This window comes from Pseudomonas sp. PL-6 (genome assembly GCF_054110165.1).
Map to the genome: position 1 here is coordinate 1378750 of NZ_CM134189.1, position 54419 is coordinate 1433168.

At 63.5% G+C, this 54419-nt stretch carries 58 protein-coding genes and 4 pseudogenes (1 of these 62 running past the window's edge); 20 read left to right on the plus strand and 42 right to left on the minus strand.

All coding sequences use genetic code 11. From position 1 onward, the window contains the following. A partial coding sequence (locus ACW9UL_RS06325) for a LysR substrate-binding domain-containing protein (RefSeq protein ID WP_457789546.1) occupies positions 1 to 726 on the plus strand: 726 nt, incomplete at its 5' end. A 12-nt stretch (positions 727 to 738) separates the two neighbouring features. Here the strand turns inward: ACW9UL_RS06325 and ACW9UL_RS06330 are convergent. The 6 genes from ACW9UL_RS06330 to ACW9UL_RS06355 all read right to left on the minus strand — a co-directional run bounded on the left by ACW9UL_RS06330 (position 739) and on the right by ACW9UL_RS06355 (position 6034). Next, a complete protein-coding gene (locus tag ACW9UL_RS06330) occupies positions 739 to 1392 on the minus strand; it encodes an HAD family hydrolase (protein WP_457789548.1) in 654 nt (217 codons plus the stop codon). Then, positions 1392 to 2378, minus strand: a complete 987-nt coding sequence (locus tag ACW9UL_RS06335; protein ID WP_457789549.1) for an ABC transporter ATP-binding protein — start codon at positions 2376 to 2378, stop codon at positions 1392 to 1394. The genes ACW9UL_RS06330 and ACW9UL_RS06335 overlap by 1 nt, the downstream gene beginning before the upstream one ends. Before the next feature lie 47 nt (positions 2379 to 2425). Beyond that, positions 2426 to 3220: an ABC transporter permease gene (locus ACW9UL_RS06340; protein WP_021445680.1), complete on the minus strand. Its 795-nt coding sequence runs from the start codon at positions 3218 to 3220 to the stop codon at positions 2426 to 2428. Beyond that, on the minus strand, positions 3207 to 4049 hold the full coding sequence (locus ACW9UL_RS06345; protein WP_021445681.1) for an ABC transporter permease: 843 nt from the start codon (positions 4047 to 4049) through the stop codon (positions 3207 to 3209). The genes ACW9UL_RS06340 and ACW9UL_RS06345 overlap by 14 nt, the downstream gene beginning before the upstream one ends. After that, positions 4046 to 4852 (minus strand): alkaline phosphatase family protein, encoded by an 807-nt coding sequence (locus ACW9UL_RS06350; protein WP_122107515.1) that lies wholly within the window; start codon positions 4850 to 4852, stop codon positions 4046 to 4048. The genes ACW9UL_RS06345 and ACW9UL_RS06350 overlap by 4 nt, the downstream gene beginning before the upstream one ends. 123 nt (positions 4853 to 4975) lie before the next feature. Further along, positions 4976 to 6034 (minus strand): ABC transporter substrate-binding protein, encoded by a 1059-nt coding sequence (locus ACW9UL_RS06355; protein ID WP_457789552.1) that lies wholly within the window; start codon positions 6032 to 6034, stop codon positions 4976 to 4978. Positions 6035 to 6349: 315 nt separating this feature from the next. Between ACW9UL_RS06355 and ACW9UL_RS06360 the strand changes: the two genes are divergently transcribed. The 4 genes from ACW9UL_RS06360 to ACW9UL_RS06375 all read left to right on the plus strand — a co-directional run bounded on the left by ACW9UL_RS06360 (position 6350) and on the right by ACW9UL_RS06375 (position 8840). Then, positions 6350 to 7066, plus strand: a complete 717-nt coding sequence (locus ACW9UL_RS06360) for a UTRA domain-containing protein (RefSeq protein WP_122107514.1) — start codon at positions 6350 to 6352, stop codon at positions 7064 to 7066. A gap of 148 nt (positions 7067 to 7214) precedes the next feature. Beyond that, positions 7215 to 7589: a YciI family protein gene (locus ACW9UL_RS06365; protein ID WP_457789554.1), complete on the plus strand. Its 375-nt coding sequence runs from the start codon at positions 7215 to 7217 to the stop codon at positions 7587 to 7589. A 24-nt stretch (positions 7590 to 7613) separates the two neighbouring features. Next, the gene (locus ACW9UL_RS06370; RefSeq protein WP_457789556.1) at positions 7614 to 8396 is read left to right on the plus strand and encodes a DUF899 domain-containing protein; all 783 of its coding nucleotides are present in this window, start codon (positions 7614 to 7616) and stop codon (positions 8394 to 8396) included. Between the two features lie 21 nt (positions 8397 to 8417). Continuing rightward, positions 8418 to 8840, plus strand: a complete 423-nt coding sequence (locus ACW9UL_RS06375; protein WP_397496338.1) for a YybH family protein — start codon at positions 8418 to 8420, stop codon at positions 8838 to 8840. Positions 8841 to 8846: 6 nt separating this feature from the next. Here the strand turns inward: ACW9UL_RS06375 and ACW9UL_RS06380 are convergent, their stop codons facing one another. Together ACW9UL_RS06380 and ACW9UL_RS06385 are read right to left on the minus strand one after the other, a co-directional pair. Continuing rightward, entirely contained in the window at positions 8847 to 9350 is a 504-nt protein-coding gene (locus ACW9UL_RS06380) for a hypothetical protein (RefSeq protein ID WP_457789558.1), read from the minus strand. 96 nt (positions 9351 to 9446) lie between these two features. Further along, a complete protein-coding gene (locus tag ACW9UL_RS06385; RefSeq protein WP_457789560.1) occupies positions 9447 to 10397 on the minus strand; it encodes a helix-turn-helix transcriptional regulator in 951 nt (316 codons plus the stop codon). Positions 10398 to 10546: 149 nt separating this feature from the next. Here ACW9UL_RS06385 and ACW9UL_RS06390 point away from each other — a divergent pair, with 149 nt between their 5' ends. After that, positions 10547 to 11254, plus strand: coding sequence for a glutathione S-transferase family protein (locus tag ACW9UL_RS06390; RefSeq protein ID WP_457789562.1), 708 nt, complete (start codon positions 10547 to 10549; stop codon positions 11252 to 11254). Between the two features lie 3 nt (positions 11255 to 11257). Further along, positions 11258 to 11656, plus strand: coding sequence for a VOC family protein (locus ACW9UL_RS06395; protein WP_457789564.1), 399 nt, complete (start codon positions 11258 to 11260; stop codon positions 11654 to 11656). Positions 11657 to 11664: 8 nt separating this feature from the next. Here ACW9UL_RS06395 and ACW9UL_RS06400 read toward each other — a convergent pair whose 3' ends face one another. Beyond that, on the minus strand, positions 11665 to 12201 hold the full coding sequence (locus ACW9UL_RS06400; protein ID WP_457789566.1) for a tetratricopeptide repeat protein: 537 nt from the start codon (positions 12199 to 12201) through the stop codon (positions 11665 to 11667). Positions 12202 to 12340: 139 nt separating this feature from the next. On the opposite strand from ACW9UL_RS06400, the gene ACW9UL_RS06405 reads away from it, so the two are divergent. Next, on the plus strand, positions 12341 to 13471 hold the full coding sequence (locus tag ACW9UL_RS06405; RefSeq protein ID WP_457789568.1) for a M14 family metallopeptidase: 1131 nt from the start codon (positions 12341 to 12343) through the stop codon (positions 13469 to 13471). A gap of 119 nt (positions 13472 to 13590) precedes the next feature. Here the strand turns inward: ACW9UL_RS06405 and ACW9UL_RS06410 are convergent. Both ACW9UL_RS06410 and soxR read right to left on the minus strand, forming a co-directional pair. Beyond that, a pseudogene (locus ACW9UL_RS06410) lies at positions 13591 to 13929 on the minus strand (OprD family outer membrane porin); the annotation flags it as partial. A gap of 58 nt (positions 13930 to 13987) precedes the next feature. Further along, positions 13988 to 14446, minus strand: a complete 459-nt coding sequence (gene soxR, locus ACW9UL_RS06415) for a redox-sensitive transcriptional activator SoxR (RefSeq protein WP_457789569.1) — start codon at positions 14444 to 14446, stop codon at positions 13988 to 13990. 78 nt (positions 14447 to 14524) lie between these two features. Here soxR and ACW9UL_RS06420 point away from each other — a divergent pair, with 78 nt between their 5' ends. Then, a complete protein-coding gene (locus ACW9UL_RS06420; protein WP_457789571.1) occupies positions 14525 to 15103 on the plus strand; it encodes an NADPH-dependent FMN reductase in 579 nt (192 codons plus the stop codon). Positions 15104 to 15183: 80 nt separating this feature from the next. Then, positions 15184 to 15543, plus strand: a complete 360-nt coding sequence (locus ACW9UL_RS06425; RefSeq protein ID WP_457789573.1) for a glyoxalase superfamily protein — start codon at positions 15184 to 15186, stop codon at positions 15541 to 15543. Between the two features lie 154 nt (positions 15544 to 15697). Here the strand turns inward: ACW9UL_RS06425 and gcvT are convergent, their stop codons facing one another. The 5 genes from gcvT to gcvH form a co-directional block, all read right to left on the minus strand. Continuing rightward, entirely contained in the window at positions 15698 to 16822 is a 1125-nt protein-coding gene (gene gcvT, locus ACW9UL_RS06430; RefSeq protein ID WP_457789574.1) for a glycine cleavage system aminomethyltransferase GcvT, read from the minus strand. Positions 16823 to 16928: 106 nt separating this feature from the next. Next, positions 16929 to 18305, minus strand: a complete 1377-nt coding sequence (locus ACW9UL_RS06435; RefSeq protein ID WP_457789575.1) for an L-serine ammonia-lyase — start codon at positions 18303 to 18305, stop codon at positions 16929 to 16931. Positions 18306 to 18370: 65 nt separating this feature from the next. Next, positions 18371 to 19624, minus strand: coding sequence for a serine hydroxymethyltransferase (glyA, locus tag ACW9UL_RS06440; RefSeq protein ID WP_457789577.1), 1254 nt, complete (start codon positions 19622 to 19624; stop codon positions 18371 to 18373). 129 nt (positions 19625 to 19753) lie between these two features. Continuing rightward, entirely contained in the window at positions 19754 to 22606 is a 2853-nt protein-coding gene (gene gcvP / locus ACW9UL_RS06445; protein ID WP_457789579.1) for an aminomethyl-transferring glycine dehydrogenase, read from the minus strand. 9 nt (positions 22607 to 22615) lie between these two features. Then, on the minus strand, positions 22616 to 22999 hold the full coding sequence (gene gcvH / locus ACW9UL_RS06450; protein ID WP_457789581.1) for a glycine cleavage system protein GcvH: 384 nt from the start codon (positions 22997 to 22999) through the stop codon (positions 22616 to 22618). A 361-nt stretch (positions 23000 to 23360) separates the two neighbouring features. Here gcvH and sodC point away from each other — a divergent pair, with 361 nt between their 5' ends. After that, positions 23361 to 23912, plus strand: coding sequence for a superoxide dismutase [Cu-Zn] SodC (gene sodC / locus ACW9UL_RS06455; protein WP_457789582.1), 552 nt, complete (start codon positions 23361 to 23363; stop codon positions 23910 to 23912). 246 nt (positions 23913 to 24158) lie between these two features. On the opposite strand, the gene gcsR is transcribed toward sodC, so the two are convergent. Next, entirely contained in the window at positions 24159 to 25679 is a 1521-nt protein-coding gene (gene gcsR, locus ACW9UL_RS06460; protein WP_457789584.1) for a transcriptional regulator GcsR, read from the minus strand. A 73-nt stretch (positions 25680 to 25752) separates the two neighbouring features. Between gcsR and ACW9UL_RS06465 the strand changes: the two genes are divergently transcribed. Further along, positions 25753 to 25950, plus strand: a complete 198-nt coding sequence (locus ACW9UL_RS06465; RefSeq protein ID WP_122109852.1) for a hypothetical protein — start codon at positions 25753 to 25755, stop codon at positions 25948 to 25950. Between the two features lie 77 nt (positions 25951 to 26027). Here the strand turns inward: ACW9UL_RS06465 and ACW9UL_RS06470 are convergent, their stop codons facing one another. After that, the gene (locus tag ACW9UL_RS06470) at positions 26028 to 26723 is read right to left on the minus strand and encodes an endonuclease (RefSeq protein WP_457789586.1); all 696 of its coding nucleotides are present in this window, start codon (positions 26721 to 26723) and stop codon (positions 26028 to 26030) included. Positions 26724 to 26858: 135 nt separating this feature from the next. On the opposite strand from ACW9UL_RS06470, the pseudogene ACW9UL_RS06475 reads away from it, so the two are divergent. Both ACW9UL_RS06475 and ACW9UL_RS06480 read left to right on the plus strand, forming a co-directional pair. Beyond that, positions 26859 to 27144: pseudogene (locus ACW9UL_RS06475) on the plus strand (helix-turn-helix domain-containing protein). A 299-nt stretch (positions 27145 to 27443) separates the two neighbouring features. Next, a complete protein-coding gene (locus tag ACW9UL_RS06480; RefSeq protein WP_457789588.1) occupies positions 27444 to 28646 on the plus strand; it encodes a tyrosine-type recombinase/integrase in 1203 nt (400 codons plus the stop codon). Positions 28647 to 28653: 7 nt separating this feature from the next. Here the strand turns inward: ACW9UL_RS06480 and ACW9UL_RS06485 are convergent, their stop codons facing one another. The 3 genes from ACW9UL_RS06485 to ACW9UL_RS06495 all read right to left on the minus strand — a co-directional run bounded on the left by ACW9UL_RS06485 (position 28654) and on the right by ACW9UL_RS06495 (position 30302). Beyond that, a complete protein-coding gene (locus ACW9UL_RS06485; RefSeq protein WP_082457817.1) occupies positions 28654 to 28860 on the minus strand; it encodes a helix-turn-helix transcriptional regulator in 207 nt (68 codons plus the stop codon). A gap of 402 nt (positions 28861 to 29262) precedes the next feature. After that, on the minus strand, positions 29263 to 29838 hold the full coding sequence (locus ACW9UL_RS06490; RefSeq protein ID WP_457789590.1) for a VapC50 family PIN domain-containing toxin: 576 nt from the start codon (positions 29836 to 29838) through the stop codon (positions 29263 to 29265). Beyond that, a complete protein-coding gene (locus tag ACW9UL_RS06495; protein ID WP_457789592.1) occupies positions 29835 to 30302 on the minus strand; it encodes a helix-turn-helix domain-containing protein in 468 nt (155 codons plus the stop codon). The genes ACW9UL_RS06490 and ACW9UL_RS06495 overlap by 4 nt, the downstream gene beginning before the upstream one ends. Before the next feature lie 413 nt (positions 30303 to 30715). On the opposite strand from ACW9UL_RS06495, the gene ACW9UL_RS06500 reads away from it, so the two are divergent. Next, the gene (locus ACW9UL_RS06500; protein ID WP_457789594.1) at positions 30716 to 31240 is read left to right on the plus strand and encodes a helix-turn-helix transcriptional regulator; all 525 of its coding nucleotides are present in this window, start codon (positions 30716 to 30718) and stop codon (positions 31238 to 31240) included. Between the two features lie 14 nt (positions 31241 to 31254). Here the strand turns inward: ACW9UL_RS06500 and ACW9UL_RS06505 are convergent, their stop codons facing one another. From ACW9UL_RS06505 to qhpR, 21 genes and pseudogenes are all read right to left on the minus strand, one after another. Continuing rightward, positions 31255 to 31512 (minus strand): helix-turn-helix transcriptional regulator, encoded by a 258-nt coding sequence (locus tag ACW9UL_RS06505; RefSeq protein ID WP_457790919.1) that lies wholly within the window; start codon positions 31510 to 31512, stop codon positions 31255 to 31257. A 53-nt stretch (positions 31513 to 31565) separates the two neighbouring features. Continuing rightward, positions 31566 to 31694, minus strand: a pseudogene (locus tag ACW9UL_RS06510) (nuclease); the annotation flags it as partial. A gap of 154 nt (positions 31695 to 31848) precedes the next feature. Further along, positions 31849 to 33183: a type II toxin-antitoxin system HipA family toxin gene (locus ACW9UL_RS06515; RefSeq protein ID WP_457789596.1), complete on the minus strand. Its 1335-nt coding sequence runs from the start codon at positions 33181 to 33183 to the stop codon at positions 31849 to 31851. A 2-nt stretch (positions 33184 to 33185) separates the two neighbouring features. Next, positions 33186 to 33446, minus strand: coding sequence for a type II toxin-antitoxin system RelB family anti-toxin (gene relB, locus ACW9UL_RS06520; protein ID WP_021443029.1), 261 nt, complete (start codon positions 33444 to 33446; stop codon positions 33186 to 33188). Between the two features lie 565 nt (positions 33447 to 34011). Further along, positions 34012 to 34212, minus strand: coding sequence for a S26 family signal peptidase (locus ACW9UL_RS23180; protein ID WP_522731732.1), 201 nt, complete (start codon positions 34210 to 34212; stop codon positions 34012 to 34014). 299 nt (positions 34213 to 34511) lie between these two features. After that, on the minus strand, positions 34512 to 34745 hold the full coding sequence (locus ACW9UL_RS06525; RefSeq protein WP_457789598.1) for a hypothetical protein: 234 nt from the start codon (positions 34743 to 34745) through the stop codon (positions 34512 to 34514). Further along, positions 34742 to 35305 (minus strand): annotated as a pseudogene (gene parA / locus ACW9UL_RS06530) (ParA family partition ATPase); the annotation flags it as partial. The pseudogene parA and the gene ACW9UL_RS06525, both read right to left, overlap by 4 nt. Positions 35306 to 36293: 988 nt before the next feature. After that, positions 36294 to 36806, minus strand: a complete 513-nt coding sequence (locus ACW9UL_RS06535; protein ID WP_457789600.1) for an antirestriction protein ArdA — start codon at positions 36804 to 36806, stop codon at positions 36294 to 36296. A gap of 359 nt (positions 36807 to 37165) precedes the next feature. Continuing rightward, positions 37166 to 38293 carry a UvrD-helicase domain-containing protein gene (locus ACW9UL_RS06540; protein ID WP_457789602.1) on the minus strand — a complete coding sequence of 376 codons (1128 nt, stop codon included), beginning with the start codon at positions 38291 to 38293 and terminating at the stop codon, positions 37166 to 37168. After that, positions 38286 to 39884, minus strand: a complete 1599-nt coding sequence (locus ACW9UL_RS06545) for an ATP-dependent nuclease (RefSeq protein ID WP_457789604.1) — start codon at positions 39882 to 39884, stop codon at positions 38286 to 38288. Before ACW9UL_RS06545 ends, ACW9UL_RS06540 begins: the two co-directional genes overlap by 8 nt. 44 nt (positions 39885 to 39928) lie before the next feature. Continuing rightward, a complete protein-coding gene (locus ACW9UL_RS06550) occupies positions 39929 to 40588 on the minus strand; it encodes a hypothetical protein (protein WP_457789606.1) in 660 nt (219 codons plus the stop codon). Next, positions 40576 to 41535 (minus strand): MvdC/MvdD family ATP grasp protein, encoded by a 960-nt coding sequence (locus ACW9UL_RS06555; RefSeq protein WP_457789608.1) that lies wholly within the window; start codon positions 41533 to 41535, stop codon positions 40576 to 40578. The genes ACW9UL_RS06550 and ACW9UL_RS06555 overlap by 13 nt, the downstream gene beginning before the upstream one ends. 94 nt (positions 41536 to 41629) lie before the next feature. Beyond that, positions 41630 to 42097 carry a hypothetical protein gene (locus ACW9UL_RS06560; protein ID WP_457789610.1) on the minus strand — a complete coding sequence of 156 codons (468 nt, stop codon included), beginning with the start codon at positions 42095 to 42097 and terminating at the stop codon, positions 41630 to 41632. Between the two features lie 491 nt (positions 42098 to 42588). Further along, positions 42589 to 43131: a DMT family transporter gene (locus tag ACW9UL_RS06565; protein WP_457789612.1), complete on the minus strand. Its 543-nt coding sequence runs from the start codon at positions 43129 to 43131 to the stop codon at positions 42589 to 42591. A 237-nt stretch (positions 43132 to 43368) separates the two neighbouring features. Then, a complete protein-coding gene (locus tag ACW9UL_RS06570) occupies positions 43369 to 43974 on the minus strand; it encodes a hypothetical protein (RefSeq protein WP_457789614.1) in 606 nt (201 codons plus the stop codon). Beyond that, a protein-coding gene (locus tag ACW9UL_RS06575; RefSeq protein WP_191833612.1) for an IS3 family transposase occupies positions 43967 to 45117 on the minus strand; the annotation gives its coding sequence in 2 pieces (ribosomal slippage) (positions 43967 to 44880 and positions 44880 to 45117; 1152 coding nt in all). Before ACW9UL_RS06575 ends, ACW9UL_RS06570 begins: the two co-directional genes overlap by 8 nt. 40 nt (positions 45118 to 45157) lie before the next feature. Next, positions 45158 to 46030, minus strand: coding sequence for a hypothetical protein (locus tag ACW9UL_RS06580; protein WP_457789616.1), 873 nt, complete (start codon positions 46028 to 46030; stop codon positions 45158 to 45160). Positions 46031 to 46239: 209 nt separating this feature from the next. Further along, positions 46240 to 46536, minus strand: coding sequence for a LasR-specific antiactivator QslA (locus ACW9UL_RS06585; RefSeq protein ID WP_457789618.1), 297 nt, complete (start codon positions 46534 to 46536; stop codon positions 46240 to 46242). After that, on the minus strand, positions 46533 to 46802 hold the full coding sequence (locus ACW9UL_RS06590; protein ID WP_457789620.1) for a hypothetical protein: 270 nt from the start codon (positions 46800 to 46802) through the stop codon (positions 46533 to 46535). Before ACW9UL_RS06590 ends, ACW9UL_RS06585 begins: the two co-directional genes overlap by 4 nt. 635 nt (positions 46803 to 47437) lie before the next feature. Beyond that, positions 47438 to 48517 (minus strand): AraC family transcriptional regulator, encoded by a 1080-nt coding sequence (locus ACW9UL_RS06595; protein WP_457789621.1) that lies wholly within the window; start codon positions 48515 to 48517, stop codon positions 47438 to 47440. A 33-nt stretch (positions 48518 to 48550) separates the two neighbouring features. Beyond that, positions 48551 to 49594 (minus strand): AraC-like transcriptional regulator QhpR, encoded by a 1044-nt coding sequence (qhpR, locus tag ACW9UL_RS06600; protein ID WP_457789623.1) that lies wholly within the window; start codon positions 49592 to 49594, stop codon positions 48551 to 48553. 220 nt (positions 49595 to 49814) lie between these two features. Between qhpR and ACW9UL_RS06605 the strand changes: the two genes are divergently transcribed. The 5 genes from ACW9UL_RS06605 to ACW9UL_RS06625 form a co-directional block, all read left to right on the plus strand. Further along, entirely contained in the window at positions 49815 to 49961 is a 147-nt protein-coding gene (locus tag ACW9UL_RS06605) for a hypothetical protein (RefSeq protein WP_161594798.1), read from the plus strand. 124 nt (positions 49962 to 50085) lie between these two features. Continuing rightward, on the plus strand, positions 50086 to 52245 hold the full coding sequence (locus ACW9UL_RS06610; protein WP_457789626.1) for a 3-hydroxyacyl-CoA dehydrogenase NAD-binding domain-containing protein: 2160 nt from the start codon (positions 50086 to 50088) through the stop codon (positions 52243 to 52245). Positions 52246 to 52390: 145 nt separating this feature from the next. Next, positions 52391 to 53173, plus strand: coding sequence for an SDR family NAD(P)-dependent oxidoreductase (locus tag ACW9UL_RS06615; RefSeq protein WP_457789628.1), 783 nt, complete (start codon positions 52391 to 52393; stop codon positions 53171 to 53173). Between the two features lie 131 nt (positions 53174 to 53304). Next, positions 53305 to 54282: an efflux RND transporter periplasmic adaptor subunit gene (locus tag ACW9UL_RS06620; protein ID WP_457789629.1), complete on the plus strand. Its 978-nt coding sequence runs from the start codon at positions 53305 to 53307 to the stop codon at positions 54280 to 54282. Positions 54283 to 54286: 4 nt separating this feature from the next. Further along, positions 54287 to 54419: the 5' portion of an efflux RND transporter permease subunit gene (locus tag ACW9UL_RS06625; protein ID WP_457789631.1), read on the plus strand. It continues 2897 nt past the right edge of the window; the window shows 133 of its 3030 coding nt (coding positions 1–133); it begins with the start codon at positions 54287 to 54289; its stop codon lies off the right edge, out of view.

Below are 54419 nucleotides of genomic sequence, written 5' to 3' on the forward strand. Positions count from 1 at the left end.
CTCCCCCCCCCCCTGCTTGACCGCAGCGGCCGCTACGTGGTGACCACCACCGAGGGCGAGCGCCTGCTCGGTTACGCCAACCGCATCGTCGCGCTGATGGATGAAGCCATGCTGGCGCTGGGGCAGAGCGCGGTGGAGGGCGAGGTGCGCCTCGGCGTGCCGGACGATTTCGCCGCCAACAGCCTGACGCCCTATCTGGCGGATTTCGCCGATGCCCATCCGGGTATCCGCCTGGAGATCACCAGCGGCCTCAGCCACGACGTGTGGCGCGCGTTCAATGCCGGCGAACTGGATCTGGCGCTGATCAAGCAGCGCGCCGGCAGCGCCAAGGGCCTGGCCAGTTGGGCCGAGCCGCTGGCCTGGCTCGACAGCCGCGCGCGGCCGGTGCTGGCGCGCAATCCGGTGCCGCTGGCGGTGTTCCCGCCCAACGGCCTGTATCGCCTGGAAATGACCCACGCGCTGGACGCCATGGGCAAACCCTGGCGCATCGCCTATGTCAGCAGCAGCCTGCCCGGGGTCAGCGCCGCGGCCGAGGGCGGCCTCGGCCTGACCCTGCTGCCACGCCGCCTGATCAGCGCCGCGCACCGCGAACTGGGCGAGGCCGAAGGTTTCGCCCCGGTGGCGCCTGTAGAGGTGGCCCTGCACGCGCGCAACCAGCTGCCCGGCTATGCGCGGGAGCTGGCGGCGGCGTTGATCGAGGCCTGCGAAGGCATCATGAGCCGCTAGGGGCGCGACACCCTAGCGCCAGCTGAGAATCGGCCAGCCGGCCTGCTCGGCATGGGCGCGCAGGGTCGGATCGGGGTTGACCGCGAAAGGCCTGTCCACCAGTTGCAGCAGCGGCAGGTCGTTGCGTGAGTCGGAGTAGAAGCTGGCGCCGGCCAGGTTCTCGTTCTGCTCGGCGAGCCAGGCGTGTAGCCGTGTCACCTTGCCTTCGCGGTAGGTCAGCACGCCCTGGGTGCGGCCGCTGTAGAAGCCGTGCTGCTGTTCCAGGTCGATGGCCAGCACCTCGTCGATGCCGAAGCGCTCGGCAATGGCGCTGACCAGAAAGTGCGCGGAAGCGGAGATCACCAGCAGGCGGTCGCCGGCCTCGCGGTGGGCGGCCAGGGTGCGGCTGGCGTCGCTGTAGAAGATCGGCTCGATCACGTCCTCGACGAAGGGCTCGACCACGTGGGCGACCTCCTCGGCCGTGCGCCCCACCAGCGGCGCCAGGGTGAAGGCCATGTAGTCCTCCATAGCCAGCTTGCCCGCCGCGTACAGGTGCATCAGCTCCTGTTCGCGGGCGATGAAGGCTTCGCCATCGGCCCAGCCCAGCTTGTTCATTTCCACTGCCCACAGGCTGGCGCAATCGCCGTGGATCAGGGTTTCGTCGAGATCGAAGATTGCCAGGGCCATCACGCCACCTCCCGGATCGCACCGGCGCCAATGGCCAGGCTGACGCTCTGGCCGTCGTGGTGCAGGTCGGCGGCGGAGCGGTTGAGCACGTCCACCAGCAGCTCCACGCCACGGGCCTCGACCCGGTAGCGGATGACGTTGCCGAGCAGGCTGTGGCTGCGAATCCGCGCCTCGATGCCGCCGTCGGCGAAGTGGATGGCTTCCGGACGGATCGCCACGCGGCTGCCGATCGGCTGGCCGAGCAGGCGGCTGGCGGCGTCGGCGTCGAGCAGGTTGTAGTTGCCGATAAAACCGGCGGCGAAGGCATCGGCCGGTGCGGTGTAGAGGGTTTCGGCGTCGCCGCTCTGGACGATCTGGCCGCCGTTCATCAGCACGATGCGATCCGACAAGACCAGCGCCTCTTCCTGATCGTGGGTGACGAAGATGGTGGTCAGGCCCAGCTCGCGCTGGATGGCGCGGATCTGCTCGCGCAGGTGCTTGCGGATACGCGCGTCCAGCGCCGACAGCGGCTCGTCGAGCAGCAGCAGGCGCGGGCGGGTGACCAGCGAGCGGGCCAGGGCCACGCGCTGGCACTGGCCGCCGGAGAGCTGTTGCGGGTAACGATTGGCGTAGTCGCTGAGCTCCACCAGCTCCAGCACCTCGGCGACGCGCTTGCTGGCCTCGGCGGCAGGAACCTTCTGCATGCGCAGGCCGAAGGCGACGTTCTGCGCGGCGGTCATGTTGGGGAACAAGGCGTAGCTCTGGAACACCATGCCGATGCCGCGCTTTTGCGGCGGCATGGGCACTAGGTCCTGGCCGTCCAGCAGGATCTGCCCGCCATCGACATCGGTCAGGCCGGCGATGCAGCGCAGCAGGGTGGACTTGCCGCAGCCGGAGGGGCCTAGCAGGGTGATGAACTGGCCCTGGCCGATCTCGATGTTGATGTCGGTGAAGATGGGCGTGGCGCCGTAGCTTTTATGCAGGCCGCGGATATTCAGAAAACTCATTGGTCGTTCCTTATCAAGCAATCTGGGTTTCGCAAGCTCAACCCAGCCTACGATTTGTCCTTGTTCAGACGGTTGGCCGCCCAGGTCATCAGCAGCACGAACAGGAAGTAGGAAATCACCAGGGCGCTGGTGAAATGGCCGCTGTCGTTGCGCATGTTGTACAGGTACACCTGCAGCGTCTCGTAGCGGCTGCCCACCAGCAGGTTGGCGAAGACGAATTCGCCGAACAGGAAGCTGAAGGACAAAAACACCGAGACCATCAGGCCCTTGCGCAGATTGGGCAGCACCACCATGAAGGCCGCGCGCCAGGTACTGGCGCCGAGCAGGTGGGCGGCGTCCATCAGGTCGCGCAGGTTGATCGCCTGCAGGTTGTTGGTGATGGCCCGGTACATGAAGGGCAGGGCGATGGTGAAGAAGCAGCCGATCAGGATCCACGGCGTGCCAAGAATCGGCAGCGGGCCGGCGGCGAACAGCTGCATCAGGCCCACCGAGGACACCACCGGGGGGATAGCGAAGGGCAGCAGGATCAGCACGTTCATCACGGCGTCCAGCTTGGGGAAGTGGTAGTTGACCACGAACAGCAGCGGCAGGATCAGCAGCAGCGCCAGTGCCAGGGCAGCGATGCACACCAGCAGCGAGCGGCCGAAGGCGGCGAGAAAGCGTGCATCGCTCCACAGCGTCAGGTACCACTTGAAGGTGAAACCGCTGGGCAGGATGGTCGCCGACCAGCTGGTGGACAGCGAATAGACCAGGGTGCCGAGCAGCGGCAGCAGCAGGATCAGAAACAGCAGGTAGACCACCAGCTGGTGGAACAGCGGCGAGCGTTTTTCAGCGGGCGACATGGTAGCTCCGGCGCAGCAGCCATTGGTGGACGACGGTGATCAGGGTCATCAGGCCGACCAGCACCATGGCCAGGGCGCTGGCCATGTTCGGGTCGAGGAAGATGTCGCCGGAGACCATCGCCGCGATACGGATCGGCAGGATGTTGAAGTTGCCGGTGGTCAGCGCATACACCGTGGCATAGGCGCCGAGGGCATTGGCCAGGAGGATGACGAAGGTGCCGAGCAGCGCCGGGGTCAGCACCGGCAGGCCGATATGCCGCCAGAACTGCCAGGTGCTGGCGCCGAGCAGCTCGGCCGACTCGCGCCAGTCCTCGCGCAGGGCGTCGAAGGCCGGGTAGAGCAGCAGCACGCCGAGGGGAATCTGGAAGTAGGTGTAGAGCACGATCAGGCCGGTCTTGGAATAGAGATTGAAGTCTTCGATCAGGCCCATCTGCTTGAGCAGGATGGTCAGCGCGCCGTTGAAGCCGAGCAGGATGATGAAGGCGAAGGCCAACGGCACCCCGGAGAAGTTGCTGGTCATGTTGGAAAACGCCATGACGAAATCGCGCAGGCGGCTGCTGACCTGGCGCAGCGAGTAGCTGCCGATGATCGCGATGACGATGCCGAACAGGCTCGACCAGAAGGCGACTTCCAGGCTGTGGCGCATGGCCTGGCGGTAGAAGGCCGAGGAGAAGGCCTGCTGGAAATTACCCAGGCCCCAGCCTTCGGCGGTGTTCAGGCTGTTGCTCGCCACCCAGGCCAGCGGCGCGATCTGGAAGGCGAAGAAGAACAGGGCGAAGGGCAGCAGGCACAGCAGTGCCCAACCCTTGCCGGCAATGGGTGACTTCATGCGAGCAGCTCCCTGCACCAGGCTTTGTCGTGGGCTGCGCCGAGCAGCTGGCAGACGGTGCCGCACAGCTCGGTCTGCTGCGGGCGGGCTGCAGGGTCGAGGCTGAAGGCGCTGCCAAGCACGATCAGCGGCACTTCGCGCTCCTCCGGCAGCAGGCCGTTGTGGCTGCGGTCGGCGTTCATGCCGTGGTCGGCGGTCACCAGGATCTGATAGCCGGCGTCGAGCCAGGTCTGGATGTATTCGGCCAGCAGCACGTCGGCCATGCGCGCGGCGTTGCGGTACTGCGGGCTGTCGAGGCCGTGTTTGTGGCCGGCGTCGTCGATGTTCATCGGGTGCACCAGCAGCAGGTTGGGGCTATGGCGCTGGCGCAGGCTGTCGGCATCGGCCAGCAGGTGCGAATCCGGGTAATGGTCGGCGTAGTAGAAGTGGCCGTGCTGGATCGGCAGCGACTCATCGCTGGTGTGGCGGTCTCTGGCGGCGACGAAGGGCGCACGGTTGTACAGCTCGCTGACCCAGTGATAGGCCGCGGCGGCGGTGCTCAGGCCGGCGTCACGGGCGTAGTGGAAGATGCTGCGCTGATTCGACAGGCGCACCACATCGTTGTGCACGATGCCGCTGTCGATGGGCGCCACGCCGGTGAGGATGCATTCATAGAGCGGGCGGGACAGCGCCGGCAGTGCGCAGTCGAGCTTGTACAGCGCAGCGCGCCCGGCCTGGCAGTAAGCCAGCAGGTGGCCCAGCGCATGCTGGGCCACCTGATAGCTCAGGCCATCCAGTACCACCAGGATGACGTTGTGCTTCATGGGGTTCTCTCGTTCGGTCGTAGCCCGGCTGCAAGCCGGGTTCCGTTCATATCTGGCAGGGCGTGGTGCCTTTCACCCTCTCCCCCGGCCCCTCTCCCGTAAACGGGAGAGGGGAGGCGGGCATCAGTTCATATTGATGATCACGTGCTCCTGCCACAGTCGCGGCAGGGCCTTGGAGGTGGCCTCCCAGGCAGCGGCGTCCTTGATCGGCTGGACCTTGGCGTACTGCTCCTGCGGCAGCAGCTTGGCCTGCACCTCGGCCGGCAGCTCGATGTGCTCGGCGCGAATCGGCCGGGCGTTGCCCTTGGCCAGGTTGATCTGCCCGGCATCGCTGAGGATGTATTCGCGGGTCAGCTTGGCGGCATTGGGGTTCTTCGCCCACTTGTTGATGATGGTGCTGTAGCCGGAGATCACCGAACCGTCGGACGGGATCAGCACCTCGAAACGCTCGGGGTCGATCTGGTCGCGGTAGGACAGGCCGTTGAAGTCCCAGACGATGCCGACTTCCACTTCGCCCTTTTCCAGGGTCTGGATGGTCGGGTTGGCCAGCGACAGGCGACCCTGCTTGGCCAGTTCGCCGTAGAAGTCCAGCGCCGGTTGCACGTTGCTCTCGTTACCGCCCATGGCGATGGCGGCGGCCAGCACGCCGTTGACGGCTTGCGCGGCGGTGCTCACGTCGCCGGCGGAAACCTTGTAGGTGCCGGTCTTGAGGTCGGCCCAGGAACGCGGAATGTCCTTGACCAGCTGCTTGTTGACGATGAAAGCGATGGAGCCGGTGTAGGCCAGCATCCAGTGGCCATCCTGATCCTTGGCCCAATCCGGGATCTGTGCCCAGGTGCTCGGCTTGTACGGCTGGGTCACGCCCTGCTGCACGGCGATGGGGCCGAAGGCGGCGCCGACGTCGCCGATATCGGCGGTGGCGTTTTCCTTCTCGGCGGCGAACTTGGCGATTTCCTGCGCCGAGCTCATGTCGGTGTCCTGGTGCTTGAGACCGTAGAGGCGCGCGAGGTCCGCCCAGGTGTCTTTCCAGTTGGCCCAGCTGTCGGGCATACCCACGCTATTCACCGCGCCCTCGGCGCGTGCAGCCTGTTCCAGTGCCTGCAAGTCGGTGCCTTCGGCCATGGCGGAGGTCGCCAGGGCGATGGCCGAGCCCATCAGTGAAGCCAGCAGCAGTTGTTTCATCGGAAACTCCTTTGCATGAGAGTGTTGGTCTAGATCAGCAAGACCTGAGCCAATCTAGGCGCCTTCAATGACAGTTTTATGTCGGGTCGCCGGGGGCAGATGTCTAGGCTTGACCGGCTGGCGCGCTCAACAAGCGTAGACCATGGCTAAGTAACTGATTTCGCGGCCTGCGGACCTTGGCGGCGGTGGCATGCGGCGTGCTTGCAGCAGGGTTGTCATCTGCCGGTCATCTAGACTGCCTAGGCTGGTAAGCCGTCCGAGCACACGACTTTTGCCCCGTGATGGGGCTGGACTAGTCCATAAGGGAGACAATTGATGCGCGAAGAAGCGCCGCGGGCCGTCACCGTCATCTGCCGCGCGTTGCAGGAGCAGATCGACCGCGGCCTGCTGCCCTCCGGTAGCAAGCTGCCGGCCGAACGCAAGCTCAGCGAACTGTTCGACACCACCCGCATCACCCTGCGCGAGGCGCTCGGCCAGCTGGAGGCGCAGGGCCTGGTCTACCGCGAGGAGCGCCGCGGCTGGTTCGTCTCGCCGACGCGGGTGGCTTACAACCCGCTGGTGCGGACGCACTTCCACGCCATGGTCGCCGAACAGGGGCGAGTGCCGGCCACCGAAGTGCTCAGCGCGCGGTTGATGCCGGCCAGTGCACAGATCTGCCAGGTGCTGGAGCTGCCGGCGCTGTCCAGCGTCTACCAGGTGTGCCGCGCGCGGCGCATCGACGGGCGGCTGGTGCTGTATGTCGAGCACTACCTGAACCCGGCCTATTTTCCCGGCATTCTCGAGTTCGACCTGACCCGCTCGCTGACCGACCTCTATGCCAGCGAGTACGGCATCCACTACGGCCGCGTGCGCTTCGACATGGTGCCCACGGCGCTGCACGCCGAAGCCGCGGCCAGCCTCAAGGTGGCGCCGGGCAGCCCGGCGCTGCGCATCACCCGGGTCAACCGCGACCAGCACGGGCGCATCATCGACTGCGACCTGGAGTTCTGGCGCCACGACGCCATCCACGTCAGTGTCGAGGTGCCGGAGTAGGGGGCGCCGCGTGCGCCGGCTTGTGTAACGAGGCGCGCGGCGCACCCTACCGTTCATCGGTTTCTGCGATGTTTTTCCGACCAATGTCGAAACGTCCCCGGCGCGTTCGACTATCCAGTACCCACCCGCCAAGGAACTGGAGCGCGTCATGAAATACCTCTGCCTCGTCTACGCCAACGAACAGGAGCTGCACAGCTCCCCCGACAGCCCGCATGACAGCGAGTGCCTCGCCTACGCCAGCGCCGTGCAGGAGAGCGGGCGCATGCTCGCCGCCGAGGCGCTGCAGTCGGTGCAGAGCGCTACCACCGTGCGCATGCGCGGCGGCAAGCTGGCGATCACCGACGGCCCCTTCGCCGAAACCAAGGAGCAGCTGGCCGGCTTCTATCTGGTGGAGGCGCGCGACCTCAACGAGGCGATCCAGCTCGCCGGGCACATTCCTGCCGCCCGCGTCGGCTGCGTGGAAGTGCGTCCGGTGCGCGAACTGGACGTCCAGCCGGCGCAGTTGCAGGCCGGCCGGCACTGAGCCGCCATCGGCAGGAGAACCGCTATGGACCGCAGCTATATCCCCGAGGTCGCCACGCGTGAGCAGTGGCTGGCCGCCCGCAAGGCGTTGCTGGAGCAGGAGAAGGCCCTGACCCACCAGCGCGATGCGCTCAACCGCGCGCGCCGCGCCCTGCCCATGGTGGCGGTGGAGGAGGATTACCGCTTCCAGGGCCCGCAGGGCGAGGTGCGTCTGCTCGACCTGTTCGAGGGGCGCAGCCAATTGATCGTCTACCACTTCATGTACCACATGGATCGCGGCGAGGGCTGCGACGGCTGCTCCTGCCTGGTCGACAACATCGGCCATCAGTCCCACCTGCACGCGCGCGACACCACCCTGGTGCTGGTCTCGCGCGCGCCGCTGGCCGATCTCGACGCCTTCAAGCGACGCATGGGCTGGACGCTGCCCTGGTACAGCTCCTACGGCAGCCGTTTCAACTACGACTACCAGGCCACCTGCGACGAGACGGTGGCTCCGGTGCAGTACAACTACCGCGACCAGGCCGAGCTGCAGCGCCTGGGTCTGGACTACCACCTGCAGGGCGAACAGCCCGGCGTCAGCGTGTTCCTGCGCGACGGCGAGCAGGTGTTCCATACCTACTCCTGCTATGCGCGCGGCCTGGAAATGCTGATGAGCAGCTTCCACTACCTCGACCTCACCCCCTTCGGCCGCGGCGAGGGCTGGGACGGTATGCCCGATCTGGACGGCAAGGGACTCAACTGGACGCGCCTGCACGACGAGTACGAACAGGCGGCGCCCGCCCACGACTGCTGTGGCCACAAGGCCTGAATATCAACAAGGAGATTCGACATGAGTCAGCACGAACTGCAAGACGCCCTGAACAGCTGGACCGAAGCCTGCCGCAGCAAGGACGTGGCGCGCATCATGAGCCACTACGCCGAAGACGTGGTGGCCTACGATGCCATCGGCCCGCTGCGTTTCCAGGGGCGCCCGACGTACCAGGCGCACTGGCAGGCCTGCATGGAGATGTGCAGCGGCCCGGGGATGTTCGAACCGCACGAGCCGACCTTCACCGCCGCCGGTGATCTCGGCGTGACCCACTACCTGCTGCACTGCGGTGGCACCAATGAAAAGGGCGAGCTGCAGACCTGCTGGATGCGCGTGACCCAGTGCCTGCGTCGCCAGGGCGGGCGCTGGTTGATCTTCCACGAGCACTTCTCCGCGCCCAGCGACATGGAAAGCGGCAAGGCGCTGTTCGATCTGCAGCCCTGACGCCGGTCAGGACGCCCAGTCCATGGCGCTGTCTTCGGCGTACTTGAGCGCGGGCGCGTAGTCCCGGTAGTCGCTCCAGTTGCGCTGGCCGTTGGCGATGTCCTGCATCAGCGGATAGAGCGATCCTTCCAGGGCCGACACGTAGCCGCGTCCGACCTCGGCCAGGTGGGTGATGATGGCCAGGTCCTGCAACTCCACCGGCAGGTGCATCAACCCGACGGTATCGCCGGTCGCCCAGTCGAGAAATTGCTGGGCGACGGCGCGGCCCTGGTTCGGTTGCCGCGCCGCCCAGGCGGCGATTTGTGCATAGCTGCTGGGGCGGCTACCGGCGCGGCGAATCACCGGATCGTAGTTCTGCCAGCCGCGCCCCAGCTTGAAGCCCAGGCCGCCCAGCTCGCTGTTGACGTGGGCGATGAGTTCGTCGCGTTTGTCCTGCTGGTTGCCGACCCACATGTTGGCGAACCAATGACGGCCCCAGATGACGAGGATATTCGCTTCTGCCTGTGACATGGCGTGCCTCCTTTCGTTGTGTCGTGGCAGGCAGAAGCCTAGTCGCTGCGTCGCTGTTGGCGAGGCCTGCAAGCAGTGCTGGCGAAATCGTGCGAACTAGCCTGCGGCCAGGCGCAACATGCGCTGCGCCTGCTGCCGCAGGGCTTCACGCAGCTGCGCCGGCTGTTCGATGTGGAAATCGAAGGACAGGCGCAGCAGCAGGCGGGCGAACCAGGTCGGGCTGTCGGTGCTGGTGCTCAGGCGCACGCCGTCGCCCTCGGGCGTCAGCAGGCCGGCGTTGACGCCGAGTTCGGCGACGGCGCCGGCCAGGTCGGTGTGCAGCAGGATGCGCACCGGGTAGGCACGCGGCAGGTTGGCGATTCTGGCATTGAGGTGTGTGGCGGCGTCGAAGTCGTGCGGGCGCTCGAAGCGGCTGTCCAGCGTCCGTACCTCGCGCAGGCGCTCCAGGCGGAACGAGCGCAGCGCCTGACGCAGGTGGCAGTAGCCGCTCAGGTACCAGAGGCCCTGACGGAACACCAGGCCGTAGGGATCGACCTCGCGCTCGCTGCACTGGCCCTGTTCGCTGCAATAAATCAGGCGCACGCGCTGACGCTCCTGGGCGGCGGCGGCGAGTTCGGCCAGCAGCAGCTGATCGCCGGTGCCGCGGCTGCGCGGCAGATCCAGGGTGGCGCTCTGGCTCAGGGCGCGCACCCGCTGCTGCAGCTTGGCCGGCATCACCCGTTCCAGCTTGGCCTGGGCGCTGGCCACCGCCGCCGCGGTCTCGGCCAGGCCGAGCTTGGTCGTGGCCAGGAGGCCCAGGGCCACGGCCTGGGCTTCCTCGAGGTTGAACATCAGGGGCGGCAGCTTGAAGCCGGCCACCAGGCGGTAGCCACCGTAGCGGCCGCGCTCGCTGGTCAGCGGAATGCCCAGGTCTTCCAGGTGGCGGATATAGCGGCGCAGCGTGCGCCCGTCCACTTCCAGGCGTTCGGCCAGTTCGCGGCCGCTGAGCTGGCCGTGGCTCTGCAGCAGTTCCAGCAGGGCCAGCACGCGGGTGGTGGGACTGTTCACGGGGGACGGACTCCGGGGGCGCGCGGGGCGTCGGGATAAGCATCAGGGGAACGATTTTATTAGGGCCGAATATAGCCTAATTCGCCCTTAGCCTGGCGGCAGGTGACGCGAAGGGCGCGTCGACCGCTGGCAGACAAGGAGTTCTTCTCATGCAACCGATACTGTTCTACGGCGTGCCGCAAGGTTGTTCGTTCGGTGCCATCGTCGTCCTCGAGTGGCTCGGCCAGCCATACCGGCTGTGCCGCGTGGAGATGCTCGAACAACCCTGGGACCCGCTGTTCGAGCGGCTCAACCCGCTGTACCAGACGCCCACGCTACTGCTGGAAAGCGGCGAGTCGCTGAGCGAGAGCCTGGCGATTCTGCTGCACCTGGCGGCGCGGGCAGAGGGCTCGCCGCTGGCGCCGCGCCAGGGCAGCGCCGAGTTCGATGCGCTCAACCAGATGCTGGCCTACCTGGTGAGCGATTTCTTCGCCGCCTTCAGCCCCTTGTGGCTGGCCTACGAGAAGACCGAGCTGGACGAGTCGCAACGCGCGCTGTTGCGCAGCCTGGGGGCCGAGCAGGTGGCGGCGGGTTGTCGCTACCTCGAGCGGCTGCTGAGCGAGCGCGACTGGCTGCTGGGCGAACGGCGCAGCCTGGCGGACGCCTACCTCGCCGGCATCGGCCGCTGGGTCGACTACCACCAGCTGTTCGATCTGCAGCGGGAGCACCCGCATCTGGCCCGTCACCTGGCCCGGCTCGCCGCCGATCCGGCGGCGTGCTTCGCCCGCGCCATCGAGCGCGGCGAAACGGCCCACAGCGGCGGCTTTCTCGGTCATGTCGAGTTGCAGCAAGTGCGCGAACGTCTGGAGGCGGCCTGAGAGGTGTTCGAGGATTCGCTGATCGATCATCCGTGCATCACCGTGGCCAACTTCCGCCGCAGCCGTGCCTGGTATCGGGCGGCCCTGGCGCCCCTGGGCTACGAACTGAAACACGAGGGCGAGCACGGTGCGGGGCTGGCTGCCGGCTTCGGCCCGCGGGACGACGAGCCGGCCTTGCTCTACCTGCTCAGCGCCGTGCCGGGGCGCGCCGTCGGCGAGGCGTGCCCGCCTTTTCGCCTGCGGGCAGGCAACCGCGAGGCGGTGCGGGCTTTCCATGCCGCGGCGCTGCAGGCCGGCGGCGAGGATGACGGCCGACCCGGACTGCGCGCCGAATCCGGCTGCTACGCCGCCTGCGTGCTCGACCCGGACGGCTACAGCGTCGAGGTGGTCTGTGACGCCTGACGGCCCGCTTACTGCTGGCCCAGCGCCGCGCAGGAGGCTTCGTAGCGCTGCTGGCAGGCGCTCTGGTACAGGCGTCGCGCTTGGTCCGGGTCGCGCGGCACGCCGCCTTCGCCGCGGCGGTAGAGGTTGCCGAGAATGTGCTGGGCCATGGGGTTGCCGGCGGCGGCCGACTGGTTGAGGTACTTGAGCATGCCCCGCTGGTTGGCGAATTCCGGTGCGTCGCGCCCGGTGTAGAGGTAGGCCAGGCTCACCGCGGCCATGGCGTGGCCCTTGTCGGCGGCCTGCTTCCACCAATATTCGGCCTGCTTGAGGTTCTTCTCCGGCTGGCCGACGAAGTAGCTGCTGCCGAGCTGGAACTGGCTCTCCAGATCGCCGCGCTGGGCCTGCTGGCGCAGATCGCGCAATGGGTCCTGCGGCGTCTGTTGCTGGGGTTGCGGCTGCGCCGGCGGGCTCGCCGGGCTGGGCTCGCGGGCGGCGCAGCCGGCCAGCAGCGTCAGGGCGAGCAGGGCGGTGAGGCTGTGGCGCAGGAGGATGGGGCTGGGCATGGCGGGATGCTCTGGTTGAGTCGGCTCAGGCCGTTAGGCCGACCTTGCCAACCTTAGTTCGCCAGGAGCCACCTGTCTGCCTTCACAGCGACGCGGCGAGCTGCAATCCTGACGGCTGATTTCGGCTCACGAGGCATTCATGAAGATCAGCGCGGATTTCGACAGCGGCAATATCCAGGTCATCGACGCCAGCGACCCGCAGCGGGTGCTGCTGGCCATGCGCCCGGACCTCAACAGTCATCATTTCCAGTGGTTTCACTTTCAGGTGGACGGCCTGCAGCCGGGGCAGCGCCACGCCTTCAGCCTGACCAATGCCGGACAGTCGGCCTACAACAATGCCTGGGACGGCTACCAGGCCGTGGCCAGCTACGACCGGCAAGACTGGTTTCGCGTGCCCACCCGCTTCGCGGACGGCCAGTTGCACTTCGAGCTGCAGGCCGAGCGCGCGCAGGCCTGGTTCGCCTATTTCGAGCCCTATAGCCGGGCGCGCCACGATGCGCTGATCGAGCAGGCGCTGAGCCAGGCCGGCGCCGAGCTGCTGGCCTGCGGCAAGAGCCTGGAAGGGCGCGATATCCAGCTGCTGCGCATCGCGCGCCAGGCGCAGACGCCGCGCAAGCTGTGGATCATCGCCCAGCAGCATCCCGGCGAGCACATGGCCGAGTGGTTCATGGAAGGGCTGATCGAGCGCCTGCAGGATCCGCAGGATGCCGAGTTGAATGCGCTGCTGGCCCAGGCCGAGCTGTACCTGGTGCCGAACATGAACCCCGACGGCGCCTTTCGCGGCCACCTGCGCACCAACCATGCGGGGCAGGATCTCAACCGCGCCTGGCAGTCGGCCAGCGCCGAGCGCAGCCCGGAAGTGCTGTTCGTGCTGGAACAGATGCAGCGCATCGGCGTCGACCTGTTCCTGGATATCCACGGCGACGAGGAAATTCCCCACGTGTTCACCGCCGGCTGCGAGGGCAACCCCGGTTACACGCCGCGCCTGGCCGCGCTGGAGGAGGACTTCCGCCGGCGCCTGGTGGGCATCGGCGCCGAGTTCCAGACCCGCTTCGGCTACCCGCGCGACGAACCCGGCCAGGCCAACCTGACCCTGGCCTGCAACGCCGTGGGCCAGGCCTTCGACTGCCTGTCGTTCACCATCGAGATGCCGTTCAAGGACCACGACGACAACCCGCAGCCACGCACCGGCTGGAACGGCGCGCGCTCGAAGCAGCTGGGGCGGGACGTGTTGACGGTGCTGGCGCAGATGGTGGGCCAGCTGCGCTGAAGGGGGAATAGGGGCCAGCGGCAAACCGTTGGATCTGCAGGCAAAAAAGCCCGTCGCAAGGACGGGCGCAAAGTGCCGTAAACACATGGAGACAAGCGGACGCGCTGGCGCGTCGGGCGTTACAGGATCGACAGCGGGTAGTTGATGATTAGGCGGTTCTCCTGCAGGTCCATGCCGACGTCGCGACGCACGTCGGAGTCGCGCCAGCGCACGCTGAGGTTCTTCAGGCTGCCTTCCTGGATGGTGTAGGCCAGCTCGGACTCGCGGCCCCACTCCTCGGCGTCGGTGCGGCCGCCGGCGTGGATGTTGGAGCCGCTGACGTAGCGGTTCATCAGGGGCAGGCCGGGGATGCCGAGGCCGGCGAAGTTGTAGTCGTGGCGGATCTGCCAGGAACGCTCTTCGGGGGTGTCGTAGCTGTTGGTGAAGCCGTCGTTGACCAGGGTGCCGCCGCTGGTGCCGGCGGTTGCGCGACATTCGGCGGGAAAGCTTCGGCAACCGGCGCAATTGCCTGGGCGATTAGCCGGGTTCGAGCAGGCGCGGCCCTGCCCCCTGCTCGCCGAGCTGATCCTGGGGGTTGCGCAGCGGGCAGTCCTGCATCGACAGGCAGCCGCAGCCGATGCAGCCGGTGAGCAGGTCGCGCAAGCGGGTCAATTGTTCGATGCGCGCGTCCAGGTCGCGTTGCCACTGCGCGGACAGGCGCTGCCAGTCGGCCGCCGTGGGCGTGTGGTCGGCAGGCAGGCTGGCCAGCGCGGCGCCGATGTCGGCCAGGGGAATGCCCAGGCGCTGCGCCACCTTGATGATCGCCACCCGGCGCAGCACCTCGCGCGGATAGCGGCGCTGATTGCCGGCATTGCGCTGGCTGTGGATCAGGCCCTTGACCTCGTAGAAGTGCAGGGTGGAGATCGCCACTCCGCTGCGTTCGGCCACCTGGCCGACGCTCAGGGGGCGCTCGAAACGCGGGTTGCAGGGCGACATGAAAAATCCCTCTTGACCTCAAGTTAAGTTGAGGTTTTACCCTCGGCCACCTCGACTGACAACCCCGAGGGCATTTCCATGCAGGACAGAGTTCGACTGGTACTGATCTACGGCAGCGTGCGCGAGGGTCGCTTCTGCGACCGCGTGGTGGCCTGGGCGTGCGAGCAGATCGCCCAGCGCAGCGAGTTCGAGCTGAGCCTGGTCGACCCGGCCGCGATGTTCCGCCAGCCCGGCGAGGCGCCCGGGGCGGGCGAGGCGCGGCATCAGGCGTTGCAGCAGTTGCTGCGCGCCGATGCCTTCCTGATCGTCACCCCGGAGTACAACCACGGCTATCCGGCGGCGCTCAAGCAGTTCATCGACGAGGTGCCGGCCTCCTGGGAGGCGCGCCCGGTGGGCTTCGTCAGCTATGGCGGGGTGTCCGGCGGCCTGCGCGCGGTGGAGCAGCTGCGCCAGGTGCTGGTGGAAATGCACGGCATGACGGTGCGCAGTTCGGTGAGTTTCGCCAATGCCTGGGAGCAGTTCGACGAGCGCGGCCGGCTGCGCGAGCCGCGCCACGCCAACTCGGCCATGGCGCACCTGCTGGTGCAGCTGAACTGGTGGGCGCAGACCTTGCGCGCCGGGCGCGAGCGGGTGGCTTATGAACGGATCAGGGGGTAGGGGCGCCTGCCAGGTACCGAGGCTTGCGGCAGGCGGCGATTTGCTGAAGCTGCGCGGGTCGCCATTGACCGGAGAAGAACATGCAGCTGGCTGCCCCCATTCCCATTCTGCGCAGCTTCGACGAGTCGCGCGCACGGGCCTTCTATATCGATTACCTGGGGTTTGCCGAGGATTGGGCGCACCGTTTCGAACCGCAGCTGCCGCTGTACCTGCAGCTGTCGCGCGGGCGTTGCGTGCTGCATCTGTCCGAGCACCATGGTGACTGCTGCCCTGGCGCGGCGCTGCGTATCGCCTGCGACGATCTGGATGGGCTGCTGAACGAACTGCGCGGCAAGGACTACGACTTCGCCCGACCTGCCATCGTCGCGCAGCCCTGGGGACGTGATCTGGCGCTGAGCGATCCGTTCGGCAATCGCCTGATCTTTACCGAGCCGAGCTGAGAACGCTGCGTAGGAGGCGGCTGGCCGGCGATGCTCTTAACGGCAGCCGTTACGCGAGATCGATGGCAACAACGAGGTAGCCCGCAATGCAGCCGGGCGACGATAGTTGGCGTTGGGTGGATGAACACAGCGTCATCCACCCTGCGCCTGACGCTTAGCCGCGGTAGTAGCGCTGCGGCACGAACGGCGTCTTGGCCACCTTCATCGCCACGCGCTTGCCGCGCACGACGGCCCAGACTTCGCTGTCCACGGCGGCGTGGCTGGCCTTGAGGTAGCCCATGGCCACCGGCGCGCCGAGGGTCGGGCCGAAGCCGCCGCTGCACACCCGGCCAATCACCTGGCCATCGCCGTCGACTATCTCGGCGCCTTCGCGCACCGGCACGCGCTCCTGCGGCAGCAGGCCGACGCGCTTTTCCGCCACGCCGTCGCGCTGCTGTTCGAAGATGCGTCCGGCGCCCGGGAAATTGCCGGCGCGCAGGCCGCCTTCGCGGCGCGTCTTGGAGATGGCCCACAGCAGGCTGGCTTCGATCGGCGTGGTGGCGCTGCTCATGTCGTGGCCGTACAGGCACAGGCCGGCTTCCAGGCGCAGCGAGTCACGCGCGCCGAGGCCGATGGCCTCGACTTCCGCTTCGGCCAGCAGGCTGCGCGCCAGGGCTTCGGCCTGCGCCACCGGCACCGAGATCTCGAAACCGTCTTCACCGGTGTAGCCGCTGCGGCTGACGATGCATTCGCTGCCCAGCAGGCGCACGCGGGCGACCTGCATGAAAGTCATCTTGCTCACCTCGGGTGCCAGGCGGGCCAGCACCTCGACGGCCTTGGGGCCTTGCAGGGCGAGCAGGGCGCGTTCCTCGAACAGGCACTCGATCTGGCACTGCTCGCCGATGTGCTGCTTGAGGTGGGCCAGGTCCTGCTCCTTGCAGGCGGCGTTGACCACCAGGTACAGGGTGTCGTCGCCGAGGTTGGCGACCATCAGGTCGTCGAGGATGCCGCCGTGCTCGTCGGTGAACATGGCGTAGCGCTGCAGGCCTACCGGCAGGTCGATGATGTCCACCGGCACCAGGGATTCCAGGGCGCGCGCGGCATGCTCGCCGCGCAGGAGGATCTGGCCCATGTGCGAGACGTCGAACAGGCCGGCGGCGTCGCGGCAGTGCAGGTGTTCCTTCATCACGCCCAGCGGGTACTGCACGGGCATTTCAAAGCCGGCGAAGGGCACCATGCGCGCGCCGAGTTCCAGGTGCAGGGCATGTAGCGGGGTTTTGGCGAGAGTCTCAGAGGTCATTTCGATTTCCTGTAAGGTGCGCCGCGCGCACCGGATCGTGAGCAATGCGTGTGTCGGATGGGATCATTGCTGCGCGCGGCCTAGGCGGCCCCGCACACCCGACGAATCAGCATTCGATGATATTGACGGCCAGACCGCCGCGAGCGGTTTCCTTGTATTTGCTCTTCATGTCGGCGCCGGTCTGGCGCATGGTGCGGATCACCTTGTCCAGCGAGACGAAGTGCTGGCCGTCGCCGCGCAGGGCCATGCGCGCGGCGTTGATCGCCTTGACCGAGCCCATGGCGTTGCGCTCGATGCAGGGCACCTGGACCAGGCCGCCGATGGGGTCGCAGGTCAGGCCGAGGTTGTGCTCCATGCCGATCTCGGCGGCGTTCTCCACCTGGTTGACGCTGCCGCCGAGCACTTCGCACAGGGCGCCGGCGGCCATCGAGCAGGCCACGCCGACCTCGCCCTGGCAGCCGACTTCGGCGCCGGAAATCGAGGCGTTTTCCTTGTAGAGGATGCCGATGGCGGCGGCGGTGAGCAGGAAGCGCACCACGCCGTCCTCGTTGGCGCCGGGCACGAAGCGGGCGTAGTAGTGCAGCACCGCCGGCACTATGCCGGCCGCGCCGTTGGTGGGGGCGGTGACCACGCGGCCGCCGCTGGCGTTTTCCTCGTTCACCGCCAGCGCGTAGAGGTTGACCCAGTCGAGCACGCTGAGGGTGTCGCGCAGACAGGCTTCGGGGTGCTCGCTGAGCTGGCGGTGCAGCGCGGCGGCGCGACGCTTGACCTTGAGCCCGCCGGGCATGATGCCCTCGTTGCGGCAGCCGGCGGTGACGCAGTCCTGCATCACCTGCCAGATATTCAGCAGGCCGGCGCGGGTTTCGGCCTCCGGGCGCCAGGCCGCCTCGTTGGCCAGCATCAGCTGGCTGATCGACAGCTTGTGTTCGGCGCACAGCGCCAGCAGCTGCTTGCCGGTGGTAAAGGGATACTGCAGGGCGGTGCTGTCCTCGACTATGCGGTCGGCGCCGGCGGCCTGTTCGTCGACCACGAAGCCGCCGCCCACCGAGTAGTACTCGCGGGCGCGCAGCTGCAGGCCGGCGGCGTCGAAGGCGCGGAAGATCATGCCGTTGGGGTGGAAGTCCAGCGGCTTGCGGATCATCGCCAGGTGCTGCTTCTCGACGAAGGCGATGGTCTTTTCGCCGAGCAGGTTGATCTGCCCGGCGCCGCGGATGGCGGCCAGGCGCTCGGCGATGCGGCTGGTGTCGACGGTGTCGGGCTGCTCGCCCTCCAAGCCGAGCAGCACCGCCTTGTCGCTGCCGTGGCCCTTGCCGGTGGCGCCGAGCGAGCCGTACAGCTCCACCTTGACCGAGTCGGTGGCGGCCAGCAGGCCGTCGCGCTTGAGCCCCTCGACGAAGCGCGCGGCGGCGCGCATAGGGCCGACGGTATGCGAGCTGGACGGCCCGATACCTATCTTGAACAGATCGAAAACGCTCAGTGACATGTCGTACTCCTGGCGGCGCCGGTTGGCCCCTCCCCAGAGAGAGGGGAGGGCCGGCGCCCGCCTTATCAGTCAGCGTAGACCGGGAAGGTGGCGCAGAGGTCGGCGACCTGACCACGGACACGCGCGATCACCGCCGGGTTGTCCAGCTCGTCGAGGATGTCGCAGATCCAGCCGGCCAGGGTGCGGCATTCGCTTTCCTTGAAGCCGCGGGTGGTCACCGCCGGGGTGCCGATGCGGATGCCGGAGGTGACGAACGGCGACTGCGGGTCGTTCGGCACGGCGTTCTTGTTCACCGTGATGTGGGCTGCGCCCAGCGCCGCGTCGGCCGCCTTGCCGGTCAGGCCCTGCTTGACCAGGCTGATCAGCATCAGGTGGTTGTCGGTGCCGCCGGAGACCACGTCATAGCCGCGTTGGACGAACACCGCCGCCATGCCGCGGGCGTTGTCGATCACCTGCTGCTGGTAGGTCTTGAAACCCGGCTCCAGCGCCTCCTTGAAGCACACCGCCTTGGCCGCGATCACGTGCATCAGCGGGCCGCCCTGGGTGCCGGGGAACACCGCGGAGTTGAGCTTCTTCTCGATCTCTTCGTTCTTGCGCGCCAGGATCAGGCCGCCACGCGGGCCGCGCAGGGTCTTGTGCGTGGTGGTGGTAACCACGTCGGCGAACGGCACCGGGTTCGGGTACAGACCGGCCGCCACGAGTCCCGCCACATGGGCCATATCGACGAACAGCAGCGCGCCGACCTGGTCGGCGATGGCGCGGAACCGGGCGAAGTCCAGCACGCGCGAATAGGCCGAGAAACCGGCGACTATCATCTTCGGCTTGTGCTCGACGGCCAGACGCTCGACCTCGTCGTAATCGATCAGGCCGTTCTCGTCGATGCCGTACTGCACGGCGTTGTACAGCTTGCCCGAGGACGACACCTTGGCGCCGTGGGTCAGGTGGCCGCCATGGGCCAGGCTCATGCCGAGGATGGTGTCGCCGGCGCTCAGCAGCGCCAGGTACACGGCGCTGTTGGCGGAGGAGCCGGAGTGCGGCTGCACGTTGGCGTAGTCGGCCCCGAACAGGGCCTTGGCGCGCTCGATGGCCAGTGCCTCGACCTTGTCCACATGCTCGCAGCCACCGTAGTAGCGCTTGCCCGGATAGCCTTCGGCGTACTTGTTGGTCAGGCCACTGCCTTGCGCCTGCATCACGCGCTGGCTGCAGTAGTTCTCCGAGGCGATCAGCTCGATATGGTCTTCCTGGCGCTGTTCTTCGGCCTGGATCGCCGCGAGCAGGGCGTCGTCATAGCCCTGCAGTTGGTCGTGCTTGCTGAACATGGTGAGGCCCTCTTTATCGTTTTTCTCGGGATGCAGTCGGCCCGCCCCGGTGAGGGGAGCCGAATAGAAACTGGGTAGAGCGATGAACCTTCCCTCTCCCGCACGCGGGAGAGGGAAGGTTATGGGCGCTTACGCGTCCTGATACGCCTCGATGGACGGGCAGGCGCAGACCAGGTTGCGGTCGCCGTAGACGTTGTCCACGCGGCCGACCGGCGGCCAGTACTTGGCCTCGATCAGGCTCGCCAGCGGGTACACTGCCTGCTCGCGGCTGTAGGCGTGGTGCCATTCGCCGACCAGTTCCAGGGCGGTGTGCGGGGCGTTCTTCAGCGGGTTGTCGTCTTTATCCAGGCGGCCCTGCTCGACCGCGCGGATTTCCTCGCGGATGGCGATCATGGCGTCGCAGAAGCGATCCAGCTCTTCCTTGGATTCGCTCTCGGTCGGCTCGATCATCAGGGTGCCGGCCACCGGGAAGGACATGGTCGGGGCGTGGAAGCCGAAGTCGATCAGGCGCTTGGCCACGTCGTCGACGCTGATGCCGCTGCTGTCCTTGAGCGGACGGATGTCGAGGATGCACTCGTGCGCCACCAGGCCGCCTTCGCCGGAGTACAGCACCGGGTAGTGCTCTTCCAGACGACGGGCGATGTAGTTGGCGTTGAGAATGGCCATCTGCGACGCGCGCTTGAGGCCGTTGCCGCCCATCATGGTGATGTACATCCAGGTGATCGGCAGGATGCTGGCGCTGCCGAACGGCGCGGCGCTCACCGCACCTTCCTTGCGTGCCATGTGGCCATGGCCCGGCAGGAACGGCGCCAGGTGCGACTTGACGCCAATCGGGCCGACGCCCGGGCCGCCGCCGCCGTGCGGGATGCAGAAGGTCTTGTGCAGGTTCAGGTGCGACACGTCGCCGCCGAACTGACCCGGCGCGCAAAGGCCGACCATGGCGTTCATGTTGGCGCCGTCGATGTACACCTGGCCGCCATTGTCGTGGATGATCTGGCAGATCTCGCGGATGCCTTCCTCGAACACACCGTGGGTGGACGGGTAGGTGATCATGATCGCAGCCAGACGATCCTTGTGCTCTTCGGCCTTGGCCTTCAGATCGGCGATGTCGACGTTGCCGCGCGCATCACAGGCGGTCACCACCACGCGCATACCGGCCATGGAGGCGGTCGCCGGGTTGGTGCCGTGGGCCGATTGCGGGATCAGGCAGATGTCGCGCTGATCGTCGCCGCGGCTCAAGTGATAGGCACGGATGGCCAGCAGGCCGGCGTACTCGCCCTGGGAGCCGGCGTTGGGCTGCAGCGACACGGCGTCGTAGCCGGTGGCGGCGCAGAGCATGGCTTCCAGTTCGTTGGTCAGCTGGGTATAGCCGGCGGCCTGCTCGACCGGAGCGAAGGGGTGCAGGTTGCCGAATTCCGGCCAGGTGACCGGGATCATCTCGCTGGCGGCGTTGAGCTTCATGGTGCAGGAACCCAGCGGGATCATGCTGCGATCCAGGGCCAGGTCCTTGTCGGCCAGCTTGCGCAGGTAGCGCATCAGTTCGGTTTCGCTGTGGTAGCGGTTGAACACCTCGTGCTGCAGGATGGCCGACTGGCGCAGCAGGTTCTGCGGCAGGCGGCTGGCGATCTGTGCGGCCAGGTCGGCGACGGCAGGGGTGGCCTGATCGCCGGCGAACAGTGCCAGCAGCGCCTCGACGGCGGCCTGGTCGGTGGTTTCGTCCAGCGACAGACCCAGACGCTCGGCGTCGATCTCGCGCAGGTTGATGCCGGCGGCACGGGCCTTGGCATGCAGCTCGGCGGTCTTGGCGCCGGTCTTGATGCTCAGGGTGTCGAAGAAGTGCTGCTGCTCGACGCTGTGGCCCAGCTTGGTCAGGCCCAGGGCGAGGATGGCGGTGAAGCCGTGTACGCGCTGCGCGATCTCGGTCAGGCCTTTCGGGCCGTGGTACACGGCGTACATGCTGGCGATGTTGGCCAGCAGCACCTGGGCGGTACAGATGTTACTGGTGGCCTTCTCGCGGCGGATGTGCTGCTCGCGGGTCTGCATGGCCAGGCGCAGGGCCGGCTTGCCGAAGCGGTCGACCGACATGCCGACCAGGCGGCCCGGCATGTCGCGCTTGAACGCGTCGCGGGTGGCGAAGTAGGCGGCGTGCGGGCCACCGAAGCCCAGCGGCACACCGAAGCGCTGGGCGCTGCCCAGGGCGACGTCGGCGCCGAACTCGCCCGGCGGGGTGAGCAGGGTCAGGGCCAGCAGGTCGGCGGCCACGGCCACCAGGGCGCCCGCAGCGTGGAAGCGCTCGACCAGGGCGCGGTAGTCGAAGATGTCGCCATTGCTCGCCGGGTACTGCAGCAGGGCGCCGAAGTAGGCGCTGGCATCGGTGATGGCGGCTTCGTCGCCGACCTCGATATCGATGCCCAGCGGCTCGGCACGGGTGCGCAGCACGTCGAGGGTCTGCGGGTGGCAGTGCTGGGAGGCGAAGAAGGTATTGCTGGCCTTGTTCTTCGACAGACGCTTGCAGAAGGTCATGGCCTCGGCGGCGGCGGTGGCCTCGTCGAGCAAGGAGGCGTTGGCGATCTGCATGCCGGTGAGGTCGCTGATCAGGGTCTGGAAGTTCAGCAGCGCTTCCAGGCGGCCCTGGGAAATCTCCGGCTGGTACGGGGTGTAGGCGGTGTACCAGGCCGGGTTTTCCAGCAGGTTGCGCAGGATCGGGCTCGGCGTGTGGGTGCCGTAGTAACCCTGGCCGATGTAGTTCTTGAACTGCTGGTTCTTCGCGGCGATGGCCTTGATCTTGGCCAGGGCGTCAGCTTCCGACAGGCCCGGCTGCGCGCCGAGGATGCTGGTGCCCTTGATGCTCTCGGGAATCACGGCATTGGTCAGCGCGTCCACCGAGTCATAGCCAAGCAGTTCGAGCATGGCGGCGGTGTCGGCATCGCGCGGGCCGATGTGGCGGGCGATGAATTCGTTCTGGGTATCGAGCTTGGTCATGGCGGTCACTCAGGCGTCGACATTGGCGTTCAACAGACGATCATAGCCGGCCTTGTCCAGCAGGTCGGCCAGCACGGCGTTGTCGGCCAGGCGCATGCGGAAGAACCAGGCCTTGTCCAGCGGCGACTCGTTGACCAGCTCCGGGCTGCCTTCCAGCTCGGCGTTGACCTCGACGATCTCGCCATCCAGCGGCATGGCGATGTTGCTGGCGGCCTTGACCGACTCCAGCACGGCCACTTCCTCGCCCTGGGCGTAGGCCTGGGTTTGCGGCAGTTGCACGTAGACCACGTCGCCGAGCGCGTCCTGGGCGTAATGGGTGATGCCGACGGTTACCAGACCATCGTTGTCCAGACGCAGCCATTCGTGATCGGCGGTGAAACGCAACTCGCTCATGTCAACTCCTCAAGGGGCAAGGGTGCCCGCTTCTAGGCGGCGGGCATAAGGGGCGCCCACGCTCTGGCGGGCAAGATTGGGTAAACCCTTAGCAATGCCGGTGCCAATATAAAAATATTAAATAAAAACAAATACTTAAGTGTATTTGTGAGGCTTGTATACAGTCCAGTGGAACGATATCGCTACGAATGCTCTCGTCGCTTTTGGCAAAGTCGAGGTCGTACCAGGCGCGGCGCGGCTTTCGGTGGGTTGTTGCTGAATCGTTACGGTGGAGCGATATCGATACGGTGCGTTGGTGGAACCAGTCGTACGGACCGGCGGTCGGTTACAGGGCTACTTAAGGCAAAGGAGAGCAACTGCCATGAAACCCTTGATTCCACTGGTATTGGCCCTGTGCGGCGCAGTCGCCGCGCAGGCCAGCGACACCGTCACCGTAGTCATGGAGCATGCGACCGAGACGGGCCCCGGCTCCTCGCTGGGCATCGTGGCCATCAGGCAGTCCGCCTACGGCCTGGTGTTCACCCCGCAGCTCAGGGGGCTGGAGCCGGGCATCCATGGTTTTCACGTGCATATGCTGGCCAACTGCAACGCGGTCGAGGTGGATGGCAAGCTTACCCCGGCCGCGGCGGCCGGTGGTCACTGGGACCCGAAAAATACCGGCCGCCACGGTTTCCCCTGGGAGGACGACGCCCACCTCGGCGATCTGCCCGCGCTCCACGTGGCGGCCGACGGCAGCGCCAGTCAACCGGCGTTGGCGCCACGCTTGAAGCGCCTGGATGAACTGCACAACCGCGCGCTGATGATCCACGCCGGCGCCGACAACCATTCCGACCATCCGCTGTCCCTGGGTGGTGGCGGTGCGCGGGTCGCCTGCGGGGTGATCAAGGTACCGACCAGTTCCGAGCCGATATAACCCGCCGCGGCCTATCGCGGCAGCCCGAGGTATCGGGGGAACGGGGGCGGGCCGCGCAGGTTAGCGGCGCCAAGCTCCGAACGTTCTGACACCTCGCTCGTGGCGCGCCGCGTAACCCTCCAGGCGATCTTTCGGCGTGGCGCCAATGGTGGGTTACGGTGCGGCAGAAATTGCGGGGGGCATCAGTACAAAGACAGGCGCCTAAGCCACCCTACAGGGTGCGCGGTCCGCTTATTGACCCTGGTCTCAGTGCTTGTCCGGTATTCCGTACTTGCGCAGGCGCTTGGCGATGGCGGTATGCGAGGTGCCTAGGCGCGCGGCCAGCTGGCGGCTGGAAGGATGGCTGGCGTAGAGCTTTTCCAGCAGCGTCTTCTCGTAGTCGTCCATGGCCTGTTCCAGGCTGCCGATCTCGCCATTCAGGCGCGGCGCCACCTCGGTGCCGGCGATATCCAGATCGTCGATCTCCACCCAGTTGCTGTCGCAGATGGCGGCGGCGCGGAAGATCACGTTCTGCAGCTGGCGCACGTTGCCCGGCCAGCGATTGGCCAGCAGCGCCGGGAAGGTGGCCGGTGCCAGGCGGCAGGGCAGGCGCTGGATCTGCGCGCAGGCCTGGGCCATGAAGTGCTGGGCCAGCAGCAGGATGTCCTGGCCGCGCTCGCGCAGCGGCGGCACTTCCAGATTGAGCACGTTGAGGCGGTAGAACAGGTCTTCGCGGAAGCTGCCCTGGGCGACCATCTGCTCCAGGTCGCGGTGAGTGGCGCTGAGGATGCGCACGTTGACCCTGACCTCGCGCTCGCCGCCGACCCGGCGGAAGCTGCCATCGCTCAAAAAGCGCAGCAGCTTGGCCTGCAGGTAGGGCGACATCTCGCCGATCTCGTCGAGAAATACCGTGCCCTGGTTGGCCAGCTCCAGCAATCCCGGCTTGCCGCCGCGCTGGGCGCCGGTAAAGGCGCCGGGGGCATAGCCGAACAGCTCGCTCTCGGCCAGGTTTTCCGGCAGCGCCGCGCAGTTCAGCGCCAGGAACGGCGCGCTGCGTCGGGCGCTGACCGCGTGGCAGGCGCGCGCCACCAGCTCCTTGCCGGTGCCGGTTTCACCCTGGATCAGCAGCGGCGCATCCAGCGCCGCCACACGCAGGGCGCGCGCCTTGAGGGTGCGAATCGGTGTCGAGTCGCCGAGCAGCGAATCGAAGCCGTCGGTGTGATCGTGGTGCAGCGCCGCCAGGCGCTCGCCGATCCGGCTCGGCGCATAGAGCGTCAGCAGGCCGCCGGCCAGGCGCCGCTCCTCGGTGATCGGCTGGGCATCGAGCAGCAGCGGCTGGCCGCCGAGGGTGACTTCGCGCAGTGGCAGACGGAACTCGGCGGCGAGCAGCGCCCGCTGCAGTTCGTCGTCGGCGAACAGCGCGGCGATGCTCTGGCCGGCCGGGGCGCTGCCGCACAGCTCGACCAGTGCCGGGTTGGCCAGCAGCACGGTGGCGCGATCATCCACCGCCAGCACCGGGTCGGGCATGGCGGCGAGCAGGGCGTCGAGCTGCAGGCGGCGGCGCTGGCCGGGGAGGATATCGACCACCTGCACGCTCTGCACGCCATGCACCTGCAACAGCGCATCGCGCAGCTCGTCGAGCACGGCGGCGCTCAGGGTCGGTGCGTCGATATAGACGTTTGGCGGTACCATCTCCACCGCATCGAGGTTCAGATTGCGCCCGCCGAGCAGCGCCAGGACTTCCTGGGTAATGCCGACGCGGTCGATAAAGCTGACGTGGATGCGCATTGATGACGGTCGAAATGGGCGAACAGGCGGCGATTATGCCTGCTCCGCCCGGCATGAGGAAAAGGGCAACACCGTGAGCACAGAAAAACCGAGCCGTGCCGACTACCACCGTAAGCACCAGGGACGCGCCGAAGCCGAGGCCCAGCGCCTGCTGGCGCGCAAGGCCGAACTGCAAGGGCGCTGGCTGCCCTGGGTGGCGCAGGAGCTGTACCAGCTCAGCCCGCCGGAGTTCGTCAATATGGTGCGTCGCGAGTTGCAGCGTCTTTCATAGCCGCGATTCCGACGGCGCGGCGTGCGCACCGGCCTCATTTTCGTTGGTGCGCACTACCTGGGCGGCCCCGCGACACCCTACGACCTACGCGCGCAGCGGCTCATCTCCACCTTGCCCACATGCGGGTTGCCCCAACCCATTACACAGGCCACCTGCTGATTGCGCTGCTGCTCCCAGGGCTTGACCGGGTAGGCCTTGTCCCAGGCCTGGTAGAGCTGGCGATCCTGCCTGGACAGACGCAGCTGGTAGCGCTCGGCCATATAGAAATAGGTGCGCGCGATCATCCCGCGAATGGCCGGGCGCGGCATCACCTTGCGCGCCTTGAAATCCACCACCGTCTGGCACTGGCCGTACTGGTGCGGCTGTTGCGGCAGCCAGGCGAAGCTGTAGTTGCTGCGGTCGCCGTTGACCTCGCCGATGCTCGGTACCAGGTTGTGCAGATCGGCCTCGGCCTTGCGGAACTGCGCATCCTTGGCCGCACAGTTCTTGTGCCCTCCGTGCTGCCAGCACTGGCGCTGATGGCCGATCACCCAGGCCGGAACTATATGCTCCCACTCGATGCGCTGGGCGCGGCCCGCGTTCTTGCGCGGGCTGTAGCCGCAGGAACGCAAGTCGACCCGATTGCCGCTGTACTTGCAGCCGCAGTAGAACTCGGTGGACTGTTGCGCATACAGCGGCCAGGCCAGGCGCTTGGCCTCGGCGAAGCTGGCGGGGGCGGCGTTGAGGGAGAAGCTGGCGAGACAGCAGAGCAGGGGGATAAGGCATCGAATCATGGGGCGCCAGGGTAGCCGTCACTGCTGTCGACGTGAAGTAAAAAGTCTCTGTTTTTCAAATGCTTAGATAGTGGCAATGGGCCGCGTCAAAGCCTCGCGGCAGGCTGCTGGCAGAAGGTGGTGGCGGTAATCGCCATGGGCAAATTCGTCGAAGGTCTGCTGGAAAGCGTCCAGCAGAGGGATGAAATTCGCCGCGGCGAACCTCAGCCCTCGCGGGCGTTTACTCTGGACGCGCTGCAGGTGCGGAAAGTCTGTACAGCCACCGGAATGATCCAGGCCAAGTTCGCGGCCATCATCGATGTTCGACTCGGCTCGCTGCGTAACCGGGAACAGCGGCGGCGAACCTGGCAGCCCGGTCAGGGCGTTGCTGCGTGCGATCCACAACGACCCGAAGCACGCCATCCTGGCACTGTCCGCCTAATGGCTGGTCGATTTCGACACTTCTTCGACGCCAGCGAACCCCAGAAACGAAAAAGCCCTGTAAATACAGGGCTTTAACTTGCTGAATTCTGGAGCGGGCGAAGGGAATCGAACCCTCGTCATGAGCTTGGGAAGCTCATTTTTGCAGTTTTTTGCGTTGTGTTTGGCGGTACACAACTGGCCGTTAAAGCCAGTAAAATAGGGGCTTTCACGGGGTTTCATACTCTCGTGGTGTTTCAGGGCGTTCCTTCTTGCTTCAGGCAAACGTCCCCCAGAAACGTCCCCCAAAAAGGAATGCCAATGCTGACTGAAAAGCAGATACGTGCGCTCAAGCCCTCCGAGAAAGAATTCACCGTCACTGATGGGCGTAGTGCAAAAGGGGAAGGCGTGCTGATGCTGCGTGTGCGGCCGAACGGCACCAAAGAGTTTTACTTCCTGCGTCGTCAGGGCAGTAAGAAGATCAAGATCAAACTTGGAACCTGGCCCTCGCTCAGCCTGACCGAGGCGCGGGACAAAAGCCGGGAAGAAAAAGAGGTTCAGCTCTCTACTGGCACTTTCGGTGATCTCATGGATTCCTACGTGGCCAAGCTCAAGGCTGAGGGAGCCGCTACCGCCAAGCACGTCGAATGGTCTTTCAAGCACTATGTCAGTGAGCCCTTCCCCAACCTCGTCACACGCCCAGCAGTGATGATTGGTCCGGCCGAGATTCGGGATATCTTGGCGAAGATGATCGCCAATGGCGTGACAACCCAGACCAACCGTCTGCGTTCGCGGCTGCACGCCGCTTTTCAGTTTGCCATGCGCCAGGAGTTCAACCCGCGCAACTACCTCAAGGACGAAGTGCGCTTCGGTCTGCAGAGCAATCCAGTTGCCAGCATTCCGGTACAGGCTGACTGGGAACAACCAGGTGACCGTGCTCTTTCGGTCAAGGAGCTGGCGACGCTCTGGAATCTGCTGCCTGAACACCTTTCTCTCACCACAGCCGAGCTGCTCAAGTTCCTGATAGCTGCAGGTGGCCAGCGCCCTGAGCAACTGCTGCAGTCTGAGCGGGCTCTTTACCAGGCGGACCATGTCACTATTCGCAGCAAGAAGGGTGTGGAGGGGGAGCGCTCGCTGCATGTCGTGCCCATGAACAAGCTGATGAAAAACTGCCTGAAGGTCATGGATGAGATCAGCACAACCAGTGCATACCCGTTCCAGGGCAAGATTGAAGGACAGTCGCTCAACGTGCAGTCGCTGTCGCGTGCCGTGACCAAGCTCTATGGCCGACACACCGACAAGTTCGACGCTCCTTTCACCCTCAGGGATCTGCGTCGGACCTGCAAGACGTTGATGGGTAAGGCGGGGCTGGATAAGCAGTTGCGGGATCGGATCCAGGGACATGCGTTCAACGACGTGTCCGCAAAGCACTATGACCGTTACGACTACTTCAAGGAAAAGAAGCGCGGACTCGATCGTTGGGCTATTTGGCTGGAAAGGAACGTTATCGGTCAAAAACGCTGAAGGCCGCTCAAGCGGCCTCCTGCGGTTTCCATGTTGTCGGGCACTTCTGCCAGCGTGCTATCTCCGAAGCCCTCCAGCCGACGCGCCCAGGGGTTATGGGCACCGGTTTCGGGAAGCGCTTGGCCTTAATCTCCCTCCACAGAGTTGATCGTGCGAGGCTGGTTAGTTCGAGTACTTCGGCCTCGCGCAAGAACCTGTCCAGATCACTGTTCATAGCGAGGCCCTCGGCATGCCCTGTCGAAGGAGTTGCTGGCGTACTCGTTGCGCTGCAGTTTCAGAATTAACAGTGTTTTCATCGCTCCATGCCACCATGTCATTCCAGTGAGTCCAGCCTATGGGCGGTGTTCTTGGTGGCAAACCACCTCTGTCGCAGGTGGGCGTAGAGGACGGTGCTCAAACTCTCATCGAGTAGCTTATGAGGAGCGCCAGGTGGGGATGGAGGCAGGCCGGTCAGTGATCGAGTCGGGGCAGTTTCGGATGATGCTGGCAAGTGCCAGTTTCAATGCGGTCGATCTGGGGGGGAAGCAACGGGTTTCTGACGGATTCTCTGTCCCAGGAGCCGAAACAAGCCCCCGTAGTTGCCGGCCCGCGCAGGCGAGGTAGGCCCCAGCTCAGCTCAAATCAGCCGCTCGTACTCCGAGAGAAGCTTGACGCTCTGCGTTAGGCCTTGAACCAGAAGCCGGTCCAGAAGCTCCCGGGCGGTATGCGGGGGATTTTTCAGGGAGGCCCGTTGTGCTTGCGCTGCTTCGAGCACGGCGGCCTGATCCAAGTCGAAGAGATCGGCAATGAAGTCGTCTGGATGTACCGCCTCGATCTCAAACGGCTCCAAGACCTCAGGTGGGAAGTCCTTCAGGTTGAAAGTCACGATCACGGATGCGTTGCACTTGATTGCTGCAGCCAAGACGTGCCGATCATCTGGATCAGGGAGGTTGAGCCCTGCACACAGGGGCTCGTATCCAATGACTAAGGCATCGGGTATGGCCCTATCCATCGCGGCGGATGTTCGATCCAGTTGTGCCTGGTTCAGATCCTGCCGATTGAGTAGGAGATTCCGCTTCCATTCATCATGGATCAGGGCCGTCCAGCGCGCGCGATACAAACCAGTTAGCGCAAGATGCATGAGTAGATCGCGCAATGGCGCTGGGTAGAGGACGTTTGCGTCATACACCGCGGTAAACGGCGAGTGCCTCATTCGTACCCCATCCCCAGTTCTTGAGCTTGTGCTGCGAGCTCATCCATGGCGTGGTGGCTTTCAGCAGTCCTGCGCTGTTTGTAGCCCATGAGGTCTGCGAATTTCACTCGGCGATGACGGCCGACCTTGGTATGGGGAATGACATTCTCATCCAGCAGCTTTACCAGGTGCGGGCGCGAGACATTGAGCAGATCCGCTGCTTCTTGGGTGGTCAGCTCCGCATGGATCGGAACGACTTTCACCGCGTTCCCCATCGCCAGTTCGCTCAGGATTTCGTCAAGAAGACGCAGAGCCGAAACCGGCAATTGAACTGTGTGCGGCCGCTGCTCATCGTCCAGTATTTCAATGCGCTGGGTCTCCAGCTTGGTCGACAGGAAGGCAGCGAGCTGGCGGCGCGACTCTACGGCAGCAGCAATCTCCCTTTCGTCAGGGAGCATCGTGCGATTGAGGTCCGCGATGGTCATGGGTGTCTCCAGAGTTACTTGTGTGCACGCAGGCAGGTGTGCGGCACATCGGTGCCATTTTTATAAACGAAATAAACGAAAATCGCAATAAACGAAACGAAGTTTCTGAAGGCCTGTACGTCCAATCTCCTCTCGCTACGACTGTCGTCTCAACGGACGCGAGAAGCGCTGACGATCTGGCGCTGTGGTCCGAGTGGCATTTCCTTGGCCGCGGCCTGCGAGAAGTTACTCGGTGCCAAGCGTATGGTCGTTCAGCGTTGTGGTCCCGATGTTGAGGGGCTCGGTTTAAAATTAAAGGTTGTCAGTTGACAACCTTTTTGCCCATGCGAATACTGGAAATCACGGATCACCCGTACTTTTCACTCGAATAGAGATCGTGCAGCAGGCCGCTTAGGGCGCAGAGGAGTAGCGCTATGGAATACACCTTCACCCTGAAATACCAACTGGCCGACGATGACCGTGACCCGGCAGCGTTGGTCGAGCGCCTCGGTGAGGCCGGATGCGACGATGCCCTGATCGGCATTGGCCAACCAGGCCGGCTGGCGCTGGAGTTCACCCGTGAAGCGGAGAGCGCTGAAGCGGCTGTGCGCAGCGCACTGGCCGACGTGCGCATTGCGGTACCTTCGGCAAGGCTGATCGAGGTGGCGCCAGATCTAGTCGGTCTCACCGATGTGGCGGAGATCGTCGGCGTGTCGCGCCAGAACATGCGCAAGCTGATGTTGGCTTATCCGAGCAGCTTCCCTACACCGGTACATGAGGGCAGTGCATCGATCTGGCACCTGGCGGACGTGCTGACCTGGTTGCAGGCCAAAGGCAGCTATTTGCTGCCTGGCGATGTCTTGGATATGGCTCAGGTGGCCCTGCAGGTCAATCTAGCCAAGGAGGAACGGCGGCTAACGCGTCCCGCCAGTAAGGAACTGCAGGCACTTGTCGGATGAGGGCGGCGCCGACTTCATGCTTGGTTTGAGCCCGCCCGGACAGGGCGGGTTTTCCTCAGGTAAACATCCGGCTTGCTGATATTGACCCGAGGCGCCTGCTTGCGCTCCTTGATCCAGGCCTCTACGTCGGCCAGATCCCACACCACGCAACGCGGTATCAGGTTGAAGCGCCGGGCGAACTCACCGCGACGCTCCATTTCGTAGATCGTTGATTCAGCCAGGGGGACTATCAGCCTCAGCTCATACCTGCGGATCGTACGCTGGAAGGGCAGGGGGTTGCCCTTTGGGAACTAAGGAAGCGACTCGTAGGCTTCCGTGCCCGCACCAGCCGCACCAGGAGTTCGCCGATATGACCCTTGGTCCAGGGCGATTTGAGCAGGCCGATTAGCAGTGCAGCTGGAATGAACCAGATCGGCATGCCCCAGACCTGCGCGATGATGGGGGTGAAGTCCATTTCCTGTCCCTGGCGAGCCTGAGTTAACCGGATAGCACCGTAAGTAAGCGCAAATGGACGAACGTATTCAATGGCGGCATTCGGCTCATCGTGGCATCGCAGCGCAAGGCCGCTGAGGTGGGTGATCCGTGCTCGTTGGTCCTGCAGTATGGGCTCAGCGCTTCTTTGCGAGCAATTCAGAGCGGCCGATCACTTCTCGGCTGTGCTCTGGTTTGCGTGGCCCTGAGAATCCGGCTTCTTCGATCGCGGTATCCAAACCACGGAAATGCGGGGCGGCTTTGGGGCTGCGCAAGGTTTCCATCCCTTCGTTCCAGGCATGCACCATATGTTTGGCCACATCGCGCCAGGCGGGCTCGTTTTTCGCGGCTTCGATCACTTCTTTGCCGACCTCTACGGCGGATTCACAGAGTCGCTCGACCATGGCTGTGTACTTGCTCGGGGGAATGCCCAGCACGGCCTTGAAAAAGGTTTCCAGTGATCGACCCGGTGTCCAGGTCTGTCTTCCACCCACGGACAAACCGGGTGGGTTACTGGCGAAACGGGGGTAGGCCTGAGTGGTCACCAGGTCATAGACCGGGGTAAAGGCCACGTCAGCACGCGAAGTGTAAAACAGCGCGATGTTCTTCGAGTGGCAGTCAGCATTGCGCACCACGTAGTTGGTCAGCAGCTGCCAGCCCAGGTGTTCGCGTTGCGCTTGCAGACGGTCAGCAGGGATGTAGGGGCGCGTGGCATTCCACACCCGCTCGGTGGTGGGAGCGTACTTCTCATGGGGCGGCAAACCCAGCAGCCCACAGGCGTCTTCGACGCCGCAGCGGGGGATGCCTTGCTCGTCCACGTCGAAGCGATCCACTACCAGGACTTTGCCGTCCTTAGACATGCGACAGGCAGCGACCGGCACGACATTCAGCCGGGCCAGTACGCGCATGGTGTAGAACTCGTTGAAGCCTAGAAAAGGGGTGGTGTCGTCGGAGCCCTTGATGATGTGCAAGCCGGTGCGCAGGGTCGGTTTGCCCAGCGGCTCCCGAGGTTCGGCGGCGTCGCTGGCAATGAACTTTGGCACGACCCCCGACACGGCTACCCGGGCGTATTGCCGCACCAGTGCGGCGAACCGTTCGCTGGTGTTTTCTGCTTTGAGCAGGTGTTCTATCTCTAGCGGGGCCATCTCGACGCCAGGCTGGACGCCTTCGGCGGTAACTGAAACCCTGCCGATGCCGGTACCGCCCACCACGCTCAGCAGCGACAGGTCAGTACCATCGAGTAGCGGGCCGAATTCTTCGCGGATGACACCCAGCAAATACCCCTCGGGTAGGTTCTGCCGAAAAAACGGGAACAGGTCGCGGGGCCAGCGCCATGCTTCTTCACGAACCGGCATCGCCAGGCTGACAAAGTCTTCAGGTGCTGTGTCTGGCAGGTATTTCAGTACGTATTCATCGCGCTCCCGATAGAGCTTGGCCACCCGCCTCGAGCTGACGTGGACGTCGAGGATCATGCTCAAGCGCTCCCTGACCGCTGCTCGTTGAGGATGTCTTCAACCGTTCGTTCGTGACCGGCCTTAACTAGCTTCAAGTCATAGCCAGCCGCCTCCAGCAGTCGGACCAGTGCTGAGACGCTCATATCACCTTTGGCCAGTGTCTCCATGCGGGCCACCGTTGTGCGCGAGACACCGGCACGGCTGGCCAGCGCTTCCTGGCTCAGCTTCGCGTCACCACGCGCCTGTTTCAGCATTTCAGAAACATCGTAGAGAGAGGTCATTTGTAGCCCTTGGGCGTCAAAAATAGTTCCAGTGCCGGAAAATGTAGCTCTTGGGCTACATCCCCACAAGCATCGTCGACATGGGTTTGTAGCTCGCAGGCTACAGAATAGGTGATTCAGAGCTTTTTTGTGGCTTATGGGCTACAAGTTGCCGGGGTGACTCGGTACCTGTATCGGTTTCCGGCTGAGGTAGGGTTATCGAAGTCTGTTCCAAGCTGATCGCAATGAGGAGTGCGAGGCACGCGCCAAAGCCAGCGCTGCTGGGCGTTTGCGCTGTGCGCAGCACGCCGATGCACTCAATGGGTGCCGTCTCCAACCCCCGTGCAGACTGCTTTCCGGGCCAACGAAGTGCCGCCCCCTTTTATCTTGCCCTCCGCTTTTTCCGTGCTTTTGTGCTCCTGAGCAGGGTAATCAGGCTGGAGGATACTAAGGATCTTGCAGTCTCTAGGCGGTAGCCGAGGGCAGAGGTAACCGCAGGTCCGCAGTGCTTGAATGCGCAGGCTGAGCACACGCTATCGACATCCAGATCGACGCGATAACGGCCAGCTCATCGACACGAGCCCGATCAGAAGAGCTGCATCCGAGCGATCACCCCGTCGACAGATTCCGGGCCGAAGTGGCGACTGCTGAATGACTTCGGGTTGGTGCTGCTGAGCAGGAACAATTCATCGCCAACCAGGCGCCGGTAGGTGTGCCAGGCTGGCAACGCGCGACCCTGTCGACCTCTGCGCAAGAGCCTGGCAACAAGGACGCCATTGATGCGCACCCATCTGGCCGTCTTTCATACACATGTGCTGCGGCACCATCGCCGCCGACAACGGTGCGGTCGCCAGTGGGTGGCCGTGCTGCGCAAGCATTGCATTGCCTCTGGAGGTAGGTGAACCAGCATCAGATCGCCAGGCGCCAGTGAATTGGCCGGCGAAGTGCGATGTCAGCCGGCAGGCACGCTGTCGGACGTGTTGTAGGCCTGCTGTGGTGGCGACGTTACAAGCGTTGCCCAACCCAGGGCGAATATGGTGCCTGCGAGCAGTGTCAGCGGTCTCCATGCCTGGTGAGTCCCCGACGTCATGTCGTGGCCTGCTGCTTCAGCACTTCGCGCAGCATCTCCGCCATCGTCACGCCACGCTCGAAGGCCGCCAGCTTGATGCGCGTGCGCAGTGCTGGCGTCACGTCCAGCGTCAGCCATGCGCTGTAGCGCTCGACCTTGCCGTGATTGATGGCGGCGCCCTGGCGTATCCAGGCTTCGGCTTGCGGATCGGCCAGTGGGCGTGCACCGATACCGATGCGCTTTCCGCTCATGGCGACCACCTCAGCAGCTCGTCGACCAGGCTGCTGACCTCGCGCTCGGCGGCGCTGTCCGGTGCCAGTTCAGGTGCCAGGCGACCGGCCGCCACGCTCTCGGCGAAGACGATGCGTTGGCGTACCTCGGCCTGCAGCGCCGGCAGCGGTTGGTCGGCCAAGGCGCCGCGGGCTTCGCGGCCGATCACCGTGGTGCTGACGCGGCGGTTGATGGCAAATGCCGCGCGCAGCGTCGGCCTGAACACCTGCACTTCGCGGATCAGGTTGACCATCTCCGCGCTGGCCCAGAGGTCGTATGGGCTGGGCTGAAAAGGGATCAATACGCGATCCGCTGCCAGCAACGCCGAGCTGGCGAGGGCAGCGATGCGTGGTGGCCCATCGATGATCACGTGATCGGCACGACGAGCCAGCTCCGGGGCTTCCTGATGCAGCGTCTCCCGCGCCAGGCCGACGGCGCTGAACAGCCTGGGCAAGCCCTGCTGGCTGCGTCGCTGGGTCCAGTCCAGCGCCAAGCCCTGAGGATCGGCATCGAGCAGGATGACGTTATGGCCGGGGATCGCCCGGCCAAACAGCTCCGATCAGAGCCTGTCCACAGCAGGGGCCCTCCCCAATAACAAGTTAGAGCTTTTAAGTTAGTTAAGTTAAGGGAGGCTGGAAGCCTCGACAGCCGTGGCCTGTAGAGGAGTTCGTGCGCCTGAAGGCACGTGCGCCGCGCTCCTGATAGCACGGGCCGGCGTGCGCCTGAAAGCACGTCGCGATTCACAGCTTTTCCCGAAGTTATCCCCGTGCCGTTTACGGCACGCGCCGGAGATCCGGTCGCCTAGGGTGCAAGCGCTGCGATGTTTCAGCGGTTTCCTAGGCTGGGGTTGGCGCCGATCCCGGAGCTGGGCGTGGGCAGGCTCGAGATAACTGCGCTCAGGAGAGGCGTCACGATCTGCGGCGCATCGTTTCCGTGCTGGAGTTAGCGCCGATGGTCGCCCTCCAGGCCTGTGCGCGCTTGCCGGAAACGGCCCAGGAGCGCGTTGAGGTGCTTCAGGTGACTTGGGGAAGGGCGCAGGTGGGGTAAAGCGGCTGGAGCGTTCTAAGGGGCTCTGGAGGCGTTTCTGGCCGCTGTCGTTGAGCGTGGCTCAAGGGTGAACAGGCGGGCCTCACTGGTAGACCCTGGCCTGTTCGTGTGCGAGCTCTCGTCTCGCAGTCTCGCCCAACGTGCGGCACGTGGCGTGTGTGGCTGCAGTCTCCGAAGGTGCGGTTCTACGGCTTTCTGCATAACCGGAAAACCGAATCGGCGGATTTCCGTAAATCCGTAAAAAGCGCAGATCCGCTTCCCCACCAATCCGTAAATCCGTGGATACGGATCGACGGATTTGGGCAGAAACGTAAGACCGTAACGGTCTCAATCAACTGGCAGCACAACGCGGTTGCTCCAGGCTGATTGCCGGGTGCGCGTCCCCGTGCATCAGCCTTCCGGGTGGGGCGCGCGGGTGGCCGGTAGGACAGGGGCGCAAAAAAGCAAAGGCACCGGGTCCGCCCCGGTGCCTTCCACTCAACCTAGCGGTTCCAGAACACGTGCACCTGCTCGAAGCCGGTCTCCAGGGTGAACAGGTCGCCGCTGTACTCCATGTCGCGGGCCATGGCGCGGTAGTCGATGTACATAGCCAGGTGCTGCGGAATGCTGGTGGTTTCCTCGGTCAGCTCCTGGGCGTAGTCGGCCAGCGAGCTGTAGCAGCCGCAGTAATCTTCCTCGGCCGCCTTGCGCGCCTGCTCCGGGTCGTTGAAATGGGCGAGCAGGGCGCCGCCAAACTCGGGGTACTCCTCGATAAAGCAGGCGATCTCGTGGGCGCTCTCCAGGCCCTCGTACTCACCGAGACGGTAGCCGTCGAAGCCCTCGAAGTCGTGGATGGCGTACTCCTCCGCACCCTCGACCGGCGAGGCCGCCAGCATGGCGTCGACCTGTTCTTGGATGTCGTCCAGCTCCTGGGTGGCATCGATCCAGACGCCATGCAGGTGACCTGCGTTGTAGGCAGCCAGGTCGGCAACGTAGATCCTGATGTGTTCGCTCATGGCTTTCGCTCCTTCGTCTTCAGGGTTCTGCGCATGCGCTGCGCATGAACCCCTGCCGACTAGGGCGACTAAGGCGGTCGTGAAAAAATCAGGAAAAATCGCGGAGGCTCCACCCAGCGCAGCGGCCGGGTGGAAACCGTCTATTTTTCTTGATTTTGAGGGGGCAAGAACCCCTGCCTTGGAAAGGGGAGACCGTCACCACAGGTGGTGACAGCAATGTGTTTCGTCAGTTGGCAACTGGCCGGAGGCGGCCAAAAGCGGACTGATTTGCCCCGTCTGTACATGCCTCACGATGAAGCTCTGAACGCTCTAGGGAAGCAGGGCCTATGTAGATCTAGCCTGACGCAAATCGAAGATTCTTATGGCGGGCTCGAGTTGGCGCTGTGCGGCTGGCCATCCGACGGCGACCAATACGGAAGTGTCGAAGCTCCCGGCTTGTCCAAGACAATCGCCACGCTTTGCTCAGCACGTGTAACCGCCACATAGAAATCGGCTGCGGAAAGGGGCATGAGAGACTCCCCTTTGCTGATGAACTTGCCGATGGGGCCGGTCGGATAGATCAGCACGCGATTGAAGGTTCGGCCTTTAGACAAACCAAAGTTCATATAGTCGAGATCGAACTCCTTGCCCGAGCTGATGCTGTTGCGCAAGCACTGGGGTTGGAATGCCTCAACGTACTGGCTGACGTGCTCCTTCTTCACCAGGAAAACGCCGTCGTGGGACGTGGTCGCGTGATTTTTCGAGGTCGTTTCCGGAAACTCCCAACTCGCCTCGAAGATAGTATCGGAGAAGGTGGCGATTGCCTGGCAGCATCTCCAAGTGACAGAGCTGAAGTTGATTTCTAGCCGGCCAGCTTTCTGCTGCTTTTTGAACCATTCAATTGATTTTGAGTAGGCGAAGGCCTTCTTCATTTGGCCACGAGGATTGGTGGACAAGACCGCCTGACGGACGTCCCCGACGAGTCGTATCTCTATGCGCGTGCCGAATAGCGCCTCCAGGATGTCCCAGTCGTAACCCGAAAGATCTTGTACCTCGTCGATGAGGATTTCGTCGTAGAGGCATTCGAGGCGATGAATCAAAGCCCCGCCGCTTTGGCCGATCAGTTGGTGGGCTAAGCGTGCTATTTCCTTCGCATACACGCTGTCCGCCGAATCGAAAAAACGATTTTCACCGCTGGCGTATCGTCCTGGATCACCTTCGAAATTGAAGCCCCTGCAGCGCTTGCCTGGGAATGCAAATGGCACGAAGGGTTTGACGAAGTGGCGCAGCAGAAAGCTGAACCAGCCAGAGACCTCCAAGTTGGGTCGGTCGCCGGCATACCGCCTCACGCGATCGCGCAACTCGACTTGATTGGTCTGTGCGAAGGTGATGAGCAGAACCTTGCGATTGGCAGGCAAGGCTTTGCAGTGCTCCACCAGGCCTTGTGTCTTGCGAGCACCCGCAACTGCTAGGGTCAGATAATTGCTCGCCATGGATGAGTTAGCCATGGATGAACTTCGCCGCCGCCGCCATGTACGGCGGGGCCGTAAGGGTTTCCCTGGATTCGGCGATGAGTAGTGCTGCTTCTGTTTTCTCTCTCGACAGCCATTTATCAAGATTGGCTCGGTCGGTGACCCCAAGTATCTTGCGCAGGGTCTCTTCACTGTTGCAGGCCATCAGTTGCGGCTCCAGCGTCCTGCCAGCTTCCTTCGCGCCAATGAATAGCTCCCGTTTGCTCGCCTCAAGCAGATCGGTCACAGGGTCGCGCAGCACCTCGGGGTCTTGATCGTCGTTGTCTCGAAGCACTGCAACGGGGCGATCAATGGCAGCACACAGCTCCAGGCAGCGCTTCAACGTCAGCCCGTGCATGCTCATTACATCAATCCCCAGCTCCATCGGGCGCTTTCCGTAGAGGTCTCTGAAGAAGCGTTCGAACAGGATCTCGTCCGAAGGGCCTTCCACTAAGACGAGCTTGTGAGCCAGCACCATCCGCAATGTGTTGAAACCTGCGAGCTTTTGAAAATAGCTGACAGTGTCTGGATCAAGCGCCTTGATGTGAGACGCCTTTCCGCGATGTAGTAGCAACAAAGAACTCAGGCCAAGGCGGTTCAGCACGTAGGCACTGTGGGTTGATATGAACAACTGCCGATCGCCTGCAGCCTCCTCAATGCGCGACAACAACGTGGTCAGGCTTGTATGCGACAGATGGTTCTCTGGCTCTTCGATCATCACGATGCTGGTGTGCTCGGACAGACGCTGCATGGCCAGCGAGATCTTGATCGAAGCTTGTTGGCCTTGGCCGGCCAAAGCGAATGGCACATGATCCACGTGCGGTGTGACCGATCCCTCCCAGGAGGACTGAGCGCTTTGATCCATGGCCAACCCCATAACCTGGTTACCCAGCGGAGCATGAATGTCTTTGAGGCGTTGATTCACCTCCCCCAGCGAGTCAGAGGTCATGGACTCTTTGATCGATCGGTAGTAATGGGAGATCTTGGCTTTCTCGCCTGGCTCTAAGTGGTCGCTCAGGATCTGGCGCAAGTGATAGTCGATACCTGAGGTCGAGCGCACAGTCCGCGAATCGATAGTCGCGACTGCAAGTTGCCGAGGGCGCCGGGTCAATACCTCATCCCCGAAGGTCCGCCATTCGATTTTGTAGTACTCGACGGGTATCAGCGCGCTGGGGTCGGTACGCCATTGCGCCAGCTCCTCTTCATACTCAGGATTGGGTATGACCTTGAAAGAGATCCCTGGGCAGGCGTTGGTCTTCCTGTCACTGTTAATCGCTCCGCATAGAAACTGCAGCTCTGGACGATTTTCTAGAAATAGCTCAATAAGAATTTCTGGAAGAGCTGGTTTCTCATCCCAGGCGCAATCTTCCAGGAACTGATTAACCAGCTCCTTGTTGAACCAATACGGGTTCAGCTCCTCCTGGGCGGAACGGCCACCGATACGCCCGTTGAGCGCGAGGCCAATCGCCTCCATCAGGGTAGACTTCCCCGCGTCATTACCGCCCACAAGGATGTTGAGTTCCTTGTTCGGCAGCAGCGTGAAGTCGCCATAGATCCGATAGCCCTGAATTTTGATCTTCGTGATCATCTGCTGTCCTTAGGTGGCGGCTGGAGAATTTGGAGGAATGGGCCTTAGGGGGAACAGCCCATCAGGAGTGAAATGAACTCGTTGATCCAAACGATCGCCCAAGCTGCTGCAGGCCAACTTGCCTGTACGGCCAAGAAAACCACGAAGCTAAAGAAGGCTCGCAGCAGATATTCATGCGTCATCTTTATACAGCTGATTTTGTTGTTATTCGCGTCGTAGTTCTGGATCACAGCTTTCAGCAATTGCTTCGCCAGGTTCTCCTCAGGCTCATCGGAGTCGAAGCTGTCTGCGATATCTCCGGGACTTACTACAGTCGATGCCGATATCTTGATGGTCTTGAGGGCCCACAAGCCGGCGCGCATGAGGAATAGCAGCGCTAGAAGGAAAATCCCCAGCTGGATCCCTCTTTGGCATGTGCTGATTTGCTTATCCCATAGCCCAGGAAGAATGGACGCCAGAATTGGCATCAGGGCGGTGATCGCTGCGAGGTAAAGGCCAGCCTTGGAGTCAGCGCCTCGGCGACGCTCTTGTTCGGCGTCGAAGAGCCTGCGGGCCTCCTCCAGTGCAATATCACTTATATCTGCCCAAGATCCCTGATCGACTTTCTCGTGCTCCTTCCGAAGCCATCTCTGCTGTGGAGAGTCAGTCGTTGTCGAGGAAAGTGTAAGGCGGGGCCATAGCCATTCAGGGACTAGCTTTGGCATTGGGCGATTCCCTCAAGCTCGTCAACGATCGCAGCAGCAATTGGATACCCGGTGAGGTTCTCGATCCAGGCCCATTGGCCATTCGGGTTGATTTCCAAGAACCACAATTTACCCTGCTGATCGCAGATGAAGTCGATCGCGCCATAACGCAGATTCAGTCGACTCATGAGGGCGGCGCATTGATCCTCAACCTCGCGGGTAAGCTCGATACGCTCGTGCTTGAGGTCAGGTCGGCAGCCTCGGCGCCAATCTACGGTGGTTTCTTCATGCTCCTGCGACCTGATCGCGGTCGCGAAAACCTGGCTGCCGACCACCGTCACCCGGACGTCGTACTGCTTTTTGATCTCGGTCTGCACAATGAAGGGGGCCATTGCGATGGCGTCCCCGTCGCTGTCGTTCAGATGCTCCAGGCGAGTGGTGAAAATAACTCGCTCCTGCTCACCATTGATCAGCGCCTGTCGAAGTGGCTTCCCAATAGCGGGCCCCGCCTGAATGACCTCGCGCACTGATTTGATGTCGTTCGTGACCAAGACCTGTGGCACGTTGAAGCCGATTTCGCTCGCAAGCATCAGCTGCCTCGGCTTGTCTTCCGCTGCGAAGATGTCCAAAGGGGCGTTTAGCCACATACCCTCCAGGCGTGCATACAGGCTCTTCAGGAGGGCACCCCATTCGGCCTCTGCGTACTCCCTCTCACCGTCGTCGATGATGGTGGCGTTGCTGGCAGGTGGGGCAGGACGTCGAAAGTAGGCCGCTTTGACATCGGATCCTTTGAGCTCTCGCTCACCGAGGGACAGTGACCACGCTCTTCTGGGGAACGCAGCCATGGTGCAGCGAGCTGTTGGCATATCTTCGGTATTCAAGCGAAAGAATGGCGTTTGCCGGCGTTTGAGCTCGGCCACCACATAATCGATGGTGATGTCGCGGCGGTTTGTAACTAACAGGAGCATGTGTTTTCCCTAACTCTATACGTCCCGGTCAGCATTCGATCGCCATCGGATCGAAGTCGGGGCCGGTGCTTCGGTCAGATTCGTTCACCTGCTGTCAGCAGTGAAAGCCAAAGGATTGGATTGCGTCATCGTCGGCCTCCTGTTGAACCTTGGTTTTGGTGACCAGCTCCAGCAGCTGGGCAGCTGAGTAATTGTCATCAGCCTCGTCGATCGAGTCGGTCTTGGTCGCTAACTGCAGGAGGTTGTTAAAGCCGTTTGGACGCGTGTCATCGTCACTTTCGATCTGCTGGTGAGTCTTGGTCGTCAGCTCAAGCGCAAGTTGGCAGTCGTCATCATCTTCGCCATCTGCACGAGTCTTCGTTTTCAGCTGCAAGAGCGCCTGCTTGTTGATGATGGGTAGAACGCCTTGCTCGGTGTCGACTACCCACATCTGCTGCTGCTCGCAGTAATACCCAGGTAGCCGGTCTTCGCCTGTACGAGGTGTGCCGGCGTTGGCCAGGAAGGGCGAAATGTTCGTGTGACGATGGCGGGCGCGCGTGTTCCTATCGATGGTGTTTTCCATGCGTCAAATCCATTGAGATCGGTTCGGCTTGCAGCTTGATACTACTTCGCTATCAATAATCGAACAATGTAGCCTCTGAACAGAGAATGAATCGCACAGCCAGCAACCATTGGCTGCTTTTGGCCGGTTGTAGCCTGTCGCCACCACAGCTATGAGTCGATTCTGTTGAAAGAGTCGACCTCTGGCCCACCGGCAGCGGTTCGTCGAGCTTCAGGTCGAACAGGTGGACGAAGGCGTGGGCCCCAGCGGCAGGATCCGGCAGGCATCGCCGCGTAGCTGGAGCTCCCGGTTCCAACTCCCTCGACCCCACCAGCCAGAGCACGTGCGCTATGGCTCCAGTCGAGGCAGGATGGGGCCGGCCATGACGGCGGGAAGGGTTTCCGGGGAAGCGACTACGGACATCGGGACAACGGACCTGCTGGGAATGGGCGCAACAGGATATCGCGGGTGTCAGCTCCGAGGATGGCCGGGGTAGGAAAATTCAGCTCATTTTAAAGCGCGCCCGACGTCGTCGTGGCGGCAGACAGGTTCGCGGAGGCCGGCCCGGAAGGAGGCGAGCTCTCGCTGCGGGTAGTCCATTGCACTACCAGCATGCCGGCGAGGATCAGCGCGACGCCGAGAATCTTCCCGCCGCTGGCGTGCTTCACCGGCAAGCCCATCAGGCCGAAATGGTCGATCAGCAGGGAGGCGAGCATTTGTCCTGCGATCACGCAGACGATGAAGCTTCCGGCCCCGACCCGGGGTGTCAGCAACAGCGCGGCGGTGATGTAGATGACCCCGGCGACGCCACCGAGCCAGGCCCAGGCGGGCAACTGGGAGGCAGGCCCCAGGAGCGGCGCCGGTACGCGCATGGCGAGGAGCACCGGCAGGACCACCAGCAGGCTCACCAGCAGGGATGTCACGGTCGCCCAGAGCGGGTGACCGAGGGCCCGACCGAGGGCGGCATTGCTGCCGGCCTGGAAGGGAACCAGGGCGCCGGCGACCAGGGCCGCGCAAGCCAATGCGAGGGTGGTAAGTGGGATCGGGGAGTTCATGGAGTCACCTCAGGCGTGTCCGTTCTGACTGAGGGAGTATTGGTGTATCAATAATTCGAATGGAATGAATCGTCCCTAGTTTCGTAGAGACCTCCAAAGCTCAGAGGAGGTCTGTAAATTGAAATAGAACAAGTCTGCTTTTGGCCGGCTCCCGCCTGTCATGACCGGCAGAGGTCGGCCAGAAGCGGTCATCGTGTGTCTATAAAAGGGGCGATTCAGTTTCTGGCTGGTACTGAATCACTCTTGCTCCAGTGCTCTTCTTCTCGCCAGTTGCCGGTACTCCTCTTGGATGGGTTTGGGCACCTTTAAGAGCTTGGCGACGTCATCGATCAGATCAGGCTCAAGCCACATAGGCGCATTGCTAACATGCATATGATTTCTACGGTTTACCTTCTTGCGAGTGCTAGTGCTGAACATTAGATTTTTCCAGACCAGTGCCGGTCTGGCAGGATCGTTCTTGTCCACCAGCATCTTTTCCAGGCGCCCTCCAGCTAGGGCACCTTCTCGGGGAGCAGTTAGTTCCCGCTCCTGTATCACTTTAACGTTCTGCTCCAGCACGGCACGGGAAGGCTCATCTGCATAGTGCACAACATCTAGTGGCTGGCAGTACTGCCGAATCCGCCAGACCATCTGATCCAAATAGTGCAGTTCATTGCCCTTCACGCCAACGGGATTCAAAAAATATCTATCCGAATCCCACTCTGCGATCAGTATAAATACTTCCTTCTGCGGCAGAGTAAGAGGAATGTCAAACCCAAGTTCTTTCTCTATCAGCGTCAAAGCTTTTGATATGTCGTGCCCGATATTTAGAGCACTGTGAATCGCCCCGGCTTTCCTAGACACTCTCCAAGCTCTGGAAATAACGCTTTTCAAACTCCACTGGCGATAGCTGCATAGCGCTGCTGTGCCGGCGTTTGGGGTTATAAAACATCTCAATGTAATCGAACACATCACTGCGGGCTTCTTCGCGCGTGCCGTAGGTTTTTCGTCGGATGCGTTCCCGCTTCAGCAACTGGAAAAAGCTTTCCGCAACCGCGTTGTCGTGGCAGTTACCGCGTCGACTCATGCTGCTGATCAGGTTGTTGGCCTTGAGGAAGCTCTGCCAGTCCGAGCTGCTGAACTGGCTGCCCTGGTCGGAGTGGATCATCACTTCCTGCTTGGGCTTGCGCCGCCACACCGCCATCAACAGGGCATCAATGGCCAGGTCGCTGCACATCCGTGGCTTCATCGACCAGCCGATCACCTGGCGTGAAAACAGATCCAGCACCACCGCCAAATACAACCAACCCTCATAGGTGCGGATGTAGGTGATGTCGGTGACCCAGACCTTGTTCGGCTCGCTGACGTTGAACTGCCGCTCCAGGCGGTTGGGCGAAGCCACCGTCGGCTTACCGCCGTAATAGCCGGGGCGCCGACGATAGCCGGTCTGCGAACGCAGCCCCTCCACCCGCATCAGGCGAGCCACGCGGTGCCGGCCACAGGACTCGCCCAGCTCACGCAGGTCGTCGTGGATCTTGCGGTAGCCGTAGACCCCGCCGCTTTCCAGCCAGGCATGTTTGATCAACCCGAGCAGGCGCTGATCTTCCTTGGCGCGTACGGATTTCGGCTCGGCCAGCCAGGCGTAGTAACCGCTGGGATGTACCTGGAGGGTCTGGCAGAGACGCCGTACCGGGTACTCCACCGACAGCTTGCTGATGACGGCGTACTTCAGCCGGACTCCTTGGCAAAGTACGCGGCGGCCTTTTTTAGAATGTCTCGCTCTTCGGTCACCCGCTTGAGTTCCGCGCGCAAGCAACGCAGCTCGGCCTGCTGATCATCTACCTGCTGCCGCTGTGCTTGGGGCTTGCTGTAGCGCTTTACCCAGGCGTACAGGCTGTGCGCGGACACGCCTAGACGCTCCGCCACATCGGCAACGCGCAAACCGCGCTCGGTGACTTGCTTGACCGCTTCGATCTTGAATTCTTCGGGGTAACGCTGGTTGCTCATGGCACCTCCTGATGGGCCTCATTATGAGGCTTGAAGGTGTCTACGAAACTAGGGTCGATTCACTGATTGCCTCTGACCTGATCTCAGGCAAATTACTCTCAATTAGATTGGTTACTGCATCTACAACAACGTTAATCTCTTTCGGCGCCGCATTCTCATCCAAGAGCAAACGCCCAAGTGTCCATGTGCCAACTTGCGCTTGCATATGTACGCTGGATCGCACGTCTCCTTTGGCCATGGCTACAGCGGCAGAATAATCAGATTTGGAAAGCGCGATAATCGCGTTGCCAAGCAAGCTCGATGTGGCCTCAGCCAAACTCTCCTGGGTCTTAGCATGTAGCTTGATCGCAACTTTAGGATGCTTCCCAAGCCACCTTTCCAAGGCCCCGTTAATTGCGCCTGCCAGCATGTCGCTCTTGGTTGGCTCATACTTGGCAGCAATCAAATCGATGATTGACTGCACATCCAAATTATTCAGATAAGGTAATGCTGCCTCGATGAGGTGCAGTATATCGAAGACATCTTTGCCGGATCGAATCTGCTGCGCTCCAACCGAAAGCACGTCGACGCTAACAGCTGCGAGTGCAAGCAATCGACCAGAGGCTTGATCGTTGTGCCCGATCTCATGACGCCACAGCCCAAAGGCGTGCTCGAAGAGGGCGTTGCAGTCAATGTCAGACGAGAAGTAATGATCGTAGGCCGCAGCTGCAACAATTGAATTGCGTACCTCAAGCGACTCAAACTCGATTGCGCCATCTACAAGTTTGCAACCTATAGGCAAATCCTTTTCTGCTGGCACTTGTTCTGGAGCAAGCTCCAAACGAAGACTCGATTTCCCTTCGCTGTGGAGCCGTAGCGCAAGATCAGCAACATTTGATGCCCCCGAAGATACGGGGTGCGTACCCAGACTCACGTTAGCCACCCTTCTATGATCCATTCTGAAGTTTGAAGCGCCAACCTCGTAGGCTAGGCAGTATCCCTGTTGTGGGGGGAGAGGTACAGATGGCCGCTTCTGGCCGTTCTCGGCCTGTTCTAGGGCTCCCGCGTTTTCGGGGCGTCCCCAAAATTTGACGGCATGTGGCGGTTAGCGCAAGCCGGCAGGCCGGCTCGCGAACATCCGCTTTACAGCTCCAAGGAAAGGGATTTAGCCGGCTGGCCGCAGCACTTGGGTGAGCATATGCGCTGGTGGACGCGGCTGAGGAAGCCCACTTCAAAGGCTCTCCGTTCTATCGCACATGGTAGTAAGTCGCGCTCGGCGATCATCACTGCCCAGAGCCAGCCGCTGCGGGCGTTATCGAGCCAGGTCTGGGCAAGCTTCACGCCCTGGTTGAACGCTTCCCTACAGTCCGCAGCCCAAATGATTTCTACACCTGGGTGGCCATCGTGAGGAGGTAGGCAGGTCATGACACCCTTGCTCATCTGAAACCTCCTCGCACTTCGGAGAGGGCTCGGCGATAGAGCACCACCATCTCGTCGAGTAGATCCAAGGCTGAATATGCTGCGATCCGTACGCGCAGATCTGCAGGCTGGAAACCATCAGGTTCAGCCAGTTGATCCAACAGATTGCCGAGCATGACGCCACGCAGTTCAGCCGCAGCTTCAGAGGCTAGGGGAGAGCGTTCGGATTCATGCAGCGGGCTTCGCTGCAGCGGAAAAGGTACAACGCAGGATTCGAACTCAGCCATGGCGCACCTCCAGATCAGAGGTGGACAGCAGGACCAGCAGCCCAAGGCGGAGCTCTCGGGTAAAAAGGGGGTAGCGCATTTTCCTTATGCTCCTTCGTGAGATTAAGGAGCCGCAGCCATTCGCTACCACACGAATGGAGGCGGACCGTGCAAGGGTGGTAGACCGACCCACGAAGGAAGGCCGGCCAGGCCGAAGCCTGCCTCACACGGCCCGCCATAAATGCACGAGAAAACAGCAGATCCTGAGAAGGGCCTGCTCTCGTTTATGACGCAACCGCGCCTTCGTGTGAATCGGGCTACCACACCCGGTCGTGGGACTTACCACGACGGGCGCACTCTAGCCCGAGGGTTTCGGGATGGCAACCTACTGTGGCGTAGTTGGAGTGTTTGTTATCTGAGGGCTGGAGGACGTTGTCCTAGAGCCAAGAAGATGGCCGGTCGGCCTGGTACAGGCCAAGCAGCGCTCGTCAGCGCGGAAGTGAGACCATTCCAAGCATCTTGGGGAAATGGCAGTGACCGCGAGTGCCCAGTCCGGCCGGCATCCTTGCCCGATGCGAATCGGCCGGGTGGGCAGCGGCGCGAGTATAGACCAAGGCCTATCTGCGACACGAACCTGGGCAGGCGGAACCTGGCGCCTATGAGGTGTTGCCTTCGGGTCCCCTTTGCAGGGCATTCAAGCGCGAGTCGCGCAGCAGGCGTGGCTGTCGGTTGGGGCAGTGGCGCTTTTGCCACTCCAAGGGAGTGACCTGGAACCAGCGGTTGAATGCCCGACAGAATCCACTTTGGTTTGAGTACCCCAGCAGCCCTGACATCTGCGTCATGCTGATGAACGGGTCTTCCAGGTAGCGGCAGGCCATGTCCTGGCGTGTTTCATCGAGCAGTTGCTGGAAGGAGGTGCCCTCCTGGGTCAGGCGGCGCTGCAAGGTGCGGGTGTTGAGGGCCATGCTGTCGGCGACCTTCTCGATGGTGGCGCGGCCGCTGGGTAGCAGATGGCGGAGCAGTTGCCTGACGTAACTGGGTAGGTCGCCAGCCAGCAGGCGCTCCATCTTCTTCATGTGCTCGACGGTCAGTTGGTGCAGCCTGGTATCGGCGGCGCTCAGTGGCAACGAGAGTGCAGAGGTCGCCAATTGAAGGCCGCTGCAGTGTGCTGAAAAGCGGGGCAGCAAACCGAGCGCTTGCCGATAGCCTGCCTCGTCCTGCAGAGCAGGGTGCCGTAGCAGGATAGCCCCAGGCCGCCAACCATCGCCCAGCAGGGCACGCAGCAACTGCATACCGACACCGCAAGCCAGTTCCTCGGCCTGGGGCAGGCCGGGCAGGTCGAGTTGGTTCACCCGGTAGCTTAGGGTGGCGGTGTCGCCGTCGATATCGAAGCCTATGTCAGCCGCACCGTTGTACAGGGCGTAGTTGGCCCGAAGCTCGTCCAGGGCGTCGCCGACCGTCCGCGCATTGCGAATCAGATAGAGCAGCTCGCCGAAGACAGTGACGCCCTGGAAGAGCCCCAGCTGCAAGCCGAACAAGGCGTTGTCCGACTGGCGTTGGCAGATATCCAGCAGCGCGCAGTAGCGGTGGAATGCAATGATGCCGTCGTGTCGCTCCAGGCTCTCCTGGGGCAGCGCCGCACGACGCAGCATGTCCGCCGGGTTGAGTCCTTGCCCGATGGCGAACTCGGCGAAGCCGACGAGGCTGAGGGCGCGGACGTAAGGGTTGAAGGACATGATCTGCTACTCGTCGAGGTGGCCTGGCGCTAGTCAAACGGATGGGCCGGCGGCTGGGCGTGCCGGCGAGAGTGGGGCGGTTGATGCGGACAATTGGTGGCGCTTCCACTTCTGTGGGCTGATGCCGTTCCAGCGCCTGAAGGCTCGGGAGAACGTGCTGAGATCGGCGTAGCCCAGAAGGCCGGCAAGCTGCGTCAGGCTGAGGGATGAGTCGCGCAGGTAGCGTGCGGCCAGCGCCTGTCGCGTGTCGTCCAGCAACGCCTGAAAGCTGGTGTTTTCCGCCTGGAGATAGCGCTGCAGGGAGCGGGGACTGAGCTTCAGGTGTTCGGCAACCTGCTCGATGCACACCTGCCCATGGGGAAGCCAGGTGCGCAGCAGTTTCTGCACATAGCCGGGAAGCTCCTGCAGGGTGATACGCGCCAGTTCGTCGAGATGAAACCGGGCCAGTTGGCTGAGCCTCTCGTCCGCGGCGCTGAGCGGGACATTCAGCAGCGTCTCGTCGAATACCCAGGCATTGACCGGGCTGTCGAAGCGGGGCGTGATTCCCAGCAGGCGGCGGTATAGGCCGGGCTCTGCGCCGGACGAATGCCTGAGCAGCAGTCCGCGCGGTTTCCAGGCGTGCTGCAGCAGGTCTTGCATCAAATGGGCACTTATTCCCATGGCCAGCTCCACGGTCTGGCGGACCGAGTGGGCCTCTCCATCAGTCACCTCGTACAGCAGCCTGGCGTACCCGCCGTGACGCTCGAGCTGCAGCTGCGCGCCATTGCTGTGGACATGGAAGTACTGCATCAGGGCCTGCAGCGCGCCGCCCACCGAGCTGGCATTCTGGATCGCATACAGCAGGTTGCCCAAGGCCTGCGCGCCCTGTTGCAGGCCAAACTGCAGGCCAAATAGAGGATTGGCCGAGCGCCGCGCGCACAGCCCCAGCAGGGCGTTGAATTGCACGCCGGAGATCACGCCATCCTGGGCGTCATCAGGTAAGCCGATCTCAGTCAGGGTGGCGCGTGGATCCAGCCCTTGGGCGAGCGCGAAGTCTTCGAAGCCCAGCAGGGCGATGCCATGGACGAAGGACGTCATCGCGAATGTCCGCACGATTGATTGGGTGAAGCACAGGGCCGCTGAACGCGCATTGTCGTGATCCTAAAGCAAGGCCCTTGGCCGGCTGTGCGTCAGTGACATGATTTGAATATTTTATGGCGCGATCTGCAAAGCACCAATCCCTGGCTCTGATCAAAATTTAGCCATCTAACAATAAAAGACACTGCGTTCGGCTGCGGCCGAACGACGGAGGTTCGCCATGCGTCGAGTCTTCTTCGCCTGCCTGAGCGTGGCCCTGCTGGTGGGGGTCATCTACTCCTTTGAGTTCCCGGCCAGGATGAGCGCCGCCAAGCCCAAGCCGGTGTATCCGATTGCCAGCTTTGGCGACGTTTTCCGACATTTTTGACGACGCAATTGCCGCCACGGTGTCCGGCCTGTTCGACGCTCATGCCTTGAGCATGTGATCGACTGTTTTTTTGACATGCAACCTGCCAGGCCCAATAGCCGGGCGCGCTATCCAAGGATCTCGAATGAGCGACCTGATTCACTACCGTCTCGACGACGGCCTGGCCCTGATCGGCCTTGACCGTGCACCGGTCAACGCCCTGGACCAGTCGATGCGAGCGGCCATTTCCGAGGCCTGTGAACGCGCCGCGTGCGACCCGCGGGTCCAGGCCATCGTCCTCCATGGTGAGCGCGGCCTGTTCAGTGCCGGCGCCGATATCCGTGAGTTCGGTACCGATGCGTCCTTCGCCGAGCCCGATCTGCCCAGCACCCTGGTGCGCCTGGCGGAGATACACAAACCGGTGGTGGCTGCTATCGGCAGGCTCGCCCTGGGTGGTGGTCTGGAGCTGGCCTTGGCGTGCGGTTACCGCATAGGCGAGCCGGGCACACGGCTGGGCCTGGCGGAAATCAATCTGGGCTTGCTGCCTGGCGCGGGCGGTACTCAGCGCCTGCCGCGGCTGATCGGCGTCGAGTCGGCGCTGAACATGATTCTCTCCGGCGAACAGGTCGATGCGCAGACCGCTCGCCTGCTGGGCATCCTCGACCGCATCGCGCCCAGCGCCGAGCAGTTGCTGGACGAGGCCAAGGCCTATGCCTACGAGCTGATCGGCTGTTGTGCCCCGGCGCGACCGGCCGAGGCCTGGCCGGAGCCGGCGGAAGGTCTGCCGGACGATTTTCTCGCCCGCTACCGCGCCGAGCACGAGCCGCGCTGGAAGAGCCGCCTGGCGCCGCGCCTGGTGCTCTCGGCAATGGAAGCCGCCTGCCTGCTGCCGCTGGAGGAAGGGCTGGCGCAAGAAATGGCGCTGTTCAAGCGGGCCGAGGCTTCGCGTCAATCCAAGGCGCTGCGCCACGTATTTTTCGCCGAGCGCGAAGCGGCGCGAATTCCGGGTGTCGGTGCGGACATCCGCCTGCGCAGCATCGCCAAGGTGGCGATCATCGGCGCCGGCACCATGGGCGGCGGCATTGCCATGAATTTCGCCAATGCCGGCATCCCGGTGGCCCTGCTTGAACGCGAAGGGGAGGCACTGGAGCGTGGCCTGACGCAGATCCGCAAGAACTACGAGGCCAGCCTCAAGCGCGGCAAGTTGACTGCCGAGCAGGTGCAGCAGCGCATGGAGCTGCTGTTCGGCACCCTCGACTATGCCGATCTGGCCGATGCCGATCTGGTGATCGAGGCCGTGTTCGAGAAGATGGAGATCAAGCAGCAGGTATTCCGCACGCTGGATAAGGTGTGCAAGCCGGGAGCGATCCTGGCCAGCAACACCTCGTCACTGGATGTCGAAGCAATTGCCGCGGTCGTTTCTCGCCCGCAGGACGTGATCGGCCTGCACTTCTTCAGCCCGGCCAACGTCATGCGCCTGCTGGAGGTGGTGCGTGGCCAGGCCACGGCGCCGGACGTTCTGGCCAGCACCATGGCCATCGCCAGACGTATCGGCAAGCTGCCGGTGATCTCCGGCGTCTGCTTCGGTTTTATCGGCAATCGCATGCTCGAACCCTACGCGCGCGAGGCTCACCGCCTGGTGCTGGAGGGGGCCACACCGGCGCAGGTGGACGCCGTGCTCACCGGCCTGGATCTGAACATGGGCGTATTCAGCATGCTGGATCTGGCCGGCATCGACGTGAACTTCCTTATCCGCAGTTCCAATCGCGCCGCTTCTGCCCACGATGAGAGCTATTGCCGCCTCGGTGACGAGCTGTACGCCATGGGCCGCTACGGACAGAAATCCGGGCGTGGCTTCTACCTCTACCAGGGACGTAACCGCCACGAGGACGACGAGGTGATGGCGCTGGCCGAGCGTTTGGCCGGTGAACTGGATGTGACTCGGCGCGCTATCGGCGAGCAGGAGATCCATGACCGCTGTCTGTTCATGCTGATCAACGAGGGCATCCAGTTGTTGGACGAAGGCATTGCCCTGCGCGCCAGCGATATCGACCTGGTCTGGATTAACGGCTACGGCTTTCCCGCCCACCTCGGCGGGCCCATGCACTACGCCGAGCACCTGGGGCTGGACAAGATCCTGAGCGGCATCCAGCACTACCGCCATGCACTTGGCGAGTACGGCGAGATGTGGTTCCGCCCGGCGCCATTGCTGGAACGCCTGGTGGCCGCCGGCCGCAAGCGAATCGAGCGGCTCACGGCCCAATCGGCTGGAGCAAAGCTGAAGTTGCTTGAGCGGGTGCGCTAAGCGACCCACTCGCGATGACCGGCATCGGGCCCCTAGTGGTTGGGCCTGCCGGTTCCCTATTACGTCAACCCGCCGAGCCTGGCCAGCCAGCCGATACGCTGCGCCGCCGGGGCAAGGTGCTTTCCACGCTGTCCGAGGTTTACCGATGACTCACCATTACGCCCAGAACTTCTCCCTCGCCAATCGCGTGGTGCTGATTACCGGTGCCTCCAGCGGCATCGGCGCGCACCTGGCGAAGGTGGCGGCTCGTGCCGGTGCCCAGGTGGTACTGGCGGCGCGGCGCATCGAGCGCCTCACGCAGCTCGCCGCCGATATCGAATGGGAGGGCGGTCAGGCGCTGTCGGTGGTGCTCGACGTCACCGACCGGGCCAGCGTGGAGGCGGCCTTCGCTGCCGCCGAGGCGCACTTCGGCGTGGTCGAGGTGGTGCTCAACAACGCCGGCATCGGCAATGGCCAGCGCCCGCTGGAAATCAGCGAGGAGGATTGGCGCGCCATGCTGTCGACCAACCTCGATGGCGTCTGGCGCGTGGCCCAGGTTGCCGCGCAGCGCCTGGCCCAGGCCGGGCGTGGCGGCAGCATCGTCAACGTCGCCTCGATCCTCGGCCTGCGCGTCGGCACCGGCTACAGCCACTATTGCGCGGCCAAGGCCGGCGTGGTGCAGCTGAGTAAGTCGCTGGCACTGGAGCTGGCGCGCTTCGGCATCCGGGTCAACGCCATCGCCCCGGGCTACTTCAAGACCGAGATGAACGAGGCCTTCTTCGCCGGCGACAAGGGCGATGGCTACATCCGCGCCATGGTGCCCATGCGCCGGCTGGGCGAGCTGGAGGAGCTGGAGGGGCCTTTCCTGCTCCTGGCCAGCGATGCCGGCGCGTTCATGACCGGTAGCGTGCTGGCGGTCGATGGAGGTCATCTGGTGGGTAGCCTCTGAAGTCGAAGGGGACGCACATGAAATCTACTAAACCACTCATCCGGGCGGCGTCTCTATGCTTGACGGTCGCCTTGGCACTTGCCGGCTGTACTGAACCGGAGCAGGAAGTGGCCCAACAGGTATCGCGACCGGTGAAGCTGTTCACCCTGGGCGAAACCGAGGCCGCTCGAACGTTGAGGTTTCCCGGCAGCGTTTCGGCGGTCAAGCAATCGGACATGGCCTTCGAGGTCTCCGGGCGGATCATTGATATTCCGGTCACCGAGGGGCAGAGAGTCGAGGCCGGAACCGTGCTGGCACGACTGGACCCCAGAGACTACGAGGCGGAGCGGGACAGGGCGCGAGCGGAACGCGACGCCGCGCAGCTGGAGTTCAAGCGCTACGAGGCGGCGTTCAAGGCCAGGGCCGTGGCGGCGCAGGAGCTCGATCGCGCCCGGCGCAACCTGGCGGTGGCCGAAGCGAGCCTGCGCCAGGCCACCAAGGCCATCGAGGACACGGTGCTGCGCGCGCCCTTCGTCGGGCGTGTCGCGCGCAAGCTGGTGGAAGACTTCGCCAACGTGCAGCCCAAGCAGCCGGTGCTGATACTGCAAAGCGACGATGCCATGGAGATGCGTGTCCAGGTTCCCGAGGCGCTGTGGGTTCGCTCGCAGCGTGTCGACTCGGCGGCGGACATCGAGGAGATCAACTCGCAGATCCGCGTGGTGCTGAGTTCGCTGCCGGAACAGCCGATTGCGGCGAGGATCACCGCTTTCGCCAGCATGGCCGACCCGGTAACCCGCACGTTCCGCGTCACCGTCGGCTTCGAGCCACCGGTCGGCAGCAGCGTCAGCCCCGGGATGACCGGGCACGTCGCCTACGACTTGCCGGCAGGGGCCGCATCGGCGGGCCTGCGCGTTCCCGCCGATGCCGTGGTCGCCGCGCCGGACAACACCCCCTTCGTCTGGCTCTTCGATGCGCAGAGCGGCACGGTGCAGCAACGTCCCGTGACGCTGGGAGCGCTCAGCGGCGACCGGGTCCTAGTGACCTCCGGGCTGGCGGTCGGCGAGCGCATCGCGGTCTCGGGGGTGCACACCCTCAGCGACGGATTCCCTGTGCACGCCCTGGAGGATTGAGTCGATGGATATCGCCGCCGTCGCCATCAGGAAGCGTCTGGTCACCCTGGTACTAACCGGGGCGATGCTAGTTGCCGGGTTAATGACCTATAACGGCATGAGCCGCCTGGAAGATCCGGAGTTCACCATCAAGGAGG

Bases quoted from the DNA above. Each gene is read 5' to 3' on its own strand.
- ACW9UL_RS06330 (WP_457789548.1), bottom strand. From the start codon at position 1,392: ATGGCCCTGGCAATCTTCGATCTCGACGAAACCCTGATCCACGGCGAT.
- ACW9UL_RS06335 (WP_457789549.1), bottom strand. From the start codon at position 2,378: ATGAGTTTTCTGAATATCCGCGGCCTGCATAAAAGCTACGGCGCCACG.
- ACW9UL_RS06340 (WP_021445680.1), bottom strand. From the start codon at position 3,220: ATGTCGCCCGCTGAAAAACGCTCGCCGCTGTTCCACCAGCTGGTGGTC.
- ACW9UL_RS06345 (WP_021445681.1), bottom strand. From the start codon at position 4,049: ATGAAGTCACCCATTGCCGGCAAGGGTTGGGCACTGCTGTGCCTGCTG.
- ACW9UL_RS06350 (WP_122107515.1), bottom strand. From the start codon at position 4,852: ATGAAGCACAACGTCATCCTGGTGGTACTGGATGGCCTGAGCTATCAG.
- ACW9UL_RS06355 (WP_457789552.1), bottom strand. From the start codon at position 6,034: ATGAAACAACTGCTGCTGGCTTCACTGATGGGCTCGGCCATCGCCCTG.
- ACW9UL_RS06360 (WP_122107514.1), top strand. From the start codon at position 6,350: ATGCGCGAAGAAGCGCCGCGGGCCGTCACCGTCATCTGCCGCGCGTTG.
- ACW9UL_RS06365 (WP_457789554.1), top strand. From the start codon at position 7,215: ATGAAATACCTCTGCCTCGTCTACGCCAACGAACAGGAGCTGCACAGC.
- ACW9UL_RS06370 (WP_457789556.1), top strand. From the start codon at position 7,614: ATGGACCGCAGCTATATCCCCGAGGTCGCCACGCGTGAGCAGTGGCTG.
- ACW9UL_RS06375 (WP_397496338.1), top strand. From the start codon at position 8,418: ATGAGTCAGCACGAACTGCAAGACGCCCTGAACAGCTGGACCGAAGCC.
- ACW9UL_RS06380 (WP_457789558.1), bottom strand. From the start codon at position 9,350: ATGTCACAGGCAGAAGCGAATATCCTCGTCATCTGGGGCCGTCATTGG.
- ACW9UL_RS06390 (WP_457789562.1), top strand. From the start codon at position 10,547: ATGCAACCGATACTGTTCTACGGCGTGCCGCAAGGTTGTTCGTTCGGT.
- ACW9UL_RS06400 (WP_457789566.1), bottom strand. From the start codon at position 12,201: ATGCCCAGCCCCATCCTCCTGCGCCACAGCCTCACCGCCCTGCTCGCC.
- ACW9UL_RS06405 (WP_457789568.1), top strand. From the start codon at position 12,341: ATGAAGATCAGCGCGGATTTCGACAGCGGCAATATCCAGGTCATCGAC.
- soxR (WP_457789569.1), bottom strand. From the start codon at position 14,446: ATGTCGCCCTGCAACCCGCGTTTCGAGCGCCCCCTGAGCGTCGGCCAG.
- ACW9UL_RS06420 (WP_457789571.1), top strand. From the start codon at position 14,525: ATGCAGGACAGAGTTCGACTGGTACTGATCTACGGCAGCGTGCGCGAG.
- ACW9UL_RS06425 (WP_457789573.1), top strand. From the start codon at position 15,184: ATGCAGCTGGCTGCCCCCATTCCCATTCTGCGCAGCTTCGACGAGTCG.
- gcvT (WP_457789574.1), bottom strand. From the start codon at position 16,822: ATGACCTCTGAGACTCTCGCCAAAACCCCGCTACATGCCCTGCACCTG.
- ACW9UL_RS06435 (WP_457789575.1), bottom strand. From the start codon at position 18,305: ATGTCACTGAGCGTTTTCGATCTGTTCAAGATAGGTATCGGGCCGTCC.
- glyA (WP_457789577.1), bottom strand. From the start codon at position 19,624: ATGTTCAGCAAGCACGACCAACTGCAGGGCTATGACGACGCCCTGCTC.
- gcvP (WP_457789579.1), bottom strand. From the start codon at position 22,606: ATGACCAAGCTCGATACCCAGAACGAATTCATCGCCCGCCACATCGGC.
- gcvH (WP_457789581.1), bottom strand. From the start codon at position 22,999: ATGAGCGAGTTGCGTTTCACCGCCGATCACGAATGGCTGCGTCTGGAC.
- sodC (WP_457789582.1), top strand. From the start codon at position 23,361: ATGAAACCCTTGATTCCACTGGTATTGGCCCTGTGCGGCGCAGTCGCC.
- gcsR (WP_457789584.1), bottom strand. From the start codon at position 25,679: ATGCGCATCCACGTCAGCTTTATCGACCGCGTCGGCATTACCCAGGAA.
- ACW9UL_RS06470 (WP_457789586.1), bottom strand. From the start codon at position 26,723: ATGATTCGATGCCTTATCCCCCTGCTCTGCTGTCTCGCCAGCTTCTCC.
- ACW9UL_RS06480 (WP_457789588.1), top strand. From the start codon at position 27,444: ATGCTGACTGAAAAGCAGATACGTGCGCTCAAGCCCTCCGAGAAAGAA.
- ACW9UL_RS06485 (WP_082457817.1), bottom strand. From the start codon at position 28,860: ATGAACAGTGATCTGGACAGGTTCTTGCGCGAGGCCGAAGTACTCGAA.
- ACW9UL_RS06490 (WP_457789590.1), bottom strand. From the start codon at position 29,838: ATGAGGCACTCGCCGTTTACCGCGGTGTATGACGCAAACGTCCTCTAC.
- ACW9UL_RS06495 (WP_457789592.1), bottom strand. From the start codon at position 30,302: ATGACCATCGCGGACCTCAATCGCACGATGCTCCCTGACGAAAGGGAG.
- ACW9UL_RS06500 (WP_457789594.1), top strand. From the start codon at position 30,716: ATGGAATACACCTTCACCCTGAAATACCAACTGGCCGACGATGACCGT.
- ACW9UL_RS06515 (WP_457789596.1), bottom strand. From the start codon at position 33,183: ATGATCCTCGACGTCCACGTCAGCTCGAGGCGGGTGGCCAAGCTCTAT.
- relB (WP_021443029.1), bottom strand. From the start codon at position 33,446: ATGACCTCTCTCTACGATGTTTCTGAAATGCTGAAACAGGCGCGTGGT.
- ACW9UL_RS06525 (WP_457789598.1), bottom strand. From the start codon at position 34,745: ATGAGCGGAAAGCGCATCGGTATCGGTGCACGCCCACTGGCCGATCCG.
- ACW9UL_RS06535 (WP_457789600.1), bottom strand. From the start codon at position 36,806: ATGAGCGAACACATCAGGATCTACGTTGCCGACCTGGCTGCCTACAAC.
- ACW9UL_RS06540 (WP_457789602.1), bottom strand. From the start codon at position 38,293: ATGGCTAACTCATCCATGGCGAGCAATTATCTGACCCTAGCAGTTGCG.
- ACW9UL_RS06545 (WP_457789604.1), bottom strand. From the start codon at position 39,884: ATGATCACGAAGATCAAAATTCAGGGCTATCGGATCTATGGCGACTTC.
- ACW9UL_RS06550 (WP_457789606.1), bottom strand. From the start codon at position 40,588: ATGCCAAAGCTAGTCCCTGAATGGCTATGGCCCCGCCTTACACTTTCC.
- ACW9UL_RS06555 (WP_457789608.1), bottom strand. From the start codon at position 41,535: ATGCTCCTGTTAGTTACAAACCGCCGCGACATCACCATCGATTATGTG.
- ACW9UL_RS06560 (WP_457789610.1), bottom strand. From the start codon at position 42,097: ATGGAAAACACCATCGATAGGAACACGCGCGCCCGCCATCGTCACACG.
- ACW9UL_RS06565 (WP_457789612.1), bottom strand. From the start codon at position 43,131: ATGAACTCCCCGATCCCACTTACCACCCTCGCATTGGCTTGCGCGGCC.
- ACW9UL_RS06585 (WP_457789618.1), bottom strand. From the start codon at position 46,536: ATGAGCAAGGGTGTCATGACCTGCCTACCTCCTCACGATGGCCACCCA.
- ACW9UL_RS06590 (WP_457789620.1), bottom strand. From the start codon at position 46,802: ATGGCTGAGTTCGAATCCTGCGTTGTACCTTTTCCGCTGCAGCGAAGC.
- ACW9UL_RS06595 (WP_457789621.1), bottom strand. From the start codon at position 48,517: ATGTCCTTCAACCCTTACGTCCGCGCCCTCAGCCTCGTCGGCTTCGCC.
- qhpR (WP_457789623.1), bottom strand. From the start codon at position 49,594: ATGACGTCCTTCGTCCATGGCATCGCCCTGCTGGGCTTCGAAGACTTC.
- ACW9UL_RS06605 (WP_161594798.1), top strand. From the start codon at position 49,815: ATGCGTCGAGTCTTCTTCGCCTGCCTGAGCGTGGCCCTGCTGGTGGGG.
- ACW9UL_RS06610 (WP_457789626.1), top strand. From the start codon at position 50,086: ATGAGCGACCTGATTCACTACCGTCTCGACGACGGCCTGGCCCTGATC.
- ACW9UL_RS06615 (WP_457789628.1), top strand. From the start codon at position 52,391: ATGACTCACCATTACGCCCAGAACTTCTCCCTCGCCAATCGCGTGGTG.